This is a genomic window from Helicobacter sp. MIT 05-5294 (genome assembly GCF_000765675.1).
Taxonomy (GTDB): Bacteria; Campylobacterota; Campylobacteria; order Campylobacterales; family Helicobacteraceae; genus Helicobacter_D.
This window is the reverse complement of record NZ_JRPA02000004.1, coordinates 1-57,671: the sequence shown is the minus strand read 5'-3', so window position 1 is coordinate 57,671 and position 57,671 is coordinate 1. Positions and strand designations below refer to the sequence as shown.

At 37.2% G+C, this 57,671-nt stretch carries 61 protein-coding genes (1 of these 61 running past the window's edge); 31 read left to right on the top strand and 30 right to left on the bottom strand.

Annotation, left to right across the window (positions count from 1 at the left end; genetic code table 11):
- The 5 genes from greA to LS69_RS03260 all read right to left on the bottom strand — a co-directional run.
- A protein-coding gene (gene greA / locus LS69_RS03280) for a transcription elongation factor GreA (protein WP_194145391.1) crosses the window boundary here: on the bottom strand, positions 1-460 show its 5' portion. 20 nt of this gene lie to the left of the window's left edge; 460 of the gene's 480 nt are visible here — the first part of the coding sequence; its start codon is at positions 458-460; its stop codon lies off the left edge, out of view.
- A gap of 63 nt (positions 461-523) precedes the next feature.
- Entirely contained in the window at positions 524-1,768 is a 1,245-nt protein-coding gene (gene lpxB, locus LS69_RS03275) for a lipid-A-disaccharide synthase (protein ID WP_138122060.1), read from the bottom strand.
- An 8-nt stretch (positions 1,769-1,776) separates the two neighbouring features.
- Positions 1,777-2,541: a hypothetical protein gene (locus LS69_RS03270; protein ID WP_138122058.1), complete on the bottom strand. Its 765-nt coding sequence runs from the start codon at positions 2,539-2,541 to the stop codon at positions 1,777-1,779.
- A complete protein-coding gene (locus LS69_RS03265) occupies positions 2,541-3,149 on the bottom strand; it encodes an NUDIX hydrolase (RefSeq protein ID WP_138122056.1) in 609 nt (202 codons plus the stop codon). The genes LS69_RS03270 and LS69_RS03265 overlap by 1 nt, the downstream gene beginning before the upstream one ends.
- On the bottom strand, positions 3,149-4,387 hold the full coding sequence (locus tag LS69_RS03260) for a peptidoglycan DD-metalloendopeptidase family protein (protein ID WP_138122054.1): 1,239 nt from the start codon (positions 4,385-4,387) through the stop codon (positions 3,149-3,151). The genes LS69_RS03265 and LS69_RS03260 overlap by 1 nt, the downstream gene beginning before the upstream one ends.
- Before the next feature lie 225 nt (positions 4,388-4,612).
- Here LS69_RS03260 and LS69_RS03255 point away from each other — a divergent pair, with 225 nt between their 5' ends.
- The 11 genes from LS69_RS03255 to LS69_RS11055 all read left to right on the top strand — a co-directional run bounded on the left by LS69_RS03255 (position 4,613) and on the right by LS69_RS11055 (position 11,750).
- Entirely contained in the window at positions 4,613-4,807 is a 195-nt protein-coding gene (locus LS69_RS03255; protein WP_138122052.1) for a hypothetical protein, read from the top strand.
- Positions 4,808-4,860: 53 nt separating this feature from the next.
- Positions 4,861-5,106: a flagellar biosynthesis anti-sigma factor FlgM gene (locus LS69_RS03250; RefSeq protein ID WP_138122050.1), complete on the top strand. Its 246-nt coding sequence runs from the start codon at positions 4,861-4,863 to the stop codon at positions 5,104-5,106.
- 29 nt (positions 5,107-5,135) lie between these two features.
- On the top strand, positions 5,136-5,591 hold the full coding sequence (locus tag LS69_RS03245) for a hypothetical protein (protein ID WP_194145390.1): 456 nt from the start codon (positions 5,136-5,138) through the stop codon (positions 5,589-5,591).
- Positions 5,592-5,605: 14 nt separating this feature from the next.
- The gene (gene flgK / locus LS69_RS03240) at positions 5,606-7,432 is read left to right on the top strand and encodes a flagellar hook-associated protein FlgK (protein ID WP_138122048.1); all 1,827 of its coding nucleotides are present in this window, start codon (positions 5,606-5,608) and stop codon (positions 7,430-7,432) included.
- Positions 7,433-7,517: 85 nt separating this feature from the next.
- Positions 7,518-7,673, top strand: coding sequence for a hypothetical protein (locus tag LS69_RS10340; RefSeq protein WP_194145389.1), 156 nt, complete (start codon positions 7,518-7,520; stop codon positions 7,671-7,673).
- Positions 7,674-7,864: 191 nt separating this feature from the next.
- Positions 7,865-8,074, top strand: a complete 210-nt coding sequence (locus tag LS69_RS03235) for a hypothetical protein (RefSeq protein WP_138122046.1) — start codon at positions 7,865-7,867, stop codon at positions 8,072-8,074.
- Positions 8,075-8,130: 56 nt separating this feature from the next.
- Positions 8,131-8,769 (top strand): hypothetical protein, encoded by a 639-nt coding sequence (locus LS69_RS03230; RefSeq protein ID WP_138122044.1) that lies wholly within the window; start codon positions 8,131-8,133, stop codon positions 8,767-8,769.
- A 136-nt stretch (positions 8,770-8,905) separates the two neighbouring features.
- Positions 8,906-9,571, top strand: a complete 666-nt coding sequence (locus LS69_RS03225; RefSeq protein WP_138122042.1) for a hypothetical protein — start codon at positions 8,906-8,908, stop codon at positions 9,569-9,571.
- Positions 9,572-9,677: 106 nt separating this feature from the next.
- Positions 9,678-10,736 carry a DNA-processing protein DprA gene (locus LS69_RS03220; protein WP_138122040.1) on the top strand — a complete coding sequence of 353 codons (1,059 nt, stop codon included), beginning with the start codon at positions 9,678-9,680 and terminating at the stop codon, positions 10,734-10,736.
- Between the two features lie 58 nt (positions 10,737-10,794).
- Positions 10,795-11,634 (top strand): DUF5131 family protein, encoded by an 840-nt coding sequence (locus LS69_RS03215; protein ID WP_238699101.1) that lies wholly within the window; start codon positions 10,795-10,797, stop codon positions 11,632-11,634.
- On the top strand, positions 11,619-11,750 hold the full coding sequence (locus tag LS69_RS11055; protein ID WP_275050956.1) for a hypothetical protein: 132 nt from the start codon (positions 11,619-11,621) through the stop codon (positions 11,748-11,750). Before LS69_RS03215 ends, LS69_RS11055 begins: the two co-directional genes overlap by 16 nt.
- 75 nt (positions 11,751-11,825) lie before the next feature.
- Here the strand turns inward: LS69_RS11055 and LS69_RS03210 are convergent, their stop codons facing one another.
- Together LS69_RS03210 and LS69_RS03205 are read right to left on the bottom strand one after the other, a co-directional pair.
- Positions 11,826-12,524 carry a response regulator gene (locus LS69_RS03210; protein ID WP_138122038.1) on the bottom strand — a complete coding sequence of 233 codons (699 nt, stop codon included), beginning with the start codon at positions 12,522-12,524 and terminating at the stop codon, positions 11,826-11,828.
- Between the two features lie 67 nt (positions 12,525-12,591).
- Positions 12,592-12,900 carry a DUF2325 domain-containing protein gene (locus tag LS69_RS03205; RefSeq protein WP_138122036.1) on the bottom strand — a complete coding sequence of 103 codons (309 nt, stop codon included), beginning with the start codon at positions 12,898-12,900 and terminating at the stop codon, positions 12,592-12,594.
- Between the two features lie 174 nt (positions 12,901-13,074).
- Here LS69_RS03205 and LS69_RS03200 point away from each other — a divergent pair, with 174 nt between their 5' ends.
- Positions 13,075-13,548 (top strand): Fur family transcriptional regulator, encoded by a 474-nt coding sequence (locus LS69_RS03200; protein ID WP_138122034.1) that lies wholly within the window; start codon positions 13,075-13,077, stop codon positions 13,546-13,548.
- A gap of 90 nt (positions 13,549-13,638) precedes the next feature.
- Here the strand turns inward: LS69_RS03200 and LS69_RS03195 are convergent, their stop codons facing one another.
- The 4 genes from LS69_RS03195 to LS69_RS03180 form a co-directional block, all read right to left on the bottom strand.
- Positions 13,639-14,508 carry a M15 family metallopeptidase gene (locus tag LS69_RS03195; protein ID WP_138122032.1) on the bottom strand — a complete coding sequence of 290 codons (870 nt, stop codon included), beginning with the start codon at positions 14,506-14,508 and terminating at the stop codon, positions 13,639-13,641.
- The gene (locus LS69_RS03190) at positions 14,498-14,743 is read right to left on the bottom strand and encodes a DUF493 domain-containing protein (protein WP_138122030.1); all 246 of its coding nucleotides are present in this window, start codon (positions 14,741-14,743) and stop codon (positions 14,498-14,500) included. Before LS69_RS03190 ends, LS69_RS03195 begins: the two co-directional genes overlap by 11 nt.
- Position 14,744: 1 nt before the next feature.
- Complete coding sequence (locus LS69_RS03185) at positions 14,745-15,167, bottom strand: YbgC/FadM family acyl-CoA thioesterase (RefSeq protein WP_138122028.1); 423 nt, start codon at positions 15,165-15,167, stop codon at positions 14,745-14,747.
- A gap of 79 nt (positions 15,168-15,246) precedes the next feature.
- Complete coding sequence (locus LS69_RS03180; RefSeq protein ID WP_138122026.1) at positions 15,247-16,026, bottom strand: A24 family peptidase; 780 nt, start codon at positions 16,024-16,026, stop codon at positions 15,247-15,249.
- A 109-nt stretch (positions 16,027-16,135) separates the two neighbouring features.
- Here LS69_RS03180 and nadD point away from each other — a divergent pair, with 109 nt between their 5' ends.
- The 4 genes from nadD (at position 16,136) to flgL (ending at position 20,118) form a co-directional block, all read left to right on the top strand.
- Positions 16,136-16,750, top strand: coding sequence for a nicotinate (nicotinamide) nucleotide adenylyltransferase (gene nadD / locus LS69_RS03175; protein WP_138122024.1), 615 nt, complete (start codon positions 16,136-16,138; stop codon positions 16,748-16,750).
- Positions 16,717-17,076: a ribosome silencing factor gene (gene rsfS, locus LS69_RS03170; protein WP_138122022.1), complete on the top strand. Its 360-nt coding sequence runs from the start codon at positions 16,717-16,719 to the stop codon at positions 17,074-17,076. Before nadD ends, rsfS begins: the two co-directional genes overlap by 34 nt.
- On the top strand, positions 17,069-17,425 hold the full coding sequence (locus LS69_RS03165) for a methionine-R-sulfoxide reductase (protein ID WP_138122020.1): 357 nt from the start codon (positions 17,069-17,071) through the stop codon (positions 17,423-17,425). The genes rsfS and LS69_RS03165 overlap by 8 nt, the downstream gene beginning before the upstream one ends.
- An 80-nt stretch (positions 17,426-17,505) precedes the next feature.
- Positions 17,506-20,118 (top strand): flagellar hook-associated protein FlgL, encoded by a 2,613-nt coding sequence (gene flgL, locus LS69_RS03160; protein WP_138122018.1) that lies wholly within the window; start codon positions 17,506-17,508, stop codon positions 20,116-20,118.
- 83 nt (positions 20,119-20,201) lie between these two features.
- Here flgL and LS69_RS03155 read toward each other — a convergent pair whose 3' ends face one another.
- Positions 20,202-21,128, bottom strand: a complete 927-nt coding sequence (locus LS69_RS03155) for a tRNA-dihydrouridine synthase family protein (protein WP_138122195.1) — start codon at positions 21,126-21,128, stop codon at positions 20,202-20,204.
- A gap of 124 nt (positions 21,129-21,252) precedes the next feature.
- On the opposite strand from LS69_RS03155, the gene LS69_RS03150 reads away from it, so the two are divergent.
- Together LS69_RS03150 and LS69_RS03145 are read left to right on the top strand one after the other, a co-directional pair.
- A complete protein-coding gene (locus tag LS69_RS03150; RefSeq protein WP_138122016.1) occupies positions 21,253-21,582 on the top strand; it encodes a DUF5666 domain-containing protein in 330 nt (109 codons plus the stop codon).
- Positions 21,583-21,589: 7 nt separating this feature from the next.
- Complete coding sequence (locus LS69_RS03145; protein ID WP_138122014.1) at positions 21,590-21,937, top strand: hypothetical protein; 348 nt, start codon at positions 21,590-21,592, stop codon at positions 21,935-21,937.
- A gap of 63 nt (positions 21,938-22,000) precedes the next feature.
- On the opposite strand, the gene LS69_RS03140 is transcribed toward LS69_RS03145, so the two are convergent.
- Entirely contained in the window at positions 22,001-22,336 is a 336-nt protein-coding gene (locus LS69_RS03140; RefSeq protein ID WP_138122012.1) for a hypothetical protein, read from the bottom strand.
- 1,035 nt (positions 22,337-23,371) lie between these two features.
- On the opposite strand from LS69_RS03140, the gene LS69_RS03135 reads away from it, so the two are divergent.
- Positions 23,372-23,707: a hypothetical protein gene (locus LS69_RS03135; protein WP_138122010.1), complete on the top strand. Its 336-nt coding sequence runs from the start codon at positions 23,372-23,374 to the stop codon at positions 23,705-23,707.
- 42 nt (positions 23,708-23,749) lie between these two features.
- Here LS69_RS03135 and LS69_RS03130 read toward each other — a convergent pair whose 3' ends face one another.
- From LS69_RS03130 to LS69_RS03085, 10 genes are all read right to left on the bottom strand, one after another.
- Positions 23,750-25,429, bottom strand: a complete 1,680-nt coding sequence (locus LS69_RS03130; RefSeq protein WP_138122193.1) for an ATP-dependent metallopeptidase FtsH/Yme1/Tma family protein — start codon at positions 25,427-25,429, stop codon at positions 23,750-23,752.
- The gene (gene mtaB, locus LS69_RS03125; RefSeq protein ID WP_138122008.1) at positions 25,416-26,711 is read right to left on the bottom strand and encodes a tRNA (N(6)-L-threonylcarbamoyladenosine(37)-C(2))-methylthiotransferase MtaB; all 1,296 of its coding nucleotides are present in this window, start codon (positions 26,709-26,711) and stop codon (positions 25,416-25,418) included. The genes LS69_RS03130 and mtaB overlap by 14 nt, the downstream gene beginning before the upstream one ends.
- A gap of 9 nt (positions 26,712-26,720) precedes the next feature.
- Entirely contained in the window at positions 26,721-28,424 is a 1,704-nt protein-coding gene (locus LS69_RS03120) for a mechanosensitive ion channel domain-containing protein (protein WP_138122006.1), read from the bottom strand.
- Complete coding sequence (gene aroB, locus LS69_RS03115; RefSeq protein ID WP_138122004.1) at positions 28,421-29,464, bottom strand: 3-dehydroquinate synthase; 1,044 nt, start codon at positions 29,462-29,464, stop codon at positions 28,421-28,423. The genes LS69_RS03120 and aroB overlap by 4 nt, the downstream gene beginning before the upstream one ends.
- Positions 29,465-29,667: 203 nt before the next feature.
- A complete protein-coding gene (locus tag LS69_RS03110) occupies positions 29,668-30,780 on the bottom strand; it encodes an Mrp/NBP35 family ATP-binding protein (RefSeq protein WP_138122002.1) in 1,113 nt (370 codons plus the stop codon).
- 9 nt (positions 30,781-30,789) lie between these two features.
- Entirely contained in the window at positions 30,790-32,121 is a 1,332-nt protein-coding gene (gene thiC / locus LS69_RS03105) for a phosphomethylpyrimidine synthase ThiC (RefSeq protein ID WP_138122000.1), read from the bottom strand.
- 132 nt (positions 32,122-32,253) lie between these two features.
- A complete protein-coding gene (gene murI / locus LS69_RS03100; RefSeq protein ID WP_138121998.1) occupies positions 32,254-33,009 on the bottom strand; it encodes a glutamate racemase in 756 nt (251 codons plus the stop codon).
- 3 nt (positions 33,010-33,012) lie between these two features.
- Positions 33,013-34,338 (bottom strand): transcription termination factor Rho, encoded by a 1,326-nt coding sequence (rho, locus tag LS69_RS03095; RefSeq protein ID WP_138121996.1) that lies wholly within the window; start codon positions 34,336-34,338, stop codon positions 33,013-33,015.
- A gap of 142 nt (positions 34,339-34,480) precedes the next feature.
- Positions 34,481-35,146: a LysE family translocator gene (locus LS69_RS03090; protein ID WP_138121994.1), complete on the bottom strand. Its 666-nt coding sequence runs from the start codon at positions 35,144-35,146 to the stop codon at positions 34,481-34,483.
- Between the two features lie 14 nt (positions 35,147-35,160).
- On the bottom strand, positions 35,161-36,075 hold the full coding sequence (locus LS69_RS03085) for an aspartate carbamoyltransferase catalytic subunit (RefSeq protein WP_138121992.1): 915 nt from the start codon (positions 36,073-36,075) through the stop codon (positions 35,161-35,163).
- 182 nt (positions 36,076-36,257) lie between these two features.
- Between LS69_RS03085 and LS69_RS03080 the strand changes: the two genes are divergently transcribed.
- Genes LS69_RS03080 through cmoA form a run of 5 tightly spaced genes read left to right on the top strand, consistent with a single transcriptional unit; the run spans position 36,258 to position 40,500 of the window.
- Entirely contained in the window at positions 36,258-37,586 is a 1,329-nt protein-coding gene (locus LS69_RS03080) for a UDP-glucose/GDP-mannose dehydrogenase family protein (RefSeq protein ID WP_138121990.1), read from the top strand.
- Positions 37,587-37,603: 17 nt separating this feature from the next.
- The gene (locus tag LS69_RS03075) at positions 37,604-38,143 is read left to right on the top strand and encodes a hypothetical protein (protein ID WP_238699095.1); all 540 of its coding nucleotides are present in this window, start codon (positions 37,604-37,606) and stop codon (positions 38,141-38,143) included.
- Positions 38,144-38,167: 24 nt separating this feature from the next.
- On the top strand, positions 38,168-38,902 hold the full coding sequence (locus tag LS69_RS03070; RefSeq protein WP_138122189.1) for a TlyA family RNA methyltransferase: 735 nt from the start codon (positions 38,168-38,170) through the stop codon (positions 38,900-38,902).
- Positions 38,856-39,800, top strand: coding sequence for a bifunctional riboflavin kinase/FAD synthetase (locus tag LS69_RS03065; RefSeq protein ID WP_138121988.1), 945 nt, complete (start codon positions 38,856-38,858; stop codon positions 39,798-39,800). Before LS69_RS03070 ends, LS69_RS03065 begins: the two co-directional genes overlap by 47 nt.
- Entirely contained in the window at positions 39,793-40,500 is a 708-nt protein-coding gene (gene cmoA, locus LS69_RS03060; RefSeq protein WP_138121986.1) for a carboxy-S-adenosyl-L-methionine synthase CmoA, read from the top strand. Before LS69_RS03065 ends, cmoA begins: the two co-directional genes overlap by 8 nt.
- A gap of 84 nt (positions 40,501-40,584) precedes the next feature.
- Here the strand turns inward: cmoA and LS69_RS11050 are convergent, their stop codons facing one another.
- The gene (locus LS69_RS11050) at positions 40,585-40,719 is read right to left on the bottom strand and encodes a hypothetical protein (RefSeq protein WP_275050955.1); all 135 of its coding nucleotides are present in this window, start codon (positions 40,717-40,719) and stop codon (positions 40,585-40,587) included.
- A 404-nt stretch (positions 40,720-41,123) separates the two neighbouring features.
- On the opposite strand from LS69_RS11050, the gene LS69_RS03055 reads away from it, so the two are divergent.
- Together LS69_RS03055 and dapE are read left to right on the top strand one after the other, a co-directional pair.
- Entirely contained in the window at positions 41,124-44,003 is a 2,880-nt protein-coding gene (locus LS69_RS03055; RefSeq protein ID WP_138121984.1) for an autotransporter outer membrane beta-barrel domain-containing protein, read from the top strand.
- A gap of 143 nt (positions 44,004-44,146) precedes the next feature.
- On the top strand, positions 44,147-45,433 hold the full coding sequence (dapE, locus tag LS69_RS03050) for a succinyl-diaminopimelate desuccinylase (RefSeq protein ID WP_138121982.1): 1,287 nt from the start codon (positions 44,147-44,149) through the stop codon (positions 45,431-45,433).
- Positions 45,434-45,534: 101 nt separating this feature from the next.
- Here dapE and LS69_RS03045 read toward each other — a convergent pair whose 3' ends face one another.
- Positions 45,535-46,311 carry a M48 family metallopeptidase gene (locus LS69_RS03045; RefSeq protein WP_138121980.1) on the bottom strand — a complete coding sequence of 259 codons (777 nt, stop codon included), beginning with the start codon at positions 46,309-46,311 and terminating at the stop codon, positions 45,535-45,537.
- A 207-nt stretch (positions 46,312-46,518) separates the two neighbouring features.
- Here LS69_RS03045 and LS69_RS10775 point away from each other — a divergent pair, with 207 nt between their 5' ends.
- Positions 46,519-48,516 (top strand): nitrate- and nitrite sensing domain-containing protein, encoded by a 1,998-nt coding sequence (locus LS69_RS10775; RefSeq protein WP_238699093.1) that lies wholly within the window; start codon positions 46,519-46,521, stop codon positions 48,514-48,516.
- A gap of 2 nt (positions 48,517-48,518) precedes the next feature.
- On the opposite strand, the gene LS69_RS03035 is transcribed toward LS69_RS10775, so the two are convergent.
- From LS69_RS03035 to gdhA, 5 genes are all read right to left on the bottom strand, one after another.
- Entirely contained in the window at positions 48,519-48,785 is a 267-nt protein-coding gene (locus LS69_RS03035) for a hypothetical protein (RefSeq protein ID WP_138121978.1), read from the bottom strand.
- Positions 48,786-49,140: 355 nt separating this feature from the next.
- Positions 49,141-49,962: a tRNA pseudouridine(38-40) synthase TruA gene (gene truA / locus LS69_RS03030; protein WP_238699090.1), complete on the bottom strand. Its 822-nt coding sequence runs from the start codon at positions 49,960-49,962 to the stop codon at positions 49,141-49,143.
- Positions 49,926-50,966 carry an LptF/LptG family permease gene (locus tag LS69_RS03025; protein ID WP_138121976.1) on the bottom strand — a complete coding sequence of 347 codons (1,041 nt, stop codon included), beginning with the start codon at positions 50,964-50,966 and terminating at the stop codon, positions 49,926-49,928. Before LS69_RS03025 ends, truA begins: the two co-directional genes overlap by 37 nt.
- Positions 50,967-51,082: 116 nt before the next feature.
- Positions 51,083-51,919, bottom strand: coding sequence for a DNA ligase (locus LS69_RS03020; protein ID WP_275050954.1), 837 nt, complete (start codon positions 51,917-51,919; stop codon positions 51,083-51,085).
- 27 nt (positions 51,920-51,946) lie between these two features.
- Positions 51,947-53,299 (bottom strand): NADP-specific glutamate dehydrogenase, encoded by a 1,353-nt coding sequence (gdhA, locus tag LS69_RS03015; protein ID WP_138121972.1) that lies wholly within the window; start codon positions 53,297-53,299, stop codon positions 51,947-51,949.
- A 266-nt stretch (positions 53,300-53,565) separates the two neighbouring features.
- On the opposite strand from gdhA, the gene LS69_RS03010 reads away from it, so the two are divergent.
- The 4 genes from LS69_RS03010 to LS69_RS02995 form a co-directional block, all read left to right on the top strand.
- On the top strand, positions 53,566-55,107 hold the full coding sequence (locus LS69_RS03010) for a hypothetical protein (RefSeq protein WP_138121970.1): 1,542 nt from the start codon (positions 53,566-53,568) through the stop codon (positions 55,105-55,107).
- A 381-nt stretch (positions 55,108-55,488) separates the two neighbouring features.
- Positions 55,489-55,683 (top strand): hypothetical protein, encoded by a 195-nt coding sequence (locus LS69_RS03005; protein ID WP_138121968.1) that lies wholly within the window; start codon positions 55,489-55,491, stop codon positions 55,681-55,683.
- A 439-nt stretch (positions 55,684-56,122) separates the two neighbouring features.
- Positions 56,123-56,830, top strand: a complete 708-nt coding sequence (locus LS69_RS03000; protein ID WP_138121966.1) for a hypothetical protein — start codon at positions 56,123-56,125, stop codon at positions 56,828-56,830.
- Positions 56,830-57,671 (top strand): hypothetical protein (locus tag LS69_RS02995; RefSeq protein WP_202978659.1); only part of this gene is annotated, 842 nt, incomplete at its 3' end. The genes LS69_RS03000 and LS69_RS02995, both read left to right, overlap by 1 nt.

Sequence of the window (57,671 nt, the reverse complement as noted above, 5' to 3'; positions counted from 1 at the left end):
AGAGAATCTCTAAAATTTCATAATCCACGCGCCCTTTTGGTAGGGTTACACCGACTTCATCGCCTGTAACTTTACCCAAAAGCTGTTTGGCTAAGGGAGAATGATAGGAAATCAAGCCTTTTTCGGGATTGCTTTCTGTCGCACCGACAATCGTGTAAGTGAAAGTTTCTCCACTATCTAAATCTTCTAATTTGATGGTTGAACCAAAACTAACTTTAGTGTGTTCTAAACTTGCAGGGTCAATCACGCGCGCGTCTGCAACAAGCTGTGTAAGCTCATTAATCCGCGCATCTAAAAATAGCTGACGCTCTCTTGCCGCGTGGTATTCCGCATTTTCTTTCAAGTCGCCATGTTCTCGCGCGGTGTCAATTTCAATAATATTCTTCGGTCGTTCAACTTCTTTGAGATTCTTTAGTTCGGAAATCAACTTATCATAACCATATTTGGTCATAGGTTCCATAAATGCCCTTTAGATAAAATAATTTGATATAGTAAGAAAAAGAGTGTTAAAAAGCCCTTTATTTTATAAATTTTTTGCGAAATTTTTTATTTTTTTCGCGCAAGATTCCGCACTTCCATATGCAAGATATTCAAGAAGAATCTTTTTTTGTTCAAAAAAATGCGCATAATCAAAATGCAAATAGGCATTTTTTAGGTTTTTTACATTGGCATCTTTTTGCAAAAATTCAGGGTGAATTGGGAAATTAGAGGGATTTGGATTCTTCTTTGGCGTTTTAAAGAGATGAAATTCTAGAAAAATATTTGCCAAACCAATATAATTTAGCTTCACTAAGGCTTTGGCGATCCAATAATCTAATAATTTTGCCTTATAAGCTAAGATAGTCGGAATCCCAAGAAGTGTGGATTCTAAAGTCGCTGTGCCGCTACATACGAAAGCAAACTCACTTTTCTTTAATCCCGCATAAGTATCAAAGGAAATTTCAAATGCGCAAATATCTCCATAGATTGCGCTTAAATCCTGCTTTTCAAAGGCTTTTGGAATGATTAAAATCGCGTTTTTACCCTGTGATTTCAAATCTTTTGCAAGTTGGTTGAAAATCGGAAAAAGTGCGCGGATTTCACTTTTGCGAGAACCCGGCAAAAAAGCGATATTTTGTGTTTTTTGTGGAGAATCAAAAGAATAAGGAATCGCATCAAGCAAGGGGTGTCCCACATAAGTTATGGTGGAAGTTTTGGGATAAAATGTAGCTTCAAAAGGCAAAATCCCCCACAATTCATCGCAAATTTCACTTAAAATTTGTGCGCGTTTAGGTTTCCAAGCCCAAACTTGCGGCAAAATATAATAAACAATACGCGGTTTTTTGAATGGTTGTGTTTGGGAGGAAAGTTTGCGGATTGATTGAATTAAAGGAATATTAAACGATGAGGAATCCATAAATAAAGCCATATCGCATTGGAGGGCGATTTGGGCAAGTTTGGCTTTGAGCTTGAAAAAAGTCGGAATCAGCTTCAAAATCCCAACAAAACCCATAATGCGGAAAGATTCGGGATTATAAATGTTTTGTGAAAAGTAAGTATAATTCATAGAGGTTGTTTTGTTGGAATCTTGAGAGGAATCTAGGGTGTTGGCTTCTGTTTGGTTTGCTATCTCGGGGATTTTTCCTAAAATCTGTTGCAATAATGTGCTATCAAAGATTCCATAAAGGATAAAGGGAGTTTGGGATTGTTGCAGGGATTTTAGCAAGTTGGCTAGATGAATGTTTGCGGAATATTCTATGGCAGAGACAAAAAGTTTTAATGTTTTCATAAAGCGTTTTAAGAGGCTTGATTGGGGCTTTGTGGAATCGCATAGGAATCTTTTGGGTTTTCTGCTAAAGATTCTTGCAAACTTTCTTTGGAATCTAAATCTTGGCTTTCTTTAAGGAATTCTAGGTCTTGGATTTCATCTAACATTTTTTGGGGTTTTGTTAAATTGTTTTGTGGGTTGTGGATTTGGGATTCTAGTTTTGAGCTTTCTAAATCAAGTATTTTGAGCTTGGAATGGATTTGGGTGAGCAAATCAAAAAGCATTTCTGCGGATTCTAATAACACATAATTTTTTGCTGGATTTGCAAGTAATCTTTGGTGTTTTTGGTAGGAGACTTCTAGCTTTTCTAAAGCTTTAGGACGCACGAAAGAATCATTTTGTAAGAGTTCCTCTGCAGATTTTAGAATCTTTTTGAGGCTTTGACATTGCGTTTGTAGTGCTTCAAAGTCTATTTCTTTGGGGTTTAGCTTGGAGTTTGGAGCGGAATCTTGTTGAGGATTTAGGGAATTTAATTGCTGTTCTTTAGCAGAGATTGCATTTTGCAAGGTTTTGTTTTTTTCTTCTAATTCCTTGTTTTCGGCGAGTAAGAGGGCGTTTTTGGCTGAAATTTCGTTAAAAGATTCCATTAAAGATTCTTTGTCTTTTTTAAGAGCGTCAAATTCTTCGTTGAAATTCTTTTTTTCTTGTTCAAAAATCGTGTAGATTTGCCAAGATTCCTTAATCTCATCAAGCTTTTTAGTGAGTTCTTTGAGCGCGGAATAGTTATTTTGCATTAGGAATCCTTGAAATTTCTAAAAAACCAAAGGAATGCAAACATAACGCCTGAAGTTTTGGGATAAGATTCGTCCAATATGAAATTATAAGCCTCTTTGCGTGGGATAAAAACGACTTCAATATTTTCGTCTTCTACGCCACCCCCTTGATTTTGGCGGTAGGATTCATCAAGTGTTGCAAAAAACAGCGTTTGCTTACTTCCAGCAAAACCAACGGAGCTATAAAATTCTGTGATTTTTTGGATATTTTCTAATGGAATCGCATAGCCACATTCTTCTAAAACTTCCTCTTGGGCGATTTCTTGAAGCGATTTCCCCTTTTTGTCTGTGATTCCAGCGCAAAGTTCAAAGGTATAACCGGATTCTACTTTTAAGTTTGCAGTTTTGCGGATACTTTCTTTGAGATAGACGGCGGGGCGGAATTGTTTAACCATCACAAAGGAATCTTTTGTTTTATGGTAGAGTAGAATCGCTACACTATCGTGCGCTTCAATAATATCCCAACTACGCTCCTTGCCATTTTCGCAAAAAAGCATACGCTTAGGTTTGATGTATTTTGAATCTTCGCAACTACAAAAACGAATATTAGAAATCTCTTTTGCTAACATTAGTTTAAATTTTCATTTTCCGTATTGAGATAAACGATATAGCCATTTTGCATTTTCTTAAAAGGAGTTTGGTTTTCTATGCCTTGTGCCAAAGCAGTATTGAGAGCTTTTTGATAGGCTTTTGCGTTTGCCAAGAATCCTTCTTTTTCTTTGCCTTGAAGCTTGGCGTGGGCAATTTTTAGATGTTTGACAGGATTTACTGCATTGCCATTTTTGTAAAGTCCAAAATGTAAATGTGGTCCCGTGCTAAGCCCTGTGCTGCCGACCGTTCCGATTTGCTTCCCTTGCGCGACTTGAACGCCTACGCGGATTTTGCTATCAATTTTTTGCATATGTGCATAAAGGGTTTTATAGCCGTTTTCGTGCTGGATAATCACGGTCTTGCCATAGCCACCTTTTGTGCCCGCGAAGATGACTTTACCTTGTCCTGCGGCGCGAATAGGAGTGTGGCGCGGTGCAGCATAATCTGTGCCTAGATGAGGGCGTTTATAGCCTAGAATCGGGTGTTTTCGTCCCATTGAAAAATGAGAAGAAATGCGCTTGTAATTTAGAGGAACGGTGAGCAAGTATTTGCTTAGATTGTTGCCTTTTAAGTCGTAAAATTGCCCATCTTCGTGGCGGACAACATATTGGTTACGATTGCCGACATTTAAAATAGAAGCCTTGATATTGGGCGAACCAAAATTTTTGCCTAAGCGATATTTTCGCTCATAAATGATTGCCAACTTGTCGTTTTTGCGCACTTCACGGCGGAAATTCACACTTCCTTTGTAGGCTTGGATAAAGTCGTTTGCCAAAAACTTATCGCCTGTTAATTTTGTAATATCATTATAAAGGGAATTTTCAACAGAAAGCGCAATTGTTCGTTCTTCTGTGAAATAGGATACAGGAATCGCGCGCATACCATAGGAATCACCTTGTTTGAAGATATGCAATTGGGAGTTTTCATTAATAGGAATCAATGCTTGAAGCAAAGTAGAATCTTCATAAAGTGTATAAAAAGTGCTACCACTGATGATTTCATCGGCAAGTTCTTTGTCTTCTTGGGGTAAATCATAATAAACCCTTAAAGGAATCTTGTTTTTTTCAAAAAAGGTTAGAAGTGTTTGTCCTTGCTCCCATTGGGATTCTTGAATGTTTGCGGCATTTGCTCCAATGAAACTAAAGAGATTAAAAATACAAAAAAATTTTAAAGAATTTTTGAGAAAATTGCATTGAATAAAATTAAAAAGCCGCATTGATGAATCCTTTGTTTAAGAAATATTTAATTGCTGAAAATTTAGAGAAATTGGATTATAGCACAAAAAGCGCAGTTTGTTGCAAATTTGATGGGAAAATATAAAAAAATTTTAAATTTTTGTTTAACAAATAAACAAATAAAATTCTGATATACTTCACTAAGAAATTAGAAAGCATTATTTAAAAACGGGTGAAAATGAGTTTTGGCTTTCAAAGGAACGAAAATGAAAGATTGGTTTGTGCCATCAATGGGATTTGGACTTTTTATTTACTTTATGCTTTTTGTGATTTTATATACCATTAAAATCGGCGGTCCTGATGTTCCATTGTATGGTGATAGCCAACCAATCGCCCCACCTAAGGACGCCAATGAGAAATTTTTGCAAGATATTTCAAAAAGTATTAGAAAATCATTTTAGTTTTTTGAAAAATAGCCGATATTAGTGGAAAGATTTTTTACAAAGGAGAGAAAATGATTAGCCATTTGATGAGTAATTCGGCTTTTTCAAGTGTTATTAATCAGACGAATAATAAAAATACTTCACAGATTAATAATGCCAAAGAAGAATCCATTAATCAAAAGCCTCAAACAGAAAAAAGCGCAAAAGCTTCTTCTGATAGTAGATTAGATGAAATCAAAGCTGCGATTCAAGGGGGGACTTATAAATTAGATTTAAGGGGGAGTGCTGAAAAGTTGGCACAAGAATTGCTTAGATAAGAGGTAAGTCTATTTTTAGGAGTTATCTCATGTCTTTGCAGTTCTTAAAAGATGCTTTAGAGGATATTAAAGCACTCATTGCAATTACAGAACAAGATATTGCGGATATTAAAATCGCAAACAATGAAGCTATTTTTGCAAGGATTCCGCAAAAAGAGGAATTAACCGCATCTTTCATCAAGAAAAAAGAAGCCTACGCTAAGAGTATTGAAGAGCGTTTGCGCAAGGAATATCCCAATGCGACTTTAGAGGATTTGACTTATGAAGATAAGCAACATCTGCTAGGCGAGGGTGCGAGTGAATGCACTGCAGAACTTCACGATCAATTAGAAATCTTAAAGAATCTTAACTATCGTTTTGGCAAAATGTCCTTAGCTGTTTCGGAGTTTTATGGCTCACTTTTGAGCAAGATTGTTCCTGTTGAAGAGCATGGCTACAAGAAACAATCTCTAGGTAATGCTTCGTTTTTACACACTGAAGTGTAGAGGGGAGGAATATTATGGGTGGATTACTTTCATCACTTAATACTCCTTATACAGGATTGACGGGTCATCAAGTAATGGTGGATACCACGAGCAATAACATTGCCAATGCGAATAATGAGTTTTATTCTAGGCAAGTGGTTAGAAGCGCGGCAGAAACTCCGCTTTGGAAGCAAAACTATGCCTTAGGGCAAGGTCTTGATATTATGACCGTGGAACGCGTGCATGATGAATATAGCTTTATGCGTTACAAAAAAGCAGCTTCAGAGAAAACCTACTACGATACAAGTTTTGCAGGACTTCGGGAGGCTTCTTCTTATTACCCTGAAATTGACGGAGTAGGGATTTATAATGATTTGCAGAATTACTTTAATGCTTGGAAAGATTTATCTACTAAAGCGGGAGATCCAGCACAAAAGATTGCGTTAGCAGAACAAGCAAACACGCTTTCTAAAAACATTCAAGAAACGCGTAATTCTCTAGTTTATCTGCAACAACGATTGAATGATGAAGTCAAAGTCGCCGTTGAGGAGGTGAATCGTCTTGCAGAGCAAATCGCGACAATCAATAAGCAAATCAATGAGTATGAAAATCAAGATTTATACCGAAAAGCAAATGATTTGCGTGATTTGCGTGATCAATATGAGTTTGAAATTAATAATCTTATTGGTTGCGATGTATTTAAAGAAGAAGTCAAGGGAAGTGCGTGTGTCAATAAAAACATTGCAGATTTTGATGAAGATTATCATTTGACAATCGGCGGTAGGTCTATCGTAGATGGAGTTTCTTTTCACCCATTAACATTGGATAATTCCCAAAATGAAAGTGGAATCTATACGATTAAATATTTGCGTAGAGATCATAAAGAATATAATCTAACGAATGTTTTGAATGAGGGAAAAGTAGGGGCATTGTTGGATTTGATTCGCACAGAAGAGGTTTTCACTTGTCAGGGAACTTTGGGAAAATTGCAAGTATATATTAATGATTTGGATACTTTTGCAAATGGAATCATTGAAGCGACAAACAATATCTATGCCCAATGCTCACAACTTGGCGCAAGAAGCGATAAGCTTTATATCAATACGCAAGATGCGCTAACAACAAGTGGCTATAATGTGCGTGAGGGAAGTTTCAAAGTTGTAATGTATGACAAGCAAGGCAATGAGCTTGGTGCGCGTGAAGTCAAAATAGACAATCTTACCAATATGCAAAGCATTATTGACCAATTGAATGCCAATGTTGATGATAACGAAGATGGTAATGCTTTGAATGATTTTGATGATAGATTCCAAGCGACCTATAATAACGATACGAAAACTTTTGCAATCACTTCAAAGAATCCTTCGGAGGAAATTTATATCTCCATTCAAGATAATGGCACAAATTTCGCAGGTGCGTTTGGGGTGAATCGGTTTTTTGACGGGAATGATGCGAGCAATATTGAATTAGCAAGGGCTTATCGTGATGACCCGACTTTGATTCGCGCTTATCGTGAAGCCGTAGATGGGAACTTTGAAGTAGCAAATATGATGCAGCAACTCCAATACGATAAAATCACCTTTACGGATTATGATGGCGAACAGCGTAGCGAAACCATTAGCGGGTATTTTCGCTATATCGCAAGTAAGGTTGCTTCACAAACAGAGGGAACGCAAATCACACAAGAAACCAAAGAAGCAGTGTATAACTCCACCAAAAAGGAATACAAGACAATCTCTGAAGTCTCCATAGACGATGAATTGGTGAATCTCATTAAGTTTCAAACCGGTTATAGCGCGAACGCTAAAATGATCTCTGCTATTGATGAGATGATAACCACGCTACTAGGGATTAAGCAATAATAGGGAAGTATGGCGATTTTAAAATAAATTAAAGAGATTTCTTTTATAATGCTGCGCGGATTTTATCGTGTAAAGGAGTAGTTTAGTGTTGCAAATGAGCTTCAGCAAAAGCGATATTCTACTCTTTGATTTAGATGGGACGCTGATAGATACGGATTTGGCTAACAATGCCGCGTATCAATACGCAGCGGATTCTCTCTCTCTCTCTCTCTCTCTCTTAGTAGCAAAACCAAAAGAATAACCCAAAAATATCTCAAAGATTCCAACCAATTCACGCAATCGCAGTTAAGCGAGATAAAAAGTTGTAAAGAGAGTAATTATCGTAAATTTCTACAACTAACGCGCTTAAATTTAGAGATTTTTAATCTCATAAAACAATTCTACCAAGAAAATCAAATCATTTTGCTTACAAATGCTAGTCAAAAAAGAGTAATGCTATTGCTTGAATACTATGATATTGCTAAATATTTCTCACATATTTATTGCAATATAGAGGGTAATAAGTTTGCGAATTTGGTTAAAGATTTTGGGCTTGAAGTGGGGAGTTTGGTGGTTTTTGAAAACGAGGATAAGGAGGTTTGTAATGCGTTAATGGCAGGAGTTTTACAGGATAGAATCATCAAAGTGGAATTTAATGGATAAATTGATTTTAAAGGAGTTTTTATGGTAGATAGTGAAGATATTTGGGAAGAAAGTATTTGGGAAAAAAGATTAATAGTGGTGAGATTCGTCACTTTATAATCGAAGCAGATGGTGAATTTCTTAAAGAATATGATAGGTATGTTTTGTATAGTTTTTATGGTTTGGATTATATAGATTGTGGGAGTTGGAGGCAATATGGAGCATCTGATTCTGATTGTAATCCAAATTGGTTAGTTGCTTTGAAAAATGGTTATAACAAACACAACAAGAATGAGAGCGCAATGCAAGAGGCTAAGTGTAAAGCATCTGAGTATGTAAAAGACTTTTTGTGTGCTTTTGAGAGCTATTTGGAAGACAATTTTATCGTTTGTGTAGTTCCTAGATTAAAACTTAATCAGCCAAATTATCTTACGGATATAGTTAATAGTTTGGATATAGCAGATGTAAGTCGTATTCCTTTAGAAGACGGGCGTTCTCATGTATATTCTACCAGTGCTATTGTTCAAGTAAAGAATGTTGAAAGAGATCAAGATTATTATCCCGGAATCACGCTGGATACTTGTCAGATTGATAGAGAAGCGATACGCGGCAAAAATATCTTGCTGATTGATGATATTTACATGGAGCATTATCGTGATAGTTGGGGAATAAAAAATAAATGGTGCAGTAAAGGACTGCATACAAGTGCTTTTTGATTGTGGAGCTAAAATGTAGTATTTTATTCTATTGCGAAAGCTAAGCAAGAAGATGTTTATGCAATAGGTTTGTGGTAGAGCGGAAAGTGTATTAGGGGCGAGATTTGGTGGATAAATTTATTTTAAGGAGTTTTTAATGGCAGGTGCAAATATAGATTTAGGATTAGATTTTTTAGATAGTTATAAAAAGCATCTATTGGAAGATATTGAACATCGTCATAATTTTAAACGCTTTACGATTAAAGCAGATGGTGAGTTTCTTAAAGAGCGAGATGTAATAGGTTTTTATAGCTTGGATTATACAAACTATGGAAATCCGGGAAATCCAGATTGGTTGGTTACTTTAAAAAACGACTATAATCAATATGATGAGAATAGTGGTATAATGAAAGAAGTTATATCTCAGGCTTATGATAGTGTGGAATCTTTTTTGTATTATCTTGTATTTGGAAAGAAGGTAAAAAACGATTTTACTGTTTGTGTAGTGCCTAGATCTAAGCCTAGTAAGCCACACTATCTCAAGGAAGCAGTGCAAACATCTATTCTGTATTATGGAGATGGTTATAGTAGAAAACCAGCACATATTCATGAGCCTGAAATATTTGATGGCACTAATGCTATTATCCGCCAAAAGGATACTAGAACCACACATTTGCAGGGTTCTGATGGAGGAGATGATCCTTACCCGGGCATTACAAAAGACACTTGTCTTCTTGATGTAGGGGCGATACGCGGTAAAAATATCCTACTGATTGATGATATTTACACACATCATCATCGTGATAATGGACAAAAAAGTTAGTTGGCGTGTGTGAGGACTGCATACAAGCACTTTTTGATTGTGGGGCTAAAAAAGTAGCATTTTATTCTATTGCCAAGACTATGCAAAACTATTAAAGGATAACATTGTGGGAAAATATAGTCAAAATGTCTTAAATATCCTAACCGCTCTTGAATGTAAAGGTGTAAGCAATAGATGGGTGATAGATAATTATCACCCCAATATGACAAGTCAGGAGCTAGATGAGAGGATAAGAAACACATTGCAAAACAAATATTGTTTTGATTTTTTTGAAAAAATGGAAGAAGTAGAAAGCTATCTTGATAAAAGCGGGGAGGGTATAAGATTTACTGCATTTGGTGATGAAGATTTTCCAACTTGTAGATTTAAGCAAATCAACAAAACTGATTTGCCTGTGTTTTTGGCTTATAAAGGTGATTTGAATCTACTAAGAGGGAATAACTTTAATATAGCAGTAATTGGGCTTTTGAATCCAACTTCAGAGATTGAATCCCTAGAAAGAGCAGTGCTTAAGGAGATTTTGAAGTTTGATACTACAATCGTTAGCGGTTTGGCATTGGGTTGTGATAGTATAGCGCATGAAAGCGTATCATCTGAAAATTGCACCATAGCCATACTTCCTAGCACATTAGAGGATATTTTGCCCAAGAGAAATACCGCCTTAGCCGATGATATTGTAGCAAATAAAAATGGACTTTTGATTAGTGAATATTATAAACCACCGACTAATCGTTATGATATGATAGGGAGATATACTAGACGCGATAGGCTTCAGGCTTTATTTAGCGATATGGTAATCTTAACTGCGAGTTATAGTGAATTTGATAGTAAGAGAGACAAAAAGAAAGATAGCGGCTCAAGACACGCTATGGGGAAAGCTAAGGAATATGGCATTAAGAGGGCAGTAATGCATGATGAAAATATTTTTGATAATGAAATGTTTAATCTAAATAGGGAATTAATAAAATACGAGGGTTTAGATGTTTCTAATTTAAATCAAGAAAGCATTAAGGCTTTTAATGCAAATAAAAGCAATAGGGGCTTTAAAATCATTACAAGAGACAATGCAGAATCCATTATCAAAGGGCTTAAAAAATGGAAAGAAGAAGCTAAAGAATGCCAAGAAAAATTTAAAGGGAAACAAGAAAATTTATTTGATATATAAATAAGTCTTAAACTTCAAGTGGATTTTTGTGGTTTATGTGCTATGATTTGGCAGATGATTGCAAGGGGTTAAGGTTAATTTGGATTCGCTTGTATTGCCTTATTTTAGAGAGTTAGCGACAAAATCTATCAAAGTGAGAGATTTCACAAATTCCCAAGATTTCAAAGAATTAAAAGAAACCAATTGGAATCCTTGGCATGGCTGTGTGCGTGTGAGTGAGGGCTGTAGGAATTGTTTTGTTTATACGATAGATTCTATCACACAAAAAGACACGCGCAAACTCTATCAGACGCGGAGTTTCAATCTACCTATCGTCAAAAATCGACAAGGAAACTATAAGATTCCAAGCGGAACTAGGATTTGGACTTGTTTTAGCAGTGATTTTTTGTTAGAGAGTGCGGATATTTGGAGAGCGGAGGCGTGGGAGATGATAGCACAGAGGCGGGATTGCACTTTCGTGTTTTTTACCAAGCGCATTACGCGATTCCTAGAATGCGTCCCTAAGGATTGGGGTGAGGGATATCCCAATGTGATTGTGGGGTGTAGCATAGAGAATCAAACCCAAGCAAATAAGCGGTTGGGGGCTTTTTTGGAGCTGCCAATCCACACGCGGTGGATTATTTGCGCACCACTTTTGGGGCAAATAGATTTAACGCCATTTTTGGATTCGCGCAAGATTGCAAGAATCAGTGTAGGGGGAGAATCGGGACTCAAAGCAAGGGCATGTGATTTTGCATGGGTGGAATCCTTGCAATTTCAAGCAAAACTTGCAGGAATCGCATTTGATTTCCACCAAACAGGCGCAAACTTTATTAAAGATTCCAAACGCTATAAGATTCCTAAAAAGATTCAGAGAAGCCAAGCCAAAAAGGCGGGGTTGGATTGGAATCCTATTTGAATATCGGAAGTTGTGGAATCCACTTTGCGCGGGGTTGTGGATTGCCACGACTTCTACGGAGTCTCGCAATGACGGCGGGTTGTTTAGATTATAGATTGCCACGAATTGCGTTGTAATTCTTGCAATGACGGAGTAATAGTGCGAATGATTGATTTGGATTATGGATTTCGCAAGTTTTCATTAATAAGCCTTTATTCCGAGCAAATAAGCTTCAGTTTGTAACCCAAACGCGAGTGATTGCGGATAAGGTCGTGATAGGTTTTGCGACGAATGCTATTGACATGCATACGCAAAGAATCCATCGTCATTGGCTGTCCTTTCCAAATTTTTTTGTGAAATTCCTCATAGGTTACAGGATAGCCATCTGCATTGATGAGCAAATCCAAAATCTGGCATTCTCTATCTGTGAGTTCAAAGACGGCAAAGCCTTTAAGGATAGACTTATCGCGCCTCCGATAGAAGATTCCTTGCCCTAAATCCACGGTTTGCTCTTTGTGAAGTTGTTTGTTGATTCCAAGCAAAAGCACGAATAATTCTTCCAAATCTACTGCTTTTTTAATCAGCGAACAAGCGTTTAGCTTAATCATCTCATTGATTTTTTCTTCATCGCTATAAGCAGTCATAAAAATTACAGGGATATTTGGATTGGTTTTGCGTATGGTTTTTACCATTGCGATTCCGTCTATTTTGCCCTCTAAATTTACATCAGTAATCACAATATCAATCACATTGTTGCGGAAGTGCTTTAGCCCACCTTCGCCTTTTTTGGCTGTTAAGACCTTGCGACATCGTCTCTCAAGCGGAATCCTAAGCAAATCTAGCGCAATAGGATCATCTTCAACAACAAGAATCGTTAAGTTGCCAAGAGGCTCAAGTAGTGCAGGTTGCATTCTTATCCTTAAATTAAGCTAAAACATAATTTAGGGATAATTTTACAAAATTAAAATTAAATTGAAATTAAAAGCCATTGCAAGGACAATTTTTGTTTCCAAATGTTTTCATAAATTCACAATATAAACAGCTAACGCTTCGTTTGGTGCAAATCACAGGAATATCTTTCTTTTTTGCCTCTGTGCGAAATTTTTTCATCGTATTGTGATTGAGAAAATTCGTAAGCATTACAAGACAACCAATGTTTTGTGGCAAATCTTTGTGGTTAATGCTTTCGCGTCGTCCGTCCCAATGTGTGATAGACTTGCAACCTAGATTGTTTAATACCGCTTTGATAGGTGTAATCTCGTCTCCGCCAATAACTAAAACTGACATTCAAATCTCCTTAAAAGTGCTGTTTTGAAATTTATTTCATAAAATGATAATCAATATCAACTTAATATAATATAAAAATGATTCTTATTTTATATTTGATTTATTCTATAATGCTGTGCTATAATTAAAAAATTTATCGTTTTGCGCAATGTTTTTAATTATAAGGATTCTCTAATGAAAAAATACACAGAACCTCTCAAAGCTATTTTGGATAGGTTGCATTTATCTATCCGCAAAAACAATCTCAAAAACTCCAAACAGCGCGAGTTTATCCTCAAAGCTCTTTATGAAGATGGAGGGCATTTAAGCCCGGAGGATATTTTTGGGATTATTCGTAAGACCTGTGCGAGTGCGAGTGTTTCTTCTATTTATCGCATTCTTTCATTTCTTGAAAAAGAGGGGTTTATCAGCTCTATTGAAGTGGATAGAAGTGGCAAACGCTATGAAATCGCAAGCGGTTTGCATCATGACCATATTATTTGTGTGGAATGTGGCAAAATTGAAGAGTTTTGCAATCACGAGATTGAAAAATTGCAAATAGAAGTTACAAATTCCTACAACGCCAAGCCTGTAAGCCACGATATGTTGTTGTATGTTGTCTGTGAGAAATGCCTCAAAAAGTCCGACAAACAAACGCTTCAGCAATAAAACATACTTGATTTTGGGATTTTGCGGCGCGTTTTGTGACAACGCAGTTTCATAGAATCCCTCGTGCAACAATTTACAACGCTTCATATCCTAAGGATTGTGAGACTTTGCAAACTCCTTAGCATAGCATAGAATCTCGGGACGATATTCAAAGTGCATGGTATCATAATGCCACCAGCGTCCGCCCCAAATGAAATTTTCTTCTTCAAAAGCCTCAATGATTTCTAGCGGAATCGTGGCGACGGCTTTAGAATTACTCAAAGCATTGCTTTTCAAATCCCACAACCAATAGCGAGAATGAGCGACATTAATATCTATCGCGATTCCAAAGCTATGCGCACTTAGATTATTAGAATCCGCAATCTTACGCCATTTAAAAGTTCCGCCAATGTTTTGTAGATAAATTTTGAAATTTGGGTGAGATTCCAAAAGGTTTTCCAAGCGATTTTTCACGCGCACCAATGCCTCATAAGCACCATTTTTGGAGTTAAACAAGATTTCTGTGCCATCTACCCAGAAGAGGCTTTTAAGATTCTGCGTTACTTCTGCTTCATTGCTTCCATAAAGCATAGAAAAAAATGCAATATCACGAATCCTAGAACTCTCTTCATCAGAGTTTTTAGCGAAATTTGCAAGAGGATAGGGGGTTGCAAACGAATCTGCTAATTTTGGATTCTGCCAAGAATCTTGAAAGGGATTTTGATGGCGTTGCGTGATAGCTTGGCGCGTAGAATCTTTCATAAGATTCCATACCAAATGGGAATTATCGCGGAATCTCAAGCTTTCTTGTCCTTCTTGCTCTAGCGTGGGATAGGATTGTAGGAGACAAAAGGAAGCAATTTTTGGATTAAAATCCAAAACTTCAGAAGAATCCATTTGGGATTGCATTTTGCTAGATTCCGCATTAAGTGATATTTGTAAGGTTAAAATGATGCTGACAAAGAGGATTTTAGAGGACAAACTTTATCCTTGAATCGTGGTGAAGATTCGCAAAGATTCTATCTCTTTCTTCTTGATTTTCTACGATGACTTCAATATTGACACTATGGTATTTGCCTTTGCTACTTTCTTTGGCGGGAGTGCAGAGGATTTCTTTGTCAATCAACTCTAGCGCAGCCAAGCGCAATTCCTCTTTGTTTGTCCCAATAATCCGATAATGCCAAGTGCAAGGGTATTGAATCTTCTGTTCTTCCATTTTAATCCTTCCTTAAAGTATCAAAAATTTCTCGCGCCCATAATGGGATTTTGGCAATCTTATGTGTGCAAGAATCCATACAAACAAGCGTAATTGTAGCAGAAAAAACTTTTTTAGGCTTTTTGGAATCTTCAGCGTTTTCTGATTCTTTGGAATCCACTAAATAAATCGTTTGCAGTAAGTTTAGTGAGGCGGATTTTTGTTCTAATATTTGCGTTTGGACTTCAAGCAAATCCCCAAGCTTTGCTGGATAATGAAACTCTATTTGCATTGCTTTGACGACAAATCCAACTCCATTTTGCAAAGGCATTGTGTTGGCATTAAAAAACATCTCACTGCGCGCCCTTTCGCAATATTTCAAATAGTTTGTATGATAAACGATTCCGCCACAATCGGTATCTTCGTAATAGATTCTAATTTTCATTGGAGGTTTCCTTGATAATTTTTACTTTGCGATTGTAGCATTTTCTTGTGGATTTAGCTTTATTGAGGCGTTAAAAACGCTAGATTCCATTGCAAAAACTAAAAAAATGGCATAAAATCACAATCAAGAATCCCATAAACAAAAAGGGGACAAAGGGAATCTCTAGCCTTTGAGGATTAGTTTTGAGGATTTTAAAGAGCAACAAAACAAAAAGTGCTAAAGCCGAACCAAAAAAGATTGCGAGGATTCCGCTTAAACCAAGTCCCGCTCCAAGTGCGCCAAAGACAATAATATCTCCTTCTCCTAAAACTTCTTTGCACACAATGCTCCCGATAAAGATTCTGATAAAACTTGCAAACCCCATAAAGCAAAGCGCGAAAATTAGAGATTCTAGCCAAGCGATTCCAAACCAATGCGTTGGCAAGGCATTTGCTCCATAAAGAATCGCAAGGGCTAAATTGGCGAAGTTTAAACTATCTGGAATCTCCAAAAACTCCCAATCTATGAGGCTCAAGACATAAAAACACAACAAAAGCAAAAATAAAAAAATTCCCAAGATTCCAAGCCAAGCATAACAAAAGATTGCAAAGATTCCGCCTAGAATCTCGCTTGAGATATAATAAAACGGAATCTTAGCTTTGCAGTGGCGACATTGTGCGCGATAAGCCAAAAAAGAAAACAAAGGAATCTTATCGCGCCATTGGAGTTTTGTTTGACAATGCGGACAAAAGGAGTTAGGATAAATCAGGCTTAAAGCGCGTGGAATCCTAAAAATAAGGACATTCGCAAAAGAACCCAAAGCGATTCCAAAACAAAAAACCAACGCCCATTCTACACATTGCCACACTTGCCATTCCATGAAACTACTCTTTTTTGCTAAAATTCTACCAAATTTAAGAGATTTTTCATTCCTAAGATTTAATAGATTTGGAATCCCAAATTAAAATTTAAAACTAAAAGGTTGGAATATGCAGCAAAGATTCGCGTTTTTTGGGGGTTCGTTTGACCCTCCACATTTGGGACATTTGCGGATTATAGAATCCGCACTTGCAGAGTTAGAATTAGATAAACTTCTTATTGTGCCAAATTTCTTAAATCCTTTTAAAGAAAAATTTTGCTTTGCCCCGGATTTGCGCTTCCAATGGCTTAGGATTTTATGTCTTAGTTTGCCGCAATTTATTAGCGAGAAGTTAGAAGTGTTGGATTATGAAATCCGTCAAAATGCTCCAACGCCGACTTATCAGACTTTGCAATTTATCCAGCAATTCTATGATTTAAGCCCAGAAGATAAGATTTATTTGCTAATAGGTGCGGATAATGTGGAATCCCTACACCTTTGGCAAAATTTCCCCTTGCTTCAAAAAAGCGTAGAATTTGTTATAATTCCGCGTAAAGGCTTTGGGATTCCGCGAGAATTTCGGATTCTTCCTTTTTGTGAGTTAGACATTAGTTCTACGCAGATTCGCAAAAAGCTTAAAAGCAAGGATTGCGGTGATTTGTCGCGCTTAATTCCACAGCCTATTTTAGAATCCATACTAAAGGAAACAAATTGCAAGAAAACAGACAAGAAGCCATTGAAGTAATCTGTCAAATTATAGAAGATAAAAAAGGCGAAGATATTGAAATTTTTAACCTCAAAGACACGGATTATTTCGTAGATTTTGTTGTGATTGCCACCGCGCTTATAGATAGACATGCAATGGCACTTTTAGAAGAGTTAAAAAAACAGCTCAAAGCCAAAGGAGAAAGCTTTTTTCATATTGATGAAGAGAATCCTGATTGGATTGTTATAGATTTGGGGGATATTATTGTCCATCTTTTTACTGAAAATCAACGCAAAAAATTCAATTTAGAAGAGTTTTTGCAAAAATTACTACAAGAAAAGGAGAGAAAAGATAAAAATGTATAAAAAACTCACCCCAGAAGAACAATATGTGATTTTGCACAAAGGCACAGAAGCACCCTTTAGTGGGGAATTTGAAAATTTTTTTGAAGAGGGAATCTATCATTGTAAGCAATGCAATCAAAAGCTGTATGATTCTAAAAGCAAATTCCATAGTGGCTGCGGTTGGGCGAGTTTTGATGATTGTTTGCAAGGAGCAATCAAGGAACAATTAGACGCAGATGGTAGGAGAATGGAGATTCTATGCGCAAATTGCGGAGGTCATTTAGGGCATATTTTCTTAGGCGAGGGATTCACACCTAAAAACACGCGGCATTGCGTCAATTCTATTGCATTGATTTTTGAGAAAAAATAATGGAATCTTACCTTATAAATGGAATAAAATTTGCTTTACATTTCTAAAGAAATCTAAAATTTAGATACAAGGATTAGGTTATGCGAATTGGAACTAGCTCAAGATACACAACCATGCAATACCAGCAAAATAAGACGCAAAATAGCTTGGATAGGACTTTGTCCCAAATGAATGGATTAAAGATTCAATATGGCTATCAAGGGACTTCCATTTTTAATAAAACTTTGGCGTTGGATTATAATATCACGACACTAAACCAAAGCCATGCACTTGCAACCAATGCCTACACTTACACGAGACATACTGATACGGCTTTAAGCGACTTGACTAAGAATATGGACCAATTTAAAACCAAATTAGTGCAGGGCGCAAACGATATTCATAGCGAAACTTCGCGTCTTGCAATCGCTAAAGACCTTCAATCCATTCGCGACCACTTCCTGACTCTTGCAAACACTTCGGTGGGAGGCGAGTTTATTTTCGGTGGCACAGCGACTACAAGTGCGCCTTTCAATGCTGATGGAAGCTACAATGGAAACAATGCGACGCTGAATGCTTTGCTTGGCTCTAATAACTCGGTGGCTTATAATATTACGGGCGCGGAGTTGTTTTTTGGCTCGGATAATGATAAGAATCGTATGATTTCTACCAATATTCCTAAATTCAATCAAAGTAAGCTAAATCCTAAGATTATGGACCCAGACCACCCAACAGGCGTAAGCGAGGAAGTGCATATCACCGCAGAAGATACTCTAAGGGATTTAGTCGGAGATAATGACGCAGATACGAACAATAATCCCCCAGAAGTGTTTTATATTACAGGACGCAGGGCAGATGGCACCGCGTTTAAATCTAAGTTTTCTATGGATGTGGCTTACACAGATAAAAATCAAGCTTCCACCGTGCAAGATTTACTTGATAAGATTGGGCGAGAATTTGGAAACACAGAAGTGAGCCAAGCCGTAGAAGTAACGATGAATAAATGGGGAGAAATTGAAATTAAAGATTTAACGGGAGGTCGCTCTAATATTGAATTTTATATGGTTTCTAGTAGCTATCAAGACCCCAATAATCCCGATGGAGTGGGGACTAATGATATTGATACATTACTCAATAGTGGAGTAAAAGTAAATACTTATGTCCAAAGCCCATTTTTAGGCACTTATTCAAGTGAGAGTATTACTTCTGTAGAAGATTATAACGACCATCGTATCCATACGATTCCGACAACCTTTAGAACGCAAACTAATGAAATCGCAAAAACTAACACTTTATTAAGTGATATTTTTCCAGCAGGAGTGGATTCTATCACTCTAAGCGGAGTAGGGGCAAACACTGCATTGGATACTGCAGGAGCAGCAGTTGCGCCGACAAATTTTGCAATCACAAATACAACGACAATACAAGATTTGATGGACGAGATTGGACGCGTTTATGGAGCAGGTGGAGCAGATGTAGATGTGCAGTTTAGTGAGGGTAAGATTATCGTAGTGGATAATAATGTTTCTAAAAAAGACCCACCCGATAGAGATGAGAAAGAATTGCCTTATATTGGCGCAAGCTCTCTTGTTGTTACAATGACTACCAATAATGCAGGAAATGCTGTCAATGGATTCCGCAATGATTATTCGGTGGAATACGACCGCGTAGGATTCACTCGCAGCGGTGGAACGCTTAGTTCTGATGTTTCTCAAATCGTGCGCTCTACCAACGAATATGCCACAATGAATACGAAACTTTCTGAAGTCGCCGGAGTTGGGCTTGATGGGCATATTTATAACTTCGAAGTTAAAGATGTTAATGGGGTTGCCATTAGCGGAAGGTTAGAGTTTAGGGATGCGGGAAGTGTAATGATTATAGGAAGTCCGGCGCAAATGAATGGGCAAAATATTGCAGGGATTGAAGTTCCAATCCTTCAAGCAAATGGAAATCCACCACAAGTAGGGAATACCGCAACTCCAGCTGATGATGTAACCTACCAACAATTAGCGGATATTATGGGTATGGTGATGAATCTTAGCAATTCCAATCCCGGTGATTTGGCAGCAGTGTTTAATGCGGCTGCAAACTTCGGCAATCCCGCCGAAAAAGCTGCTTATGAGACTATGCTAACCCAATCTAAAAATAATGTGTGGATTGGGCTTGATGTTAATGGGCAGTTGCAACTAAAAGACCTTAATCGGATTCCTACGCGTATGGAATTTATGCTCTATGATGATGAAAGTAGTAATTTTGAATTAGATGCTAATGGGCGCGTGAATACTACAAACCACCCAGCATTGACCTTTCAAGCAAACAATGCAATCATTGGAGAAGATCCTCATGTGAATTTTTTCCAACAAATTGATACAATTATCAAGGCAGTAGAAGAGGGCATTTACCGACCGGGTTCTGATGATTATAACGATTCTATGCGCAATCCCGGAATCCAAAATGCTATTGAAATTTTTGACCATCTAGCAGATCATGTCAATAAAGTGCATACCAAAAATGGGGCGCAAGGCAATGCGTTTGAATATTCTATTGAACGCACGGAAACCTTGCTTGTTCAAGTAAAAACGCTTCGTTCTGAAACGATTGATACAGACTTTGCGGAAACTTATTTGCAGTTTTCAACCCTCGCATTAGGCTATCAAGCTATGCTTTCAAGTATTGGCAAAATCTCCCAACTCTCTCTTGTAAATTATATTTAGTGCTTACTTGCAAGTGGAATCCTATTCGCTAGGCGTGGGATTCCGCCTATTCTTATTGTGCATAGAGGCAAGTTTTAGAATCGCTATCTTGCTTCAAAAGTTGTTGCGCTGAAAAAATCTAAAATTGCTTGGCGCATTAGGGCGGGATTGGAGATTGAATTGACAAGCATTCTAAATTCACTCGATCCTTTTAAGCCTTTGGAATAAGCATGGAGATTTTTGCGAAACATAATCGCCCCATAATCTCCCCTAAAAGAAATAGTGCGGTCAAAATGCTCTAAACTTACGCGTTGTCTTAAATCTATGCTTTCTTCTTGTAATCCTTGCTTGATTTGAGCAAAAATCCATGGTTTTTCTACGGCAGCGCGTCCAATCATTACGCCATCTGCTCCTGTGTGCTTTAGCACTTCTTGGCTTTTTTGCGCACTATCAATTTCGCCATTGGCGATTAGTGGCATAGGCAGAATCTGTTTCATTAAAGCAATAGAATCGTAATCTATTTTTTCTTTTTTGTATCCATCTGTTTTTGTGCGCCCATGCACGACAACATAATCAATGGGCGCATCCTTTAGAGCGTTTGCAATTTCTAGCGGGATTTTAGAATCAAATCCTAAGCGCACTTTGACGCTTAAATAAGGAATCTCGCTGATATTGCGGATAAGATTTAGAATCTTGACAAGTTTATTTAAATCTTTGAGCAAAGAGCTTCCGCTTCCGTGATTGGAGACTTTTGGGGCGGGACAACCGCAATTTAAATCTAGGATTTGAATCTCTTGTTTGTGAAGATTGAGGGATTCTACTGCGCGGGTAATGATTCCTTCTTCATTTCCTGCAATTTGCAATGCAAAAGGGGTTTCAAGAGGCGATTTTTCTACCATTTTGAGTGTTTTTTTGTTTTTGAATGCAAGAGCATGGACACTAATCATCTCACTCACGGTAATATCCGCACCGAATTTTTTGACAACTTCACGAAAAGGTAAATCGCTATAACCTGCTAGAGGTGCTAACATAAGAGTATTTGGCTGGATAATGGATTTCAAAATTTGCCTTTAAAATTTTGTGGAATCTTAACAAAAAACTAACAATAATTGATTAAAATTCTACCCTAAATTATTTTGAATAAGGAGTTTAACAATGAAGATGAGCAAAATTTTTAAAACAATGTTGTTAGTGGGTGCGTTGAGCTTACCAGCATTTGCAGATATGGATATACAAGGGCAAATTGTTGATGTCAATAATGCAAACAAAACCATTACGATTTCAGGAATCAATGGCAATATGGTTGTGCAAGTTTTTCCTTATACGAAGCTTAAAGGAGATGATTGCGGGATTTTTGGTAATGATACTTACCATAATTTCACGGCTTTAAAGCCCGGAATGTTTGTAGAGATTGAGGGGTATCCGCAAGGACAAGTATTTGGCGCACAAGAGATTGAATGGAAATGTGGCAGAAGAGCTTATTAAGGACTTTATGAAAATTTTTAGAATCAGTTTATTATTGTTTTGTCTTGGAGGCTTAGTATTTGCAAAGGGATTGAAGCTAGAGGGGATTATCGCAAGTGTGGATAATGCAAACAAGACTATCACGATAGATTCGTTTTATGGGGATTCTGTCGTGGTGAAAGTTTTGCCAAATACAGAGATTGAATTGGAAAAATGCGGAGTATTTGGTATGGATAAATATGGGACTTTTAAGGATTTGTTGCCGGGTTCGTTTGTGGAAGTGAAATTGTATTTTCAAAACTTCGGCGATGAGGGGAAAACGAATCCCATTGCTTATGAGATTGAAATAGAATGCCATAAGAAAAAGGCTTATTAAGATCGCTATAAAGTCAAAACTTTCTTGCTTCGCGCGTTCTTTGTGTATCGGAATTGCGGAATCCTACTTTGCGTGTGGAGCGTTAATGATTAACACTAAACTATATTGCGCGAAATCTTGATAGTGTTGTAAATCTACTTTTTGGGATTCTGTAAAATAACTATAAATTTTGCAACCATAAGAAGTTATTGTATGGAGTTGCTGCCAATTAGGGGTTGGAGGTTCAATTAGGATAAGGGATTCCACTCGTTGGCGCGATTCTAATTTGCTAAGGGTGTAATCTATAGCTTGCATACATTGCTGTTGCGTTCCAATCACACAAAAGGCATTTGAGAGCTGCGGCGGAAGTTGAAGGGATTCCAAATCCATAGTGCCAAAAATCTTCATCGGACTTTTCATTGTTTAACTTCGTATTAAATTTGTATGAAATTATGCCAAAATGTTTCTAAAATGTCGGGCAAAAACCCCTGTATCACTCCTTTTTGCTCCTTGATAGACAAATAGCTTAAGACGAAGCATAAAGCTTTTTATGCAAGATTATAAGGACAAAAGGAATAGAATGTAAAAGAAGAAAAAGAGAGTATAAGAGATGAGGAGATTGTGTGGGAGTTGAAAATAAATGATTAGCGGTAAATATTTTATAAGCTTTATGCTTTTTATATGTATTTTATTTGCCAATGAAGCCAATAGGTTGAAATAGCGATACGCGAGGAGCTTAATCCCATCAGAAACATGCAACAATTCATCACCGAAAAATTTTACAGAGATAGAAATTTTGGCATTGGAAAGTAATAAAAATATACAATCTGTTTTAACGCAAATTGTAAAATCTAGCTCACTACAAACGCTAGAATATATTGCATATAGATTAGAACCTCAATATCTAACGACTAATCTAAACATTTACTGCTACGCTTTATCTAGGTAAAATTACTTTTAATAAAGACAGACATGGCAATCTACTTCCTCTTTATATTCCCTCTAAAATCACAGAATCTAGCCTTAAAGATTTAAATCCCTTTTGGTTAATCAAATATTAATCCTAATCCCAAACAACCTTTATCATCAATGATAGAATGCAAAATAGACAATAGAGTAACTTTTTGTAAAATCAACAAAGAAGCTTATACACACCAAAGAAAATATTGTTTTAATCCCAATGAACTTTATCATAACAATACAAAAACTTCTACTTTTCCTCCCTCACCCTAGGCAATTATTATTTTGAACTAGAAGACAATCTAAACACTTTTATAGAATACTATCACAGAATCTATCCAAGCATTAAAAAACCTCCTAAAGGTTGGAATCAAGAAATGCTTTAAAATTAGATTTGAAGTTGGAATGGATGCAAAATATTGTTTTTGTTTATGATATTTTAGATTTTATTGTTTTATTATAAAATAACTAGTCAAAATTCAAAAAAGGATTCCAATGGAAATATTTTTATCTATCAGCACTTTTGTGATGATTGTTTGCTTGTTTAAAATGAAAAGTGAAATGAAATTATTTTTTATTTGGCTTTTCTTGTATTTTATTCCTAGTGCAATGGAAACCTATCCTTATAATACAATCACTTCCGTAACCGAAAGCAAAGCTATGTGGTGTTTTGGATTTTTTGTGAATAGTTTAATGTTAGCATTAGTACTATTTGCTATCCCTTTGGTTATTTATCTTTTCTTAGAATTTTGCCTTTTTGTGTTGCGAAAATTCTATGGCAAACCAAAAGAAGAGGGCGACTTGCAAAATGATAGATGGATTTATCGTTAAGATTATGGGGCTAACGCAAATGGCAACGCGCATTGCAAAGCATTAAATTTGCGCGTGGATTAGCTGACCGATTTCGTCGTATTCCAACTTTTCATTAAGAAGCAAAGAAGTTTTGATATTTTCTAATATCATACGATAATTTTTAAAAAATGCAAAGCGTTCATTTTTGCATTCTTCTAAAATCTTCAATACATCTTCTTCGCGCCCCAGCAAATATTCTCCCATGCCATAGGATTCCACCATTTGACGCGCGAGAGTTTTTGCGGCATTTAAATCCTCTTTTGCGTGAGAATAACGCTCTTGATAAAGTAATTCAAGCGCGGCGATTCCGGATAAATAGATTTTGATTTTGCTTTCCATTTCATTTTTGCTTAAAAACTCCTTATCAATGGATTTCAAACCATCACTCATTAAAGTCGCTTTTTCAAAAGGAATCTCCAACGCATAAGCACTAAAAGCCTTAGCGGCTTGATAATATGCCAAAATCTCCTTTTCTTTGTCGCTAAAGCTTAGCTTTTTGCGCACACCTAGCATTACTTTGTCGCGCACACTTAAAATATCTTCTTTGGTGATTGTATTAGAGTTGCGTTTGATTGCATTAAGTGCTGCTTCATTGATGAGTGAGGCGAGGGCGGCTCCGCTGAATCCCACGCAAAGTTTTGAAATTTCTTCAAAGTCAAAATCGCAAGATTTGTTGCGCGTATGCACTTTTAGAATCTTGATTCTCTCTTGCAAATCGGGCAATTCTACAAAAATGCGCCTATCAAACCTCCCGCTTCTAAGTAACGCATCGTCTAAGGATTCTACATTATTGGTAGCCCCGATAACAATCACCCCAGAACTATCTTCAAAGCCGTCCATTTCTGTTAAAAGTTGGTTTAGTGTCGCTTCGCGCTCATCATTGCGCATACCGCCACGCGCTTTTCCAACTGCGTCAATTTCATCAATAAAAATAATTGAGGGAGCGTTTAGCTTGGCTTTGGTAAATAAATCATGGACGCGTTTTGCGCCCATACCTACATAGATTTGCACAAAACTCGCACCACTTTGATAAAAAAATGGCACTTTTGCTTCTCCTGCTAATGCTTTGGCGATGAGTGTTTTGCCAACTCCGGGAACGCCAATTAACAAAACTCCTTTGGGGAGTTTCACGCCGAAGTCTTGATATTTTTTAGGAAATTTCAAATAATCAATGATTTCCTCTAGCTCACTTTTGGCTTCGTGGATTCCTGCAACATCTTCAAAGGTGAGATTGGAGCTAATAGGTTGAATATAATGCAGCGCATAGGCATCACTTGCTAAAGATTTCGCGACGCTTTCATAGGAATCCTCTTTACGTTTTGGAATCTTTTGTTCGGAAATGTTTTTAGACTTTGATTTTTTAAATCCTGCGAGCAAGAATGCAAGGGCAATCGTAGCAATCAAAAGTATTATGATAAGGTTTTGTGTGGAGTTGGAATCTTTGATTTCCAAAGGAACTTTTTGTCCAAAACTTTGCAAATCAAGGCTACTTTTGGCGACTTTATATTCTTGTTTGTCAAACATAAAATACAAATAATCCCCTTTGATTGTTGCGACTTTTGGGAGTTTGTTTTGTGTGAGGGTTTGTAATTCTGTCGCGCTGATTAAAAGAGGATTGCTTGTGTTTAAAAAAACAAACAACAAAGCTAGAGCTAAGAGAATCGCGAAGATTCCAAAATATAGATTCTTAAATTTCTGCATAGTTTTTGTCCATTTTTGGGATAAAAGATGAGAGAGAAATCCAAGAATCTTTAGAAATGGGCTTTTGCATTTGGATTTGCACAGGATTGTAGTATTCATCAAAACCTTGTGCGATATAGGTTGTGGCGTGATTAGGATTTGTTTTGGAATCTTGAATGCTGATTTGTTCAATCAAAACTTGAAGATGTTTGTTTTGGTTGCTTAGATTTTGTCTAAATTTCAGATTGTTTTCTGCAACTTTAGTTTGGATTTGTTGTCTTCTTTGTTTGGCGATATTTCCGGGGATTCTGTCTTTTAATGTTGCCGAGATTGTATGATTGCGAGGGCTGTAAATGAAACTGTGCAAATGCGTGAGTGGCAAAAGTGAGAAATTATCCAATGCTTCTTCCCATATTTCCTCACTTTCTCCGGGGTGTCCTACGATGAAATCACTCCCTAGTGCGAAGCCTCTCTCTGCTAATAAAGTAAAAAGCTCCAAATCAGTCTGAAAAATGTTGATACGATTCATTATCTTTAGCATTTTGGGTGCAGTGTGTTGTAGGGCAATATGCAAATGTCTTTCAATCTTTGGATTTTCTAGCACTTTTAAAAAATGCGCATTGATTTGCGAGGGTTCTAAACTCCCGATTCTAAGCCGTTTGAGCAATGGAATTTCACAAAGGGATTCTACTAAAGTCGCAAAATCTTCGCCGAAATCTTTGCCCCAACTTCCGATATTTGTGCCGGTTAAGACAAACTCACTGAATCCTTTTTGGATTAGTTTTTTAACTTGAGTTAAAATTTTTTCTTGTGGGAAACTCCGCGCTTTTCCTCTAACTTGTGGAATAATGCAATAAGAACAAGCAAAATTGCAACCCTCTTGAACCTTGATAAATGCGCGACTTTTGCCCACAAAATCGCCTATAATCTCGCTATCTAAACTCTGTAAATTATCTTGGAGATAAAAGGGAGATTCTTGTTGTAAAATCGCATTGATATTTTCTTTATGAGAATGTCCAAAAACGCCAAAAACTAAGCCTTTATCTAGGAGATTGCGCCCTTGAGTTTGCACACCACAGCCAGTAAAATAAATCCTTTTACCCTCGTTTTGCAAACGATGAATATAATTCCTCACCCCGCTATCTGCGCCATTGGTAACGGTGCAAGAATTGACAACTACAATGTCGCTTTCTTCTTCGTATGGCGTTTGGGTGAAGTTTTTGAGCGCATTAATCATCACTTGTGTGTCAAATAAATTGGTGCGACAACCAAAGGTTTTGAAATAAACTTTTTGTTTATGCATTGGGATTCTTTAAAAAAAGTTTTGTGGCGGGATTGCGCCATCACTCTTTAGGGGAGTGTTTTTAAAGGGTTCATTCTCGTTTATATGGGAGGGTTGGTTGTGTCTGCCCTCGTAAATAGTTGTGCTTGGATAAGCGATTTGAATATCGGGCTGATTGAGGATTTCATCAATGATTTCGGCACTAATGCTGCTGCGCAAAGCCAAAGTTGCGTAGGCATTAGTGAGATACCACACAGAAATGCGGATTCCATTGGGTTCTAGGAGGCTAAAAACTCTTGGCTCTACATTGGTATTACGCAAGCTAAAGCGGTCGCGCATTTTAATGAATTGTTTGCGTGTGCTTTCGGTGTAACCTTTAGCATATTTTTTGGCACATTCTCTAGCGATATGACAAGCTCTTTCGTGGTTAGAACCAAAAGTAATCGTAAAATCAATTCCGTCCCAAACCGTCTTCATTCCTCCGTGTGTGTAGTTAGAAAACATTGTTGTGAAGACAAAGTTATTAGGAATAAAAATAATGCGTCCAGCACGGCGATTTTCTTTGTAGGTAGTGAGTGTAATATCTTCGTATAATGTGATTCTAAGCACGGAAATATCCAGCACATCGCCGATATAAACCGCACCTTCTTTGATGACTTTGATTCTATCTCCTGCATGCACACAACCGCCTACCACAATCACAATCCAGCCTAAAATAGACATAAAAAGGTCTTTCATCGCAATCGCCAAACCAGCAGACGCGAATCCCAGCACGGTAACAAGATAGCTTACATTATCCAAATAAGCAAAGAGTAAAATAAGGACAATGAGCGTGATGTTAAGAAAATTGATGATTTTATTGGTTGTGTAAATACGCTCGTTATCGTGGATATATTTACGCACTCCGAGTTTGATAGAAAATGCGATTCCAATCAAAACTAGAATCGTGATACAAATATAGATTCCCTTGATGAATTGCTCTTTGATTTGTAATTTAAGGCGTGTTTTGGTTTCTTCCATTTCTTTGGCGAAGATTTCTAAAGTCGTGCCAAAGACTACTTGAGTGGTTTCAAGAATCGTAAGTGCATTATTGTTTGCCTGATAAGCCTTTGAGATTTCCTCTCTGTTAGGAAACATACAATAATCTGATTGGCAGACATTTTTAAGCTTATCTAAATGGGGCGTGGTGTTATAGATTTCTAGCAACGCACTTAAGGCTTCATCTTTTTGCTTGAGATATTTTAGGTTTTCTTGTAGTCTTTGGTAATTATTTTGCAATGCGGTTAATTCTGCGTCGATCTTTTTGATATAAGAATAAGCCCGTGCAGTCAGCAAGAGATTCGTAACATTGGGTGCTTCTTCAAGCTTTTTAGCTTCTGTTAATTCGCGAAAAGGAGAATCTTTATAAATCCCTAAAACTTCTTTTTGTTGTTCTAGTGCGGTGAGATTGCGCTCTAGTAGATTAAGTTGGTTTTGGATTTCAATGGTTTTTGGCTTTTTTTCTAGCAATTCAATCTCATTTTGGGTTTGCATTACATTGAAGATTGCTTGTTGGTAGGCTTCATAGTTGGAGTATTTTTTGAGCCATAAATTATTAGGATTGTTAAGAAAATTGTTTGCTTCAATGATTTGGGATTCTAGCTGTTTGATGGCTTTGATTTCTTCAATCACTTCATCACTTAGGGCATTTCCCAAAAACACAATGCAGAAAAAAACTAGGAATCTTAAAATCATTTAAACGCACTCAACACTTCTAGGATTACTCCTTTGGGAATATCCTCTTTGAAGCATACATTGCCGATTCCCTTAGGTAAGACAAACTTAATTTTGTCGTTGGAGCTTTTTTTGTCCAAAAAGAAAGCTTGGTAAAAGGATTCCTCGTCGTGGATTTTGTAAGTTGTTGGAATCTCGTATTGTTGCAATAACGCCAAAATAGCGTCAAATTCTTTCTGTGTGATAAGCTCAAGCTTTAAGGCAAGTTTGTTTGCCATTACGATTCCAATTCCGACTGCTTCGCCATGGAGATAATGTCCATAGCCGCTTTCTCGTTCAATGATATGCCCGAAAGTATGTCCATAATTTAGTGCCGCGCGGATTCCGTGTTCTTTTTCATCTTGGGCGACGACTTTTGCTTTAATGCTAATAGCTTGATAGATTCTCCCCAAAAGAATAGGATTCTCCGCCATATTGGAATCATGTAATGCTTCAAATAAAGACGCGTCAAAGCAAACTGCCATTTTAATTATTTCTGCCATTCCTGCGCTAAATTCGCGTCTTGGCAAGGTTGCTAGGAATCTCGTGTCAATATAAACCGCTTTGGGTTGATGAAATAAACCAATGAGATTTTTGCCAAAATGATTGTTAATGCCGGTTTTGCCACCCACGCTAGAATCCACTTGCGCTAGAAGTGTCGTAGGAATCTGAATAAAGTCAATCCCACGCATAAAGATTCCCGAAGCAAATCCAACCATATCGCCAATCACTCCACCCCCAAAAGCAATCATCAAGGAGTTTCTATCTAAGCGGTGATTAAAGGCAGCTTCTAGGATTCCATTGAGCGTGTCAAAATTTTTGTAGTTCTCACCATCGGGAATCGTATGACAATAAATTTCTTTTGCTTCTAGGTTTGCAAGTAAGGTTTGCAAATGCAATCCCGCAATTTTTGGATTCGTAATGATAAGGACTTTCCCTTGATGGGTGATTTTTGGCAATTCCCCAAAGGTAATGGTATAGCTTGGTAAAACAATTTCTAAATGATGGGCTTTGTTTTTCACTTAAGCGCACCTTAAAATAAATTTCTAAAAGCGGTATTCTAACATTTTTTGTTTTATTTATTCTTTATACTTTGCTTTTAAACTTTATTTTTATAAGGTTTTCTGTGGCGGGGTTTGGATTTTGCAATTTGGTTTTGGAATCTTTGGAATTGTGATGAGATTAATAAAAGTCTGGGGTGGAAAGACCCCAATTTGTGAGTCAATTAACTACTACAAGCGGATTTATCGCTTTGGATAGGCTGAATCGCGCTATTATCTGCAAGTTTTTTTGCATTGACTTCTTCTATGAAATCCCACAATGCTTTTGCGGCTTTGAGATATTCTTTTGCTGATTTGGATTCGGGTTTGAAATAAACAATGGGCTTACCATTGTCGCCACCCTCTCTAACGATGGGTTCAATAGGAATCTGTGCAAGGGTTTTTGTGTCAAAATCTTTAGCGACTTGCTCGGTTGTTCCTTTGCCAAAAATATCGTATTCTTCCCCACAATTTGGACAGATGAATCCACTCATATTTTCAATGATTCCTGCCACAGGAATTTTGAGTTTTGCAAACATATCCAAAGCTCTTGAGCCATCATCAAGTGCTACTTTTTGTGGTGTAGAAACAGAAATCCCCGCAGTTACCGGGACGCTTTGTGCGAGTGTTAGTTGCGCGTCTCCTGTTCCCGGTGGCATATCAATGACCATGACATCTAAATTGCCCCATAGCACATCACTTAGCATCTGTTCAATCGCGCGAATAATCATTGGACCGCGCCAAATTAGGCTTTGCCCCTCATCATAAAGCACACCCATAGAAATCATTTCGATTCCAAACGCTTGTAGAGGAATCAATTTCTTTAAGTTTTGATCAATTTCGGGTTTTTCTTTCTCTAAACCTAGCATTCTAGGCACATTAGGACCATAAATATCCGCGTCTAACAATGCGACTTTTTTGCCCTGCATTGCAAGGGCAATCGCTAGATTTACGCTTGTAGTGGATTTACCAACTCCGCCTTTACCACTACTCACCATCACAAAGTTTTTGATTTGTGGAGCAAGGTTTTTTGCGCCTTGTGGCTTGGATTCCGCTTGAGGCTTAGGTTGTTTAATATCTAAGTTGATTTTGTGGATTCCTTGTGCGTTGAGCTTTTGTGTGATTGTGGTTTCAAGCTGTTTTGCTACTTCACTAGAAGCAGAGGGAATCTCTAGCCTTAAAGCGACAGAATCGCCTTGTATTAGCATTTCTTTGACAAATCCAAAAGTAACAATGTCTTTTTCGAAATTTGGATAAATGACTTCTTTTAATGAATTAACGAGTTGTTCTTGATTCATGGTTTTCCTTTATTGATGTTGTTCAATGATTTCTTGCGAAATTTTATAACTGCAAAATTTCGGTCCGCACATGGAGCAAAATTTCGCGTCTTTAAAAACTTCTTGTGGGAGACTCTCATCATGGTATTCCCGTGCGCGTTCTGGGTCTAGGGCAAGTTCAAATTGCTTATTCCAATCAAAGTTATAACGCGCATTGCTCATTGCGTCATCTTTGATACGCGCGTGGGTGCGTCCGCGTGCAATATCTGCGGCGTGAGCGGCAATCTTATAAGCGATAATGCCCTCCCGCACATCTTTAGCATTGGGCAATCCCAAATGTTCTTTTGGGGTAACATAACAAAGCATCGCAACGCCTTTCCAAGCGGCGATTGCAGCACCCATAGCCGAAGCAATATGATCATAACCTGCTGCAATATCTGTAACAAGAGGTCCCAAGACATAAAAAGGTGCTTCATGGCAAAGCTCTTTTTGCAATTCCACATTGCGTTCAATTTCATTCATTGGTGTATGTCCGGGTCCCTCTATCATAACCTGCACATCTTTTTCCCAAGCGCGTAGAGTTAATTCTCCTAACACCTTAAGTTCATTTAGCTGTGCTTCATCGCTAGAATCCGCCAAACAGCCAGGACGCAAGGAATCTCCAAGACTTAATGAGACATCATAGCGTTGGCAAATATCCAAAATATCGTCAAATGCCTCATAGAATGGATTTTGTTTGTGGTAATGCAACATCCACGAAGCCATTAAGCTCCCACCACGACTTACGATTCCCATTTTTCTTTTGGCTAAAGTTGGCATATGTTCTAGCAAAAACCCGCAATGAATCGTAAAATAGCTTACGCCTTGTTTTGCTTGTCGTTCCATAACCTCCAGCATTTTATCAATCGTTAATGCATTAATATCGTTTTTGACATCATGGAGAATCTGATAAATCGGCACCGTGCCAATAGGCACACTAGAACTAGCAATCACGGCTTGACGAATGGAATCCAAATCTCCCCCTGTGCTTAAATCCATAATCGTATCCGCGCCATATTTGATGGAAATGAGCGTTTTTTGCACTTCTTCATCAATGGAACTTGCCAATGCGGAGCTACCGATATTGGAATTGATTTTTGTGCGCACAGCCACACCAATACCCATTGGTTCTAAGTTGGTGTGGTGAATGTTTGCAGGCAAAATAAGCCGACCTTTGGCGATTTCTTTACGCACGATTTCGGGATTGAGATGTTCAATGTTGGCAACATATTCCATTTCTTGCGTAATGATTCCGCGTTTTGCATAATGTAATTGGGTTTTGATTTTATCGTTTTCTCTTTGTTTTACCCATGCGCTTCGCATAGAATCTCCTTGTTTTTATAGGATATTTTGGTTATATCTTTTGAAATTTTGTATAAAACTTATAACATATCAAAATAAAAATAAATTTTAGCTTTCTTTTTGAAAAATCTAGCGAAAATAAAGAATCTATGTTTATTTTATAAGCCATACTTTGGCAATTTGTTCCAACTTTTCCACGCAATCACTTGCATAAAAAGTAACCTTTGGAGGAGTGTCAAAGGATTTGAGAATATAGGAATTTTGCAAATACTCCATAATCGCCTCTCCTGAATGGATTAATAGGGGTTGTTTGTGGTAATAATTAGAAATAGAATCTGCAATCAGCGGGAAATGTGTGCAACCCAAAATAATCGCCTCTGGAGTTTGTGGGTATTTAGCGAAATAATGTGCAATCGTGGAATCCAAAACCGCTCCTTCAAAGATTCCTTCTTCTACGATTGGCACAAAAAGACTTGTTGCAAGTCCAAAGGTATTACAATAGCCTTCAACGCTAAGAAGTTCGCTATAAAGTTTGCTTTGAATCGTTGCCTTTGTGCCTAAAATTAGGATTTTGGAATCTTTATTGGAAATTTTATTTTTAAGGGCTAGGACACCCGGTTCAATCACGCCCACGATAGGATAGGGGGCGACTTCTTGCATTGCCTTAAGACCATAGGCACTTACGGTGTTACAAGCAATGACGAGCAAATCCAAATGAAAGCTTTTGAAAAATTCTAATGCTTCTAAAGAATATTGGATAATTGTCTCTGGGCTACGCACTCCATAGGGGACACGCGCTGTATCGCCATAATAGATAATTTCTTCAAAGTTGTGCGAATGAATGAGGCTTTTTAAAACGCTGATTCCACCCGCTCCGCTATCAAACACCCCGATTCTATATGGAATCATTTTTTAATCTTTTGTGTCATTATTCATCATATTTAAAAACTCTTCATTATCTTTGCTTTTTTGCATTTGAGAATAAAGGAAAGTTAGCGCGTCAATTTCATTATTCATTTGATGAATCGCATTGCGAAGCACCCAAACTTTTTGTAGCTTATCGTGTCCTAAAAGCAATTCTTCTTTGCGTGTGCCACTTTTTAAAATATCCATTGCAGGATAGATTCTGCGCTCTGCAATATGTCGCGCCAACACAATTTCGCTGTTTCCTGTGCCTTTAAATTCTTCAAAAATCACTTCGTCCATTCTTGAACCTGTTTCAATCAAGGCAGTAGCGATAATCGTCAAACTCCCGCCTTGTTCAATATTTCTCGCAGCTCCAAAGAATCGTTTAGGCTTGTGCAAAGCATTAGCATCAACCCCACCGCTAAGCACTTTTCCGCTACTTGGTGTGGCGGTATTATAAGCCCTTGCAAGGCGAGTAATGGAATCTAATAAAATCACAACATCTTTGCCCATTTCTACCATACGCTTTGCCTTTTCTACTACAAGCTCCGCGACGCGTGTGTGGTTGTTTGCAGGCATATCAAAAGTGGAGCTATACACTTCGCCTTTGACACTGCGTTCCATATCGGTAACCTCTTCTGGTCGTTCATCAACAAGCAAGACAATCAATTCTACTTCGGGGTGGTTGTGTGTGATTCCATAGGCAAGTTCTTTCATAAGCTCGGTTTTGCCGGTTCTTGGTGGTGCAACGATGAGTGCGCGTTGTCCTTTGCCAATAGGGGCAAATAAATCTAGCATTCTTCCTGTGATTTTAAAACTATTGTATTCTAGTTTAATTTGTTGTGTTGGGAAAAGGGGGGTGAGATTGTCAAAAAGTGGGCGGTTTTTCATCTCTTCTGGAGATTGGTAATTGATAGCTTCTACTTTGAGAAGTGCGTAGTATCGTTCTTGGTCTTTAGGCGATCGGACTTGTCCTGTGATAATATCGCCATTTCTTAGGGTAAATCTGCGAATCTGTGTGCTGCTAACATACGCGTCATTTTGTGAGCCCGAGAAGTTTTCATCAATGGCGCGTAAGAATCCATAGCCTTCACTTGTAATTTCTAGGATTCCGGTAAAGAGTATGAATCCGCCCTTGCTCACTTGAGTTTTAAGAATTTCAAAAATCAAGTCTTGGCGTAAAAATTCTTGGGGGTTTTCAATGCCCAAAGATTTAGCAATCTCTGCAAGTTTGTTGATGGATTTGGCGCGTAAGTCTTCAATTGTATAACCTTCAACAGGTGTGTGGGTGCGGGTTTTATGTTCTTTTTTGTTTGAATTGTTTTCGCTCATTTATTGCCTTAAAGTTTTATTTAGGATTCCTTGCAAAAGTTTAAAAATTGAAAAAAGTGGAAAATGAATGTTGGATTGTTATAATCCATAAAGTCCTTTATGCAGTTCCTTGATTATTACGAAGTAATAAGAGAATTCTAATCTAAAAATGCGCACTTGTCAAGTTTGAAGATTGAATTTCTCCAAAAAAGGTATAGAAACTTTGATAACTAGAAATAAGAAGAAGAATCGCAAAGCCGATAAATACGATTCCACAGATTTTATCTATTCTATCAAAAAGCGCGTTATTGATGAATCTCCTAAAAAATATTCCCAAAACAATCACCATCAAAAATGCCAAAAATAACCCACAAAGTAACACTAAAAGGCTGATTTCTAGGTGTTGGTTCATAAAAGGGGCGATAATGACTGCAAAAAATAAAATCGCTTTGGGATTGGAGAGATTCAATAAAAAGCCTTTGAATACGAAATCAAAGATTGCTTTTGTCGGCGGTGTATTGTCGGCAAAGTCAATTGTGTTTTTGGGTTTTTTAAAAAGCAAAAAAGAAATATAAAGCAAATAAAATCCGCCAATAAAACTTAGGATTCCTTGCGGCAATGCGCCATTAATGAGATGTGCGAATCCAAAGTAAATTAAGCTAATAAAAATAAGCCAACCACACGAGATTCCAAGCAAACTAAAAAATCCCGCTTTTGCGCCAAAGCTAATGGTATTTCTAAGCACAAATAAAATATCCGGTCCGGGCGTTAAAGCACCCACTAAGCCTACAATAAAGAGGGTAGCGAGTTCTAAAATTAGAGATTCCATAATGGATTTAACAATTAAAAATAAGGGAAGTTTTTAGGGATTTTTGAATCGCTATTATGTGTGATGAGCGTTTCTAAAACCGCCATACGAATCGCTACGCCATGCGTTACTTGTTCTAAAACTTTGCAACGAGGGTCTTTTAGCATAGAATCGCTAATATCAATGTTACGATGCACAGGTCCGGGGTGCAGTAAGATAATATCGCGATTTCCAAATGCTTCTTGCGTGATACAATAATCACTTGCATAGTCTTTTAAGCTAGAATAAATAGGGCAATCGTGCCGTTCTGTTTGTGTGCGCAAACTCATCACTGCATCTACTTCGTCAATGACTTCTTTTAGAAATAAGCAATGGCGTAAGGAGGTTTTAGGGATAAAATGCGGAGGTCCTACCAAAATAACTTTCATACCGAATCTTCCTAAAAGTTCAATATTGCTATTTGCTACGCGTGAATTGCGAATATCACCGACAATAGCGATTTTTTTGCCCTCTAAGTTGCCTAGATGTTTGCGCAAAGTCAGTAAATCCAAAAGGGCTTGTGTTGGGTGTGCGTGTGCACCATCTCCACCATTGACGATAGAGCAGGAAACATATTGAGAAAGGATATTTGGCACACCGGCATTTCTATGCCGCACGACAATCGCGCTTGGATTCATTGCATTGAGGTTTGCAGCGGTATCAAAAAGCGTTTCGCCCTTTGAAGTAGAGCTGCGTGATACATCTAAACGCACGACGCTACCACCAAGCCTTTTGGTGGCGACTTCAAAGCTAGAAAGCGTGCGGGTGGAGTTTTCGAAAAAGATTGTAATGACAATATGTCCATTTAAGCTAGTTCTAGGTTTGGATTCTAAAAAGCTTTGGGCTAAATCTAAAATTTGTTCTACTTCTTCTTTGTTAAAATCCCTAGTTTCTAAAAGATGTCGCGCCATAATCCAATCTCCTTTAGCCCGAGCTTTGCTTCACTTCTCTTTGTTTGGCAATCTTTTTGTATTTAAAGTTTAAAATAAAATATTATAAATTTATTTTGCTTTAAGTTTCCTTTGCAGTTTTGTTATTTTGGATAAGATTATGCTAAAATGCGCAAAGTTTTAATTTTAAAGGCAATCTTACAATGAATATAGCAGTGATTGGCACAGGATATGTGGGTTTGGTGAGTGGGACTTGTTTTGCCGAAATGGGAAATAAAGTTGTTTGCGTAGATGTAATGGAATCTAAAATCACACAACTTAAATCCGGTGAGATTCCAATCTATGAGCCGGGCTTAGATGAGTTAGTGAGAAAAAATTATCAAAATGGAAATTTACATTTCACAACTTCTCTAAAAGAAGCCTTGAAGAATTGCGAGATTGTTTTTATTGCTGTTGGCACACCTATGGGGGAAGATGGAAGCGCGGATTTGCAATATGTGCTAAATGCCGCAAAGGAGATTGGTGTGCATTTGGAATCGCAAGTGATTGTGGTTAATAAATCCACGGTTCCTGTTGGCACGGCACAAAAGGTTAAGGCAGTGATTGAAAAATCCCTAATGCAACGCAAACAAGATATTCCTTTTGGTGTTGCAAGTAATCCAGAATTTCTTAAAGAGGGCGATGCGCTAAATGATTTTTTGAAGCCTGATCGTGTGGTAATTGGCGTAGAAGAAGATTGGGTGGAGGAAAGATTAAGAGAACTTTACGCGCCTTTTTGTCGCAATCATGACCGCTTGATTGTGATGGATATTAAAAGTGCAGAAATGACAAAATATGCTGCAAATGCTATGCTTGCGACAAAAATTAGCTTCATTAATGAGATTGCAAATATTTGCGAGGCAGTAGGGGCAAATGTCAATGATGTGCGTGTTGGAATCGGAAGTGATAAGCGGATTGGGTATAGCTTTATTTATCCGGGTTGTGGATATGGCGGAAGTTGTTTCCCAAAAGATGTTAAAGCCTTGTCTAAAATCGCACTAGATTATGGCGTAAGCCCGAAGATTATCCACGCAGTTGAGCAAGTTAATGTTGAGCAAAAGCAAGTTTTGGGCAAAAAAATCGTGCGGCATTTTGGCAATGATTTGAGTGAGCGACAAATTTGCCTTTGGGGGCTTAGTTTTAAGCCTGAAACAGATGATATGCGCGAAGCAACTTCTATTGTGTTGATTAATGAGTTAGTTGCGCGTGGTGCAGTCGTCAAGGTATATGACCCAAAGGCAATGGAAGAAGCGCAGCGATTTTATCTTAAAGAGATTCCAAATCTTTTATATGCCAAAAATAAATATGACGCATTAGATAATTGTGATTGTTTGGTGCTTGTTACAGAATGGAAAGAGTTTAGAAGCCCGGATTTTTTGGAGATTAAAGAGCGTTTGAAAAGCCCCATTATCTTTGATGGACGCAATCAATACAATGCTAAAAGACTAAAGGAATTGGGATTTACTTATTATGAAATTGGCGTTAGAAGCTAAGAAATAGGGCGGAGTTGATGAAGCATTTTTTGGTTGGAATCTTAATTTTAAGTTTGGCGGTTTTAAGTGGGTGTGTAGATGTGGATTCTGTGAAGTCTAAATTGATTCCCTCCAAACCTGAAGAATCTTATATCCAAGCAACTCGCAAAAGCGAATTGGTGTTTGATGAAACAACGCGCATTGTGTTAATTGCCGTGCATTTAAACGCTTATGATGAGCAAAAATATCCACACGAAAAGGGAGAAATTTTCTTCGTTGATGTTTATCAAAGTGCGCAAAACTCTAAGGGATTCTTAGAAAATGGCTACAACTTGAAGCTAAGCAATGGCGAATCTCCTGTTAAAATCACCCGACTTCAAAAAGAAGACTTGCGGGATTTTATGCTTTCAAACGCAATGCGTTGGGGAGAATATTATTGGGTGGAATTTGCCCCGCAAGATAAGCGCGTTCAAGATAGTCTTATGCTAGTTTTAAGCCACCCAAAATTTGGCGAGAATACCTTGAAGTTTGGATTTAAGGGATTAAGCAAAGAAGAGCTTAGAGGCAAGGATAAGTGATTGCAAGAATCGCTAATAGATAAAATGCGCTTAGATCTTGCTTGTGTAAGGTTGGGATTGGTAGAATCGCGTAATAAGGCGCAAAGCCTGATTCAAAAAGGCAAAGTTTGTGTGAATCATCAGCCTTGCAATAAAGCTTCTTATGAAGTTTCTAGCAAGGATTGCATTACGCTTTTGGAATCTTTAAACTTCGTGAGCCGTGCGGGAGAAAAGTTGTATTATTTTTTGGAATCCAATCCTAATTTAGTGCGGGATTTTGGTGCTTTAAGAGCTTTAGATATTGGCGCAAGCACGGGAGGCTTTAGTGAGGTTTTGTTACGCGCAGGGGTGGAATCTATCGTCTGTGTTGATGTGGGAAGCAATCAGTTGCATAAGAGTTTGAGGGAAAATCCGCGTGTGCAATTCTATGAAAATATGGATATTCGCTCCTTTGTGGGGTTGGAATCGCAAACTTTTCCTTTGGTGGTTTGCGATGTTTCTTTTATCGCATTAAAGGATATTTTGGAAGCCATTGAATCTTTGGCAAGTGGGTTAGTGATTTTGCTTTTTAAGCCACAATTTGAAGTGGGAATTGAAGCTAAGCGCAACAAAAAAGGTGTTCTTATGGAATCGCAAAGCACAATGGAAGCATTAGAAAAAACGCTTGGGTTGCTAAAAAATAATTTTAAGATTCTTTGTGTGCAAGAATCCAAAATCAAAGGAAAGGAAGGGAATGTTGAGTTTTTTATCGCTTGTCAAAAATCCAAATCTAGCGCATAATATTACGAGCCTTGCGCTTGGGAAATTTGATGGTATGCACATTGCGCATCAGGCTCTTTTTGAGAGATTGGACGAAAGAGGAGCGATTCTGTGCATTGAAGGCAATCAAGGTGAGTTGTTACCACATCAATATCGTTCTTTTTATACGACGCATTCTATGTTTTATCTGCCTTTGGAATCCGTGCGTAACCAAAATGACGAGGAGTTTGTAGCATTTTTGTTGCGGTTCTTGCCGAATCTTAAACGCTTGGTAGTTGGTTATGATTTTAGATTTGGTAGGGAGAGGCATTATTACGCTTTTGATTTGCAAAAGTGCTTTAAGGGTGAAGTAGTCGTGGTAGAAGAAGTGTTTTACAAAAAACTTTCTGTGCATAGCGGATTGATTAAGGAGTTGTTGTTTAATGGCAATCTTAAACTTGCAAATAAGCTTTTAGGACGCGCCTTTGAGATTCGTGGTGCAATCGTGCGTGGGCAAGGAATCGGGGCAAAAGAACTTGTCGCAACGATTAATTTAGAAAATAATGGGTTTTTGCTGCCAAAAGAAGGCGTTTATGCAGGATTTGTGCAACTTGGCGCACAAAGTGCAGAATCCCCAAAATATCCCGCTGTGATTTTTATCGGGAATCGCGTTAGCACCGATAAATCTTTCGCGATTGAGGGGCATTTGTTGGGATTAGAATTACAAATAAATCAAAAAGAAGCAGGGTTTTTTCTCGTGAAATATTTGCGCGAAAACAAGCATTTTGAGGCATTAAGCGCATTAAAAGAACAAATTCAAAAGGATATTCAAAGAGCTTGTAGGGTTTTAAAAAAAGAAGAGAATTTACTACAAAATAAGGGCTTTCAAGAGGCGGAATCGCAAAAAGTAGAATCGCAAGTAGGGGGAGTGAATGGATAGGGTTTTTGCAGAAGCGCAACATAAGCAGTTTGAATTTGACGCGAAAGTCGCGGGGGTGTTTGATGATATGGTAAGTCGTAGTATCCCGCATTATAAGGAAGTTTTGGAGCTGTGCGCGGATTTTGCATTGATGTATTTGAAGCAGGATTCTACGCTTTTGGATTTAGGCACAAGCACGGGTGCAATGCTTGTAGAGATTGCCTCTAGGGCGAAATTTCCTCTGCATTTATATGGGATTGATAATGCAGAATCTATGCTTGATGCGGCGCACAATAAGCTTAGCGCGTATGATTTTAGTGCGAATCTCATCTGTGGCGATGTCTTAGAAGTGGAGTTTCCGAAGTGTAATGTGGTGATTGCAAACTACACTTTGCAATTCATTCGTCCTTTGATGCGTGAAAAACTCGTGCAAAAAATCTTTGATTGTTTGGAAAGTGGTGGAATCTTCATCGTCTCTGAAAAGGTGATTGTGGAGCATAAGGGCTTGGATTTTTTGATGATTGATTATTATTTGCAAAACAAAAAAAAGCAAGGATATAGTGATTTTGAGATTGCAAGGAAGCGCGAAGCATTGGAGAATGTGCTTGTCCCTTATAGTGAAAATGAGAATAAAGAAATGCTTACAAATGCAGGATTTAAGCACATTGAAACGCTGTTTCGTTGGGTGAATTTCGCAAGTTTTATCGCAATAAAGAATTAATATATTTGCTAGATAAATAACCGCAAGGGTGGTAAGTCCTTGTAGCATATGGTTTTATAGAAGGCGGTTGTCTTACTTTTTGGATTAAAACAAGAATCTTCTTATCTCTTCTCTAAAAAGCATAGTGATGATTGCGACAACCATAATGAAAGTGTTTAGGGTATTCATTATGGACTCCTTGTGTTGTGAAGTCTGCCCTCTCCCAACTAAATAGCCCAAAAAAGCCCAGCTCCTCCAAAAGAGAAACCGAGCTTATTTCACAACGCAAGGCTATAAAACCTTTTATGTCCATCTACCAAATGGATAAACTATATATAACATAAAAATAAGCAATGCGAAATAGTCTTTTTATGGTTTTCTCACATTCTTGTAGTTGTTGGGTTTGTTACTTTTTGTAATAAAAACATAAAAACTGACTTAATTCTTTGAATACTCTTTGTTTCATCTAATGAAAATAGTATTATAACTTATTAAATGTTAAGTTTTTTAAAGGAGGAAATTATGTCAAAGAAATCACATAAATCTGTCGGGGGGGGGGGGCATTTACAGGATTAAATAGCAAATCCTCTCAATCTCATCTTCAAAACCAATCCAAAATCCCCATTCTTCCAAAACACTTTAGATTGTCTACCATTTGTGCGGCGGTATTGTTGTCTTCTTCTGCCTATGCTTATACTTGCAATGGAAATCAATGCACCATAGGAACAGAATCTGGAGTTACACTAAGCAATACAAGCTCTCCTAGTGTACCCAATAATGCAGAAGTTGAAATCCAACAAGGTGCAAGTGTAACCACAGGTTCAGGTAAAAATTCCTTGATAGTTCGGGATATTATGCTAAGAGTTGTCACCAATAAAGGAACAATTCAGGGGAACAATAACGGAAGTAGGTCTGGTGGAATTCTTTTTAATGGCTCTACTTCTATCGAAGAATTAACCAATGAGGGAACAATTTTGGGGAGTAATGGAGCTGAAGGCGGAATCATATTGCATCAAAATGGTAATAATAATATAGCTAAAATTACAAATGGTGGGAGTGGAAATATTGTTGGTTCAACAATTGGAATTTTTCTTGGTAGAGTCAATACTAATAGTATTGATGTCATAGAAAATTCAGGCATAATCAGTGGGGTAAAAATGGGGATTGAAAATCATGCAAGTATTGGTAGTATTACTAATGGTGGCACAATTACAGGTGGTAGTAATGGAATCCTCAATAACTCAACAGGCACTATCACCACCCTCACCAATTCAAGCACAATCAGCGGAACTAATGCAGGAATCAATAATCAAGGAATAATCACAACTCTAACCAATAATAATGGAGGCAATATCAATGGTATTAATAATTCAAGAACGATTACAACTCTAAATAATTCTGGAACAATTGAAAGGATTACTAATAGTGGAACTAATGCAAGAATTGATAACTTCACCAATGAAACAAATGGTGCAATTAAAACTATCACTAATCAAGGTTCTATAGATGCTTTTACCAACAATGGTCAAATACAAAATGTTGATTCCACCAATGGCGCGATTAATCAAATCTCTAATGGTGGCACGATTGTCAACCTTTCTTTAAATTCTATTGCTAATGGAATCACTAATGATACAGGCGGCACAATCACAAACCTAACTGCAAACACCATTAATAATGGAGTTACCAATAATGGCAGAATGGATACGCTTAGTGTAACAACTATCAATGGCGGAGTTACTAATAGTGGAAATATCAATACTCTAGCTTCCAATACTATTTCAGGTGGAATCACCAATCAAGGCACAATAAGGAATCTCAACAATAACAATGGAAGAATAGATGCAATTTCTAATAGCGGCACTATTTCTGGTCTCTCTAATAGCGGCACAATTACTGATACTCTTGCTAACTCCGGCACAATCACCCATTTAAACAATACAGGCACACTTGCGGGGGGAATTACAAATAGTGGTAATGGTAGGATTACACTTAATTCTGCAGGAAATATTGGCTTAAATGCAAATGGCTTGCATATTGAAAATACTAATAATACCGCAAAAGCCATCACAATTGAAAACATTTCTCCTATGCGTTTCAATAAGCCAAAAGTCAGTGCTGGGGTAACAAGTGGAATCTTTATCAAGCAAATCACTGCTCAAGTTGAGCGAGAGGGACTTATGCTAGAAGATTTGATTGAAGAAGAGGGAATTAATGTTGCCAATAATTGTGAAAATTGTATTTTAGGTTTAGATGAAAATGGACAAGAGAGTAATTATAGCGTGTTTGTTAAAAATACAAGTGTGCTTTTAAATGACTTTTATGCCAAAAGAGGACAAGCAACAAGTCTTACGCTTGACACCTCTGCTCTCTCTGGTTCTACAATCTCTCAATCTATTATCGCCAATAGCCGATTAAGGAATATTAGAACCAATTCTATTTTAAAAGAATTTAGCATTAAAAACTTTCAAACAAAATTTGGAAATGATATAGAGAAGCTAATAGATTCTGAAGATTCTAATTCCAAAGAATCTAATCTTGAATCTTTGGAATTTTATAATCTTAATGAGTCAGAAAAATATGCTTCACTTGCTCAAGATATGATTTTTTCAGAGAATGCAGAATCTACCGCGCAAACTTGGAGTGATGAAGATTTGATTCGAGAACTAGACGATATTTTTATTGCTAATAAAAGTGGAGGGGAATATTATACTTTTATTGCACCTTATTTCTCTTATGATTCTTCTGATATAGGAGGTGGGGATATAAAAGGGCATACAAGAGGATTTCTTGCTGGAATCCAAATGCCTTTAGACAATAATGCAGGGATTGTAGGGGCATTTTTTGGATACGAAAGAACAGATAAAGGTCTTAGTAGTGCTTCTTTTAATGGGGATTTAGATTTTAATGATACTTCATTTCTTGTAGGAGTTTCTTATTATAATGTCTTTTATAGAAAAGGATTAGTGGAGTATTATTTATCAGGAAATGCGAAATTAGATAAAAGCGAATCTAAAATAAATAGAGGTTATGAAGGGGGAGAGACAAAAGCAAAGCCAAAAAGCATAGGTTATGGTATAGAATCCAAAGTGGGAGCAAATATTTATAATATCTATGATAACTCCGTGCTTTCTCCAGAGATTGGACTAGTTTATCAAGGGATTAGTATGGAGAATTACACGCTAGATTATGGAAATATCAAAGAGCATTATTATTCTGAAGATACAAACTTTGTTGATATGATTGCCGCTTTAAGGTGGCAAAGGGCTGCAAATCCAATGGTGAAATACAATGTTTCTTTAGGAGGTTATGTTAATCTCTATGAAGACGGAAAGGTTAGAGGATTAGCTGCTGGGTTTCCTTTAAATGAAGAAGTGAAGACCTCGGATTATTTTGCTTTTACCAATTTAGGAATTACCTATGCCATCTTGGACAATGCAGAACTTTCTTTCAACTACAATGGAATCTTGGGAAACAAAATCCAATCCCATACAGGTTATGTGAGATTGGGAATATGGTGGTAAGGACGGTTAGGACTTACCTTGCCATTGTGTGAATTATAAGGGAAAAGTAATTCATATAGAATGGTTAGCAGAATCAAGGGTAAATTTAAGTATAATTTTTGCATAGAATTAACAATTTATAAAGATTCTTCTAAAGGATTCCAATGCAAACACGAATTAATACATTAAATGCCATAGAGGTTTTAGAAAAGCTTATTTCTTATCCGACTATCACCCCGCAAGAATGCGGAATCTATGTGTATATTAAAGAAATTTTGTATGATTTTGAAGTTTTAGAGTTGGACAAAGAGGGTGTAAAAAATATTTTTCTTTACAAGGATTTAAGTAAGCTTCAAAATCCAAGTAAAGATAATCCAAATACAAGTAATTCCAACAGCTGTGAGGATTCCAAGGGGTTGCAAGAGAATTTGGCAAAACCTCATTTATGCTTTGCAGGGCATATTGATGTTGTGCCTCCGGGAGAGGGTTGGGAGAGTGAGCCTTTTACCCCAATAACCAAAGGCGAATTTCTTTATGGTAGAGGTGCGCAAGATATGAAAGCGGGCGTGAGTGCTTTTGTTTGTGCAATTAGGGAGTTTGTGGATTGTGTTTTGGCGCGAGATTTTAAGGAATCTAAGGAAAACGCGATTCTGCAAAATCACGATACAAACACCCAAACACAAGGATTTAATGGAATCTTATCTGTGCTTTTAACAAGTGATGAGGAGGGCGCGGCGATTTTTGGCACAAAATATGTTTTAGAACGCCTTAAGGAGCGTGATTTGTTGCCACATTTCGCGGTGGTGGCAGAGCCTACAAGCGTAGAGAAGTTTGGCGATATGATTAAGGTTGGGCGACGCGGTTCTATCAATGGAATCTTAAAAGTTTTTGGCAAACAAGGGCATGTCGCTTATCCCAAAAAATGCGTGAATCCTGTGGAACTCATCGCGCCTTATTTGCCAAAAATTGCCGGGTGGGATTTGGATAATGGTAGTGCAGAGTTTGAACCTAGTAAGCTCGTCGTTACAGATATTCGCGGGGGATTGGAAGTTGTGAATGTTACGCCCAATGATTTAAAAATTATGTTTAATGTGCGCAATTCCACAAAAACAAGTTTAGAAGATTTGCGCCAATATTTAGAAGGTTTACTTGCCAAGATTCCGCATTCTTTGGAATTAAACCAAAGCTCCAAGCCATTTTTAACTAATAAAACAAGCGAGATTGTGCAAAGGCTTGTTGAGGTGTTAGAATCTCAAAATGGCTTCGCTCCGATTCTTAGCACGAGCGGTGGCACGAGTGATGCGAGGTATCTCGCTGAATATGGCGTGAGTGTCGTAGAATGCGGCGTGTGCAACGATACGATTCATTCTATCAATGAGCGAGTGTGCATTAGCGAAGTGGAATCCCTATGTGAATGTTTCTTGGCTTTGCTTTGTAAATGGGGGGCGTAGGGCGGATTGCTTATGAAGTCTCACAATGACGCAGTAACGCACTTTTTAGTCGCCAACATTTTCCTTGCGGAATCCTTGCAATGACGCTAAGCAATTAAAATTTATGGATTGTTACCATTTTCGTTTAGGATTTTTTGAATTTCTGTAATGCGTTTAGAATCGCTAGGGTGCGTGGAGAGGAAGTCAGAGGAACTCCCTCCGCTATTGGCAGACATTTTTTGCCAAAAACTAATCGCAGCTTGTGGATTGTAACCTGCTTTTTGCATTAAAATAATTCCCGCCCTGTCTGCTTCAAGCTCGTGTGAGCGACTAAAGGGCAACATTATGCCCACATTGCTTCCCATGCTATAAGCTTGATTGAATAAATTACTAAACTCCGGAGCTTGTGAGCCAATCACCAAGCCAAGCAATCCCCCGCCGATTTGTTGGAGAGTTTGCATACTCATACGCTCTGCCCCATGTCGCAAAATCGTGTGTGCGATTTCGTGCGAGAGAATCACAGCGAGTTCATCATCACTAGCGACTAAAGGCATAATTCCTGTATAGACAAACACCTTACCACCGGGCAAACAAAATGCATTGACTTGCGCGTCTTCTAGGAGATAAAATTCCCAAGCGAAATCAGGACGCTCCGCCACATTTGCGATTCTTTTTCCTACGCGTTCAATCATTTGCGTTTGTTGCTTGTTGTCGCTGATTTTGGATTCCTTTAAAACCGCTTTAGCACTTTGTTCGCCAAGCGCAATCTCTTCTTGCGTGTTGAGTAGCATAAGTTGTGAGCGGTTAGTAAGCGCAGTGGAAGAACACGCACTAAAGAGTATGCACACAGTTAGTGAGAATCCTACCAATGCGGTTTTAATCCATAATGAATTTTTCATATTTTAGTCCTTTGTAGCAAGGGTTGTTTTTAAATGTGAAATATTGAAATATATTGTATAGAAATTTTGCTAAAAACACCCAAAGAGTTTTAGGAATCGTAAGATTATTATTTTATTTTTAAGGAAAACATTTTAAAATTACTCAAATTCAGACAACAAAGAATCGCGGAAGATTTTAATACGGATTCATCATAAAAAGGGGAAAATATGTCGTTTTTCAATAATCTTAGAGTGGGGGTGAAGTTAATCTGTTTAATGATAATCCCTTTAGTTACCTTGATTGTGTTTTCTGTGGTTTTGATTGGTGAGCGTTACCAGATTGCGCAGGAGTCTGTGTTGTTAAAGCACGGGGTAACTTTGGCGACAAAAATTTCTCTCGTGATTCATGAGTTGCAAAAAGAAAGAGGCACTTCCGCAGGATTTTTGGGCTCAAAAGGCAAAGATTTCAAAGAAGCATTGCAAAAACAACGCACATTAAGTGATGAAAAAATCAAAGAATTGCATGGTTTTTTAGCGGAATTTGATTTGCACACTTATCCTCAAAACATACAAGATTCCTTGAAATCTTCTCTGCAACAAATTGATAGGATTAATGAGATTCGGCAAGGTGTGGATACGCTAAATGTAAAAGTGGGCGATGTTTTGGGGTATTATACAGGCACGATTGCTTTAAATATCCAATCTATCGTGGAGATTATTAATATCAGCACAAACGACCAAATCACAAGGAATCTCGTAGCTTATGTGAATTTTCTTAATGCCAAAGAAAATGCCGGACAAGAACGCGCCGTGCTTTCTAATACTTTTGGCGCGGATAAATTTGCTAATGGAATCTACAATCGTTTTATTGCCTTAACCATAGCGCAAAACATCTTCCTTGAAGATTTTAAACGATATGCAAACCCAAAAGATTATCAGTATTACCTCAAAATGACAGAAGACAAAAGTTTTTCAGAAGTAGAACGAATGCGTAAAATCGCAATGGAACATTTTATGGAAGGGGGATTTGGAGTTCAGGCGACTTATTGGTTTGGCACGATTACAGAAAAAATTAATTTATTAAAAAATGTGGAAGATAGACTTGCAAAAGGCTTGATTGACCAAATTACAAAGCTTGAAAAGGCGAGCTTCTTTAGCTTTTGGCTCATGCTTAGCATCGCAGGTATTGTCGTGTTGGTTACTTTGGGGGTTGGTTATTTGATTGCCCATAGCATTACCTTTAGAATCCGATTAATGCGTAAGTTTCTAGTTGAATTAAAAAATACGAAAGATATTAGTAAGGATTTGGTGATTGAAAAAAATTCCGATGAGATTGGCGTGATTCATCAAGCGATTAATGATTTCCTTATTGCGATTCGGCAGATTTTCTTGCAATTAGCTCCACAAAGCAAAGAGAATCTGCAAACTTCAAAAAATCTACTTGGCAGTGCCAAAGAAGTTTTAGTGCGCACACAAGAGGGATTTGAACTCTCTAGTAAAACAGAAGCAACAGGCAAAGAAGTAGAAAGAGAACTTGCAGATAATATTCAAAAAACCAATGCGACTATGCAGGATATTTTGGCTGCAAAAGATGAATTAGATAGTGCTTCGGGCGTGATTATGGATTTCACACAAAACATCGCACAAGATGCGCAATTGCAAGAAGATTTGGTGCATAATGTTGCGTTGTTGGATAAAGAGGCGCAAAACATCAAAGGAATTTTGGGTGCGATTGATGATATTGCTTCCCAGACCAATCTTTTAGCACTCAATGCTGCGATTGAAGCGGCAAGGGCAGGGGAGCATGGAAGAGGATTTGCGGTTGTTGCCGATGAAGTGCGACAACTTGCAGAGAGAACGCAAAAATCTTTAAACGAGATTGATGCGATTATTAATACAATCGTGCAATCCATTAATGGAGTGAGCAGTCAAATCACACAAAATGCGAAAAGCTTTTATCATATCGTTGATGAATCCCAAACGATTCAAGAAACCATTAATTCTGTGGTAGAAAAAATTAAGATGATTAGTGCTTTGGCGCAAGAAACCCTTGATAGCTCTTCTATACTAAGTAAAGACACAGAAATGCTTTTGGATAACAACAAAGTGTTGAATCAAAATTTAGAGGGAATCGCGGAAGAAATGGATAGAATCTCATCTGTTTCCAATGAATTAGAGGGCAGAGCGGTAGAAATGGAAAACAAAATCAACGAATTTAAGTTTTGATATTAAATATTTTTGCGTGTTAGGTGTTTGATTTTTTCTTTTAATTCTTGAATGCTGATTTGTCTGCCTTTGGATTCTAAGGATTCTTTGGTTTTATGGCGGATAAAGGTAAGCATTTCTCGCCTAATAGCGTATTCGTTGCCTTGTATGATGATTTTTTGGTATTGCTTTGGTAGGAAGATGATTCTTTTTGGGCATTTGCATTCAAAAGGATAGAGAATAAAAGCTTCAGCATTTTGTTGGGGTATTTCAAGGCTGAAGATTGCCACTCCAACTTCTCCGAATCTAAAAAATCCCCTTTGGATTCTCCACTAATACCTACGCTCAAATCTTATTCCACGATTCGTGATAAAGATTTTGTTTTTGCGACGATAAAACAGTGCTTTAGCCCAAAGAATCACCGCAAAAAGTATTATGAACTCAACAATAATAACGCCATTTCATTAGATGCGATAAAAAAAGCAAGATTAAAATTGCGATTCCAAATAAAAGCAAAAGATATTGAACCAAAGTATCCAATATAAAGACATTATGCTTTACTTCAAACACAATCTCATCATCTTTTATATCGTTTTTTCTTCCATAGTTTATTTCTTTTGTTGCTATAATGGAATCTTTCGCGCCTCAATAATCAACGCGCGTCAAAAACAAACCATTAGGTGCGACAGGGATTCTATAAATTTCTTTCCCCATTAACTGCATTCTAAGCTCCTCTAAACTCAAATTCCCTTTATCAATCTCTAAAAGGAATCCAACTATCAAACGAATCTGTGAGCGCAAAAACCCATTGCCCCAAAACGATAGAACCCAAAAGCATTCATTTTCTTTTAACTTGGCTTGATAAATCGTGCGCACACTTTTGGTTGTAGGCATTTGGGATTCTTTGGTGTTATCTCCACAACCGCCCTTTTTCATAAAAGCCCCAAAATCGTATGTGCCAACTAAATTTTCTAAAGCAAGTTTTAGTAATTTTGGATTCTTGATAGAATAGGGCAGACTAAAGCTATTTAAAAAAGGCGAGTTTCGTTTGCTTAACACATAGCAATATCCGCGTCTTTTAGCAGAGAATCGTGCATTGAAATCTTGCGGGACAAACCAAATCTGTTTAATCCTAACATAAGGCGATAATTTTGTGTTTAAATGTGTTTTTAAAAGAACTAAATCATGCCAATAATAAGGAATCTCTAAAGAAATCACTTGCGCACTAGCGTGCACACCTTTATCTGTGCGCCCACTTCCCACAAACTCGCTAAAGATTCCAATGCTTTGCAAAGCAGCTTTTATCGTATCGCTTACACCCAAACCGCTTTTTTGGCTTTGGAATCCGCAAAAAGCTGCGCCATTGTAAGCAATGCGCATTGCGATTTTAAGGGATTCTTTAAAAGATTGTGATTCCATAGCTTGTTTTGTTAATAGAATCTTGTAACATAACGCCGATACAGCCAATAACCGCCAAAAGCCCAAAGAAATGGTAAGACAACAGAACCTAACAAGGGAATATAATTCGCGCACAAATACATGAGTGCATAAAACGCACCCACGATTGCCATAGATTGCAAAATCGTGTAGTTTTTTTGGTAGCGAGGATTTTTGATTCCCAAAAAAGGATAATAAAAAAGGCTAATCAGCGGAAAAAGCGAAAGCAAAAGATACATACTAAGATTTCTTTTTGTCTTTTCTTGTCGGTTGTTGGGATAAAATGCTCTTTTCCAATACTCTATAAGCCCTAATTCCGAACTCTCCAAAGAACTCATTGCATTGCGCAATATCAACTCGTTAAACCCAATTTTTTCAATTTCATCTCTCGGTTTGCGATAAACTTTGCCATTGGTTAATACTACTTCCATGACGCCATTATTGTTAGAGATTCTTGCAACTTTGGCGAAGATTAACCCCTTGTCTTCTTTGTTTTCTTTGGCGAGAGAGAGGAGAACAATATTTTCATAAACATTTTCGTCTTCTTTGTTTTCTTGCGCATAAACTAGCCATTCACCAAGCTTTTGACCAAACTCACCCGCTTGTAAATTGATATTGATACTATTTTTGCGCTCCTCTAAAAACTGCCGATATGCTATATCGCTAAGAGGTGTTAGCACTAAAGAGAGAATCAGCAAACTAAAACTTGCAAGGAATGCAATGGGTAAAAAAATCTTAACAAGGGTTTGTGGATTCATTCCTAATGCAAACAAAACAGGCAATTCATAGTCAAAACTAAGCCGAGAAAGCCCAATCGCACAAGCGATAAAAAAACTAAGAGGAATCACAAAAAAAATCATTGTCGGGAGCGTGTAAAAATAAAGAGAAAGCAATTCAAAAAAGCTGATTTTTACCACAAAAGTAACACTTGCAACGCGGATAAAAATCACGACAGAAGCAATAAAGAATAAAACCAAAAAAATAGGAAAAAAGATTTGCGCAAAGCTTTGAAATAAAAAATTCTTGATTCTCAAAAACAATCCTAAGACATAAGACATTAAAAAGTTTATTTTACATAATTTCTACTAAATTTTTGCCTTGAAAATGCAAGGAATTTTGCAAATCTAATTTCAATGATTGCAAATCTAGTTTAGATTCCACCCTCTCGGATTCGTAAAAACACCGGGAAGCGCGGAAGTTTGTTTTTGGTATAACCTTGATATTTATAAGTAATGATTGTCCCGATTTTTGGAGGATTTGCGCGTTCTTTGTCGTTAAAGCCTGAACCAATCTTGAATTGCTTATTTTCACCCAAAACTTCACCTTCACACCAAATCGCGCCAATTTTATCAGAATGTTTGCCTTTGCCTTGCGTGTAGTCTCGCACGACGCATTCAGCATCAGTGAAGGGTTTGAGTTTATAACCTATTTGGAGATTGGAATTTTTACGCAAAATAATCCCCTCGCCACCCTTTTTTAAAACTTCTTGATAATAAGATTCCAAATGTTCGTGGCTTTGTATGGGGATTTGCGGAATAATTTTAATATGCGCATTAGGAAAGTCTTTTAAGTATTCCTCCAAATATTTCAAACGCTCTGTGAGTGTGCAAGAATCGCAAACACCACGCACATCAAAGACTTGATAGGTGAGATTCTCCCATTCTTCTTCGTTTGGGATAGAATCCCTTACAATGCTTGAAGTTTTTTCAAAGCTGTGATGTGTGAGCCACAATTCTCCATCAAGCACAAAAGGAGGGAAATTCGTAAGCCAAAAATTTGGTGCTTGGATTTTGTTGCCTTTGCGGGTTTGCAGAATCTTACCATTCCAGATTCCACGCACACCATCAAATTTTTCACTCATTACAAATTGTGGAAATTCTTGCGGTGGAATACAATTCTCTTGATAAAGACTAAAAGTTGGAATCTCCGCAAATATTGGGAGATTCCATAAGAAAAGGAGGATGACAAGGATTCTAAAATGTTTCAAAAGATTCTAATCTTTTACAATCCAAGATTATAAACCTTGCTCAATCATTGCGTTTGCAACTTTTCTAAATCCTGCGATATTTGCGCCAAGCACGAGGTTGGTAGGATCTCCAAACTCTTTTGCAGTTTCACTCGCATTTGCATAAATATTTTTCATAATATTGTGCAATTTTTGATCTACTTCTTCAAAAGTCCAAGCTGTCATAGAGGCGTTTTGGCTCATTTCAAGCCCACTCGTTGCTACGCCACCAGCATTTGCTGCTTTGCCCGGACCATAGCAGATTTTTGCATTTAAGAATTTATGCACCGCATCAATAGTAGAAGGCATATTTGCTCCCTCACTCACGCACTTGCAACCATTTTTAAGTAGATTATCCGCGTCTTTTGCGTTGATTTCGTTTTGTGTTGCACTTGGGAATGCAGCAAACGCAGGAATCGCCCACAATGGATTATGATCGCTTGGATATTCCTTGATGCTTGTCCATTTCGCGCTACCGCGCTCTTTTGCATAGGATTCCAAACTTTCGCGTCTTTTTTCTTTGATTTCTTTAAGCAATGCTAAATCAATGCCATTTTCATCATAAATCATACCTTTAGAATCGCTGATTGTTACAGGTTTTGCGCCGAGTTGTTGGAGTTTTTCCACGGTGTAAATTGCGACATTTCCGCTACCAGAAACAAGGCAAGTTTTACCCTCTAAACCACCAAAACTGCTATTTTTTAGCATTTCTTGCGCGAAATATACGCTTCCATAACCCGTAGCTTCTGTGCGCACAAGACTACCACCCCAAAGGAGAGATTTACCTGTTAAGACGCCCTCGTAGCGATTTGTTAGTTTTTTGTATTGTCCAAACAAATAGCCAATCTCGCGTCCTCCAACTCCAATATCTCCCGCAGGAACATCAGTGTGCGCCCCAATATGGCGATAAAGCTCATTCATAAATGCTTGACAGAATCGCATAACTTCTCTATCGCTTTTGCCTTTAGGATCAAAGTCGCTTCCGCCCTTTCCACCGCCCATAGCAAGTCCGGTTAAAGAGTTTTTGAAGATTTGCTCAAATCCTAAGAATTTGATAATGCCCTCTGTTACGCTAGGGTGGAATCTCAAACCACCTTTATAAGGTCCTAATAATGAGCTAAATTCAATACGATAGCCACGATTGACTTGAATTTCTCCTTTGTCATCTTCCCAAGTTACGCGAAAATTGATTTGACGCTCTGGAATCACGATTCGCTCTAAAACCTTATAAGATTCATATCTTTTATCTTTTTGCAATGCAGGTTCAATAGACTCTAACACTTCTTTAACTGCTTGATGAAACTCCACTTGGTCAGGATAGAGTTTTTGGACTTTTTGAATGACATCTTGTGTGTAAGACATTTGATTCTCCTTTGAAAAATTGAATGGCAGAATTGTAATAAATCTTTAATTAATATAATCTTATACAATTAAAAATTTTTTTTAAGTTTTGTTTTTATGAGTTGTATTTATAAATATCGTAAAATAAATACTTTAAGTCATTTTTGTAATGCTTAAATATTTTAAAATTGGATTCTAAAGTGAAAAAATTTACAAAAAATTTATTTTAGTTTTTTAAAAAATAGCCGATATAGTCAATGTTAAATTTCAAAATTAAAGGAGAAACCATGCAAGCAAGTTTAAGTTTCTCTTCTTTGCAAGCCTCATATACCACCACGCAATGGAGTGCCGTTAAAGAAGAGCTTACTAACACACAAGCAAATAGAGTTCCACAATCAACAATCAACCAAGACGCAAAAGGACAAACTAGTAGTATTTTAGCTAGTAGTAGCCTTAATACCGATGGTTTAGGAGATTTTCAAAAAACGATTCTAAATAAAGCTTTAGGCAAAGTTTCAGAGATTCAAAATGAAATGATGAAAGTATGGGAACAATTATTCCCAAGCAATGCTTCAAGCACATCACAAAATGCTACGATTACAATGACAGATTTATTGTATAACAAAAATTTCGCAAGTCAAATAGTAGGAAGCGGAATCAGCCTATCTCAAGGGTTTTCACAAAGCCTTTCAATCTCTATTTCAGGCATAATCGTAGGCAGTGATGGGGTGTCAAAAAACTTAGATTTGAGCATTAGCGTCTCTCAAAGCTTTATGCAAAATTTGAGCGTTAATACTTCTAATGCGACACAAAACATTCCTCAAGGCGTGAATAAAAAGGTTATTGACCCTCTCGTAATTGACTATGAGGGCAGTGGCACAGAATTGAGTGATACAAAAATGCGCTTTGATTTGGATAGTGATGGCACTCCTGACCAAATTTCAACACTTAAAAAAGGTTCTGGATTCTTAGCTCTTGATAAAAATGGCGATGGCAAAATCAACGATGGCAATGAGCTTTTTGGAACACAAAGTGGCGATGGATTCAAAGATTTAAGCGTTTATGATTCCAATGGCGATGGCAAAATTGACAAAGAAGACCCAATCTATGATAAACTAAGAATTTGGACACCTGATGAAAATGGCGAAGGGCAACTCGTAGGATTGGGCGAAAAGGGAATCGGAGTGATTTATCTTAACGCCCAAGAAAGTCAAGAGATGATGAGGGGAGAAAATGGCGATTTGTTAGGAATTAAACAAAAAACCGCAGATTATGTGCGAGAAGATGGAAGTAGCGGACAAATTCATCATATTGATTTAGTGAGTGAAAAAATCAAAGATGAAGCAGTGCAAAATCAAGCGCAAAATGATTCAATCTTGAATGCTCTTCAAAGTCTTGGCACACAAATTGGTAGCAAAACCTATCAAAGCCTTGGAGCTTCTATCTCTAACTTGCAAGTTTCTATTACAGCACAAAATAGCCAAAGTGCGCTTTTGGGGGCTTTTGGCAATGGAATCACAGGCTTGTTTGAGCGTGTTCCTTTTGCCAATGCTACAAAACTTGAAGTGAATATTTCTTTTAGTTTAAGCTCTTTGCAGACTGCTACAAATGGCATCAGTTCAGAAACTTCTAAGATTTGGAATGCTTTAGAAAACAATTTCAAAAAGCTAGAAGAAATGAAAGAGAAAATGGAATCCGCTTGGAATCAATTTGACGAATTAACAAAAATGAATCGTCTAATGTTTGACCCCTTTAGTTTTTCAAAAGAAGATACCTTTAAAAAGGGAATCTTCAGTGCGCAAACTATCAATAAGCTTCTAAGTGCGTAAATAGTATTAAACCATAGCTTGGAATCCCAAAATTCTAAGCTATGGATTCTTCATTTGATTAATTTCAAACTTTTGTTATATGACCAAAACTCACTAATAACAAATGCTACAATGTTTATTTAGGCTTTTTGTAAAAGGTATGGGTTGTCTGTAATGCTTTTATATGGAATCCAAAGCCACTCATATTATCAATCAAATACGAATCTCATATTGCTCATAAGCTCAAATTTTGATATATGGAAGGTTGTTTTTCTTTGTCTATTCCCTTTGTTTGGAATTTTATGGACAGGAAAAAGCATATTTGATTCCTTAAATCTAAAAACTATCTATCTTACCAATAAAGAACCTGTGATTCAAAAGCATATAGGCAAGGATTTAAGAATGACATTGGGAACATTTCTTGTATCTGAATCTACTATGGTCATACAACCTGTGTATGATGCACACATAATGTCAATGGATTTTTCTATGGAATTTTATTCTTTTATAGACGCCGACCAAACAAACATCAAAGAACTTATGTTGTTGCTTAAGTCTTACATTGTGGATTGTCTTATGAAATATAGCAAAGAGTGATATAAAAGACTTCGGATATACAGGAGAGATTATTAATTATTCTATGATAATAACAGGTGCAGCTTCAATGAGTGTATTAGAAGAATATATGAAAACTCAAAAAATATCAAAAGGAATAAATGGACTATATTGGGTCAAACTTACAGGCAACTTTGGAATTTTAAGCTATCTTTAAAAAAGCAGAGGGAAAGGATAATAGTAGAGCAGTTAGTGAAGCTATAATTGAATTTATAATGTCTTATGTCGGTAGCAAAGTCGGAAAAATATTTGCCACAAAAATAGCTACAAGATTAGGCATAGCTCTTGGAGCTAGAATCTTAGTAGGTGTAACAAAAAGATACCTTATCTCTAATGCAAGATTACAATTATAGAATGTGAATCCAAAAGCACTAAAGAAGCAAAAAATTTGCTAGAATAATCAAAGGCTAAAAGGAAATTAATGAATGAAATAAATAATAACACAAAATTCAAAGATTTAGAACCTAGCACGAATCCTAAACTAGCAAATCAAAATTCTAAGAACAGCATAGAATCTGATATTAAACTAGATTCTAATAGTGATGCAATTGTGTGGGAGTTGAAGAAAGAAAAAACAAATATGATATTTTTAAATTATCTATGCGTTTATGGACTTTATATGTTGTATATATTATTTTCAGTTTGGATTATTTATAAATTTGTATCATTTGAAAATATTATAGAAATCAAAAATATTTTAATATTCGCAGTATTTGTATTTGCAATATCTTTTTTTACAACTAAAATCCTTTATAATCTCAATCTAAAATCTTTCTATTTTACAAAAAATAACCTTGTTATTAAGAAGCATATAGGAAAAAATATTATCTTGCCTTTAGGGACATTTTATTTGACAAAAGATATTACATCTAGTCTAGGATTGGATATTAACGATACAATAGGAATCTATAAAATTTCCAGAGAAATACTACCATTTTATTGTTTTGCTGATTTTCATACTAACATAGATGAAGCAATTAACATTATACAGCCTTATATTGAAAATTATCTCTATGAGGCAGATAAAAACACATATTTATATTTTAAAAAGACAAACGCAATTAATGGTTTTAAAAAAAATTATATTGATTTTAACAAACTAGACAAGCTTCGAGAGGAGAGGAATTAATGACTGAAAATAAAAATATTTACAAAGGTTTAGAATGTCATTGTAGTGAATTCAAGAAGATTCCTACCAATCGCAAAGATTTAGAAATGTGTGGGGAAGTAGTAACTTATGGGATTGCGGTTACGCAAGGATATGCTGTTTATGAATTAGATAGATATTTTAAACAGGAAAATATTGGAAAATGGGGACAAAAATCAGCAAGAACACTGATAAAAATGAATGGAGGAATTTTAAGCTTTTTTCAAGGAAAAATTGAGGGAAAAAGTAATAAAAGGGTTGCAATAGAGACAGGTGTGGGATTTATAATTGGAGAAATTACAACCTCCACCCTCGTAGTCAAAACAGGCATATCCCTCCTTACTCGTATGGGTGTAGGTGCAGCCACAGGTGCAACAATGGGTTCTGCATTTCCTATTGCTGGAACGATTGTAGGGGCTATTGCAGGAGCATTAATCGCAGGAATCATTAATGATACAATCTTTAAAGAAGAAGACAAACAACTAGCCAATTCTAAAGCACAAAACGAAACAATAGATAAATTATCACAACAATATCAAGATAAAATTAATCAAATCAATGAATATTTGATTAAAAATAATTATAGCGAACTGAGAGAGATTAATGAACAAGAATCAGAAATGCTTTGTAAAGCTTTAACTGATTTGAACCAAACTCCTATGCAAAATATAGAGTTAATGCACTCTTTCCCCCACTATCTTAGACGAGATTCTAATCCTTTCTCCTCCCTCCACCCCCTCAATCCTTCCCATTCTCCTCTCTTAAATTCCTACTCTAAAGATTCTAATACTTCTACTCTATATAATCCAACTCCTTATTGTAA

What these genes read in the sequence shown, in the direction of transcription:
- lpxB (WP_138122060.1), bottom strand. Translation starts at nt 1,768, where the DNA reads ATGAAAACATTAAAACTTTTTGTCTCTGCCATAGAATATTCCGCAAAC.
- LS69_RS03270 (WP_138122058.1), bottom strand. Translation starts at nt 2,541, where the DNA reads ATGCAAAATAACTATTCCGCGCTCAAAGAACTCACTAAAAAGCTTGAT.
- LS69_RS03265 (WP_138122056.1), bottom strand. Translation starts at nt 3,149, where the DNA reads ATGTTAGCAAAAGAGATTTCTAATATTCGTTTTTGTAGTTGCGAAGAT.
- LS69_RS03260 (WP_138122054.1), bottom strand. Translation starts at nt 4,387, where the DNA reads ATGCGGCTTTTTAATTTTATTCAATGCAATTTTCTCAAAAATTCTTTA.
- LS69_RS03255 (WP_138122052.1), top strand. Translation starts at nt 4,613, where the DNA reads ATGAAAGATTGGTTTGTGCCATCAATGGGATTTGGACTTTTTATTTAC.
- LS69_RS03250 (WP_138122050.1), top strand. Translation starts at nt 4,861, where the DNA reads ATGATTAGCCATTTGATGAGTAATTCGGCTTTTTCAAGTGTTATTAAT.
- LS69_RS03245 (WP_194145390.1), top strand. Translation starts at nt 5,136, where the DNA reads ATGTCTTTGCAGTTCTTAAAAGATGCTTTAGAGGATATTAAAGCACTC.
- flgK (WP_138122048.1), top strand. Translation starts at nt 5,606, where the DNA reads ATGGGTGGATTACTTTCATCACTTAATACTCCTTATACAGGATTGACG.
- LS69_RS03235 (WP_138122046.1), top strand. Translation starts at nt 7,865, where the DNA reads ATGCTATTGCTTGAATACTATGATATTGCTAAATATTTCTCACATATT.
- LS69_RS03225 (WP_138122042.1), top strand. Translation starts at nt 8,906, where the DNA reads ATGGCAGGTGCAAATATAGATTTAGGATTAGATTTTTTAGATAGTTAT.
- LS69_RS03210 (WP_138122038.1), bottom strand. Translation starts at nt 12,524, where the DNA reads ATGCAACCTGCACTACTTGAGCCTCTTGGCAACTTAACGATTCTTGTT.
- LS69_RS03205 (WP_138122036.1), bottom strand. Translation starts at nt 12,900, where the DNA reads ATGTCAGTTTTAGTTATTGGCGGAGACGAGATTACACCTATCAAAGCG.
- LS69_RS03200 (WP_138122034.1), top strand. Translation starts at nt 13,075, where the DNA reads ATGAAAAAATACACAGAACCTCTCAAAGCTATTTTGGATAGGTTGCAT.
- LS69_RS03190 (WP_138122030.1), bottom strand. Translation starts at nt 14,743, where the DNA reads ATGGAAGAACAGAAGATTCAATACCCTTGCACTTGGCATTATCGGATT.
- LS69_RS03185 (WP_138122028.1), bottom strand. Translation starts at nt 15,167, where the DNA reads ATGAAAATTAGAATCTATTACGAAGATACCGATTGTGGCGGAATCGTT.
- LS69_RS03180 (WP_138122026.1), bottom strand. Translation starts at nt 16,026, where the DNA reads ATGGAATGGCAAGTGTGGCAATGTGTAGAATGGGCGTTGGTTTTTTGT.
- nadD (WP_138122024.1), top strand. Translation starts at nt 16,136, where the DNA reads ATGCAGCAAAGATTCGCGTTTTTTGGGGGTTCGTTTGACCCTCCACAT.
- LS69_RS03165 (WP_138122020.1), top strand. Translation starts at nt 17,069, where the DNA reads ATGTATAAAAAACTCACCCCAGAAGAACAATATGTGATTTTGCACAAA.
- flgL (WP_138122018.1), top strand. Translation starts at nt 17,506, where the DNA reads ATGCGAATTGGAACTAGCTCAAGATACACAACCATGCAATACCAGCAA.
- LS69_RS03155 (WP_138122195.1), bottom strand. Translation starts at nt 21,128, where the DNA reads ATGTTAGCACCTCTAGCAGGTTATAGCGATTTACCTTTTCGTGAAGTT.
- LS69_RS03150 (WP_138122016.1), top strand. Translation starts at nt 21,253, where the DNA reads ATGAAGATGAGCAAAATTTTTAAAACAATGTTGTTAGTGGGTGCGTTG.
- LS69_RS03145 (WP_138122014.1), top strand. Translation starts at nt 21,590, where the DNA reads ATGAAAATTTTTAGAATCAGTTTATTATTGTTTTGTCTTGGAGGCTTA.
- LS69_RS03140 (WP_138122012.1), bottom strand. Translation starts at nt 22,336, where the DNA reads ATGAAAAGTCCGATGAAGATTTTTGGCACTATGGATTTGGAATCCCTT.
- LS69_RS03135 (WP_138122010.1), top strand. Translation starts at nt 23,372, where the DNA reads ATGGAAATATTTTTATCTATCAGCACTTTTGTGATGATTGTTTGCTTG.
- LS69_RS03130 (WP_138122193.1), bottom strand. Translation starts at nt 25,429, where the DNA reads ATGCAGAAATTTAAGAATCTATATTTTGGAATCTTCGCGATTCTCTTA.
- mtaB (WP_138122008.1), bottom strand. Translation starts at nt 26,711, where the DNA reads ATGCATAAACAAAAAGTTTATTTCAAAACCTTTGGTTGTCGCACCAAT.
- LS69_RS03120 (WP_138122006.1), bottom strand. Translation starts at nt 28,424, where the DNA reads ATGATTTTAAGATTCCTAGTTTTTTTCTGCATTGTGTTTTTGGGAAAT.
- LS69_RS03110 (WP_138122002.1), bottom strand. Translation starts at nt 30,780, where the DNA reads ATGAATCAAGAACAACTCGTTAATTCATTAAAAGAAGTCATTTATCCA.
- thiC (WP_138122000.1), bottom strand. Translation starts at nt 32,121, where the DNA reads ATGCGAAGCGCATGGGTAAAACAAAGAGAAAACGATAAAATCAAAACC.
- murI (WP_138121998.1), bottom strand. Translation starts at nt 33,009, where the DNA reads ATGATTCCATATAGAATCGGGGTGTTTGATAGCGGAGCGGGTGGAATC.
- rho (WP_138121996.1), bottom strand. Translation starts at nt 34,338, where the DNA reads ATGAGCGAAAACAATTCAAACAAAAAAGAACATAAAACCCGCACCCAC.
- LS69_RS03090 (WP_138121994.1), bottom strand. Translation starts at nt 35,146, where the DNA reads ATGGAATCTCTAATTTTAGAACTCGCTACCCTCTTTATTGTAGGCTTA.
- LS69_RS03085 (WP_138121992.1), bottom strand. Translation starts at nt 36,075, where the DNA reads ATGGCGCGACATCTTTTAGAAACTAGGGATTTTAACAAAGAAGAAGTA.
- LS69_RS03080 (WP_138121990.1), top strand. Translation starts at nt 36,258, where the DNA reads ATGAATATAGCAGTGATTGGCACAGGATATGTGGGTTTGGTGAGTGGG.
- LS69_RS03075 (WP_238699095.1), top strand. Translation starts at nt 37,604, where the DNA reads ATGAAGCATTTTTTGGTTGGAATCTTAATTTTAAGTTTGGCGGTTTTA.
- LS69_RS03070 (WP_138122189.1), top strand. Translation starts at nt 38,168, where the DNA reads ATGCGCTTAGATCTTGCTTGTGTAAGGTTGGGATTGGTAGAATCGCGT.
- LS69_RS03065 (WP_138121988.1), top strand. Translation starts at nt 38,856, where the DNA reads ATGTTGAGTTTTTTATCGCTTGTCAAAAATCCAAATCTAGCGCATAAT.
- cmoA (WP_138121986.1), top strand. Translation starts at nt 39,793, where the DNA reads ATGGATAGGGTTTTTGCAGAAGCGCAACATAAGCAGTTTGAATTTGAC.
- dapE (WP_138121982.1), top strand. Translation starts at nt 44,147, where the DNA reads ATGCAAACACGAATTAATACATTAAATGCCATAGAGGTTTTAGAAAAG.
- LS69_RS03045 (WP_138121980.1), bottom strand. Translation starts at nt 46,311, where the DNA reads ATGAAAAATTCATTATGGATTAAAACCGCATTGGTAGGATTCTCACTA.
- LS69_RS10775 (WP_238699093.1), top strand. Translation starts at nt 46,519, where the DNA reads ATGTCGTTTTTCAATAATCTTAGAGTGGGGGTGAAGTTAATCTGTTTA.
- gdhA (WP_138121972.1), bottom strand. Translation starts at nt 53,299, where the DNA reads ATGTCTTACACACAAGATGTCATTCAAAAAGTCCAAAAACTCTATCCT.
- LS69_RS03010 (WP_138121970.1), top strand. Translation starts at nt 53,566, where the DNA reads ATGCAAGCAAGTTTAAGTTTCTCTTCTTTGCAAGCCTCATATACCACC.
- LS69_RS03005 (WP_138121968.1), top strand. Translation starts at nt 55,489, where the DNA reads ATGACATTGGGAACATTTCTTGTATCTGAATCTACTATGGTCATACAA.
- LS69_RS03000 (WP_138121966.1), top strand. Translation starts at nt 56,123, where the DNA reads ATGAATGAAATAAATAATAACACAAAATTCAAAGATTTAGAACCTAGC.